This window comes from Mycobacterium paragordonae, from assembly GCF_003614435.1.
GTDB classification, from domain to species: Bacteria; Actinomycetota; Actinomycetes; order Mycobacteriales; family Mycobacteriaceae; genus Mycobacterium; species Mycobacterium paragordonae.
Genome location: NZ_CP025546.1, coordinates 916,650 through 972,609, shown reverse-complemented (window position 1 = coordinate 972,609; position 55,960 = coordinate 916,650). Strand labels below are relative to the sequence as shown.

Genomic DNA, 55,960 nt, shown 5'->3' with positions numbered 1-55,960 from the left:
CCGGGCGAAATGCCCTCTCCCCCACTGCGAAGAGGCGCGGCGGAGCGTCTCGCGCACGAAAGTAGCAGCTATAAAGAGCATCCGACCAGGACAGGCTCGGGTTTCAGTGTGATACCAAACACGTCACGAACTCCGTCACGCACGGTCCGCGCCAGTACGATCACGTCCTCCGCGGTGGCGTTACCCCGGTTGGTGAGGGCGAGTGCGTGCTTGGTGGACAGCCGGCACGGGGCCTTCTCGTCGGGGAACCCTTTCCCGAAACCGGCGCGCTCCACCAGCCAGCCCGCGGCCAGTTTGACCCCGTCCGGCGCCGGATAGTTCGGCACCGGCCCGTCGGTTGCCGCGGCCAGACGCTCGTAGTCCTCCCGCGGGACCACCGGGTTGGTGAAAAACGAGCCCACGCTCCAGGTGTCGTGGTCACCGGCGTCGAGCACCATTCCCTTTCGGGCCCGCAACGCCAGCACCGCCGCGCGGACCGCCCGCGGGTCGCCACGCTCCCCAGTTGCCACCCCCAGCGCCGTGGTCAGCTCTCCGTAGCGCAGCGGCGCGCTGCGTCCGCCGGCATCCAGCGCGAACTCGACTTCCAGGACGATCGCGGGCAGATCGAGTCCATCGGCCCGTTTGAGCATGCTGCTGCGATACGCGAACCGCAGATCCTCAGCGGGCACCCAACCCACCTCGCCGCTGCGCCGGTCCAGCAGCCTCACTCGGGTGATGGTGTCGGACACCTCCACGCCGTACGCGCCGACGTTCTGCACCGGCGTGGCCCCCGCGGAACCGGGGATTCCCGACAGGCACTCCAGCCCACCCAGCCCGTGCTCGATGGACCGGATCACCACGTCGTCCCACACCGCGCCCGCCTCGGCACGCACCAGGTTGCCGTCGACGACGATGCGGGCGTTGGCCAACCGGACCACGGTGAGGTTCGGCAGTCCGTCACCGATCACCAGATTGGAGCCGCCAGCAAACACCAAGACAGGGCCGCCGTCGAAGCCGTGGGCTTGGGCGTCCAGCGCCCGCAACACCGCGATCACCTGATCGCCGCTCTCACAGGTGATTACGCGTCGCGCCACCGGGCCTACCCGCAGCGTGGTCAGCGGTGCAAGCGGCACCGACTCGGCTACGCGCGCGCCGGCAAAGAACGACCCGACTTCCCGTTTCATGTGCTCCGTTTCATGGCCCGTAACGGTAGCGTTTTCTCTTATGCCGCGTTCATTCGACATGTCGGCCGACTACGAGGGCACCGTCAGAGACGTTCACCAGGCCTTCCATGACTTGGCTTACTGGGAGGCCAGGCTCGCCGAAACGCCGGTCGACGTAGCCAGCCTGGAGTCGATGCGCATCGGCGGCGAGTCCGGCGATGACGGCACCATCGAGGTGATCACGCATCAGACGATGCTGAGCCAGAACCTGCCCGCGCTGGTCACACAGCTGCACCGGGGCGACCTCTGCGTACGGCGCGAGGAGACGTGGGGCCCGATCCGAGACGGCATCGCGAGCGCGTCGGTCGCCGGATCGATCGTGGGTGCGCCGGTCAACCTGTGGGGCACGGCGCTGCTGCAACCGGTCGGGGAATCGGACTGCGCCAGGATGACCCTGCAACTCACCATCCAGGTGCGGGTGCCGTTCATCGGCGGCAAGTTGGAGCGGATCATCGGCAACGAACTCGGCCAGCTGGTGACGATCGAGCAGCGCTTCACCACACGGTGGCTCAACAACGGGGGCGGATCGGCGGCGCGAAACGGAACCGGCTGATCGCAGTCGCGTGCCTAAGCTGGAATTCATGCGAATCGCACTGGCCCAGATCCTCAGCGGCACCGACCCGGCCGCAAATCTGCAGCTGGTGCGCGAGTACACCGAGCGCGCCGCCGCCGCCGGCGCCGTCCTGGTGGTGTTCCCGGAAGCCACCATGTGCCGGTTCGGGGTGCCGCTGGGGCCGATCGCCGAGCCGGTCGACGGTCCGTGGGCCAACGGCCTTCGCCGGATCGCGGCGGACGCCGGCATCACCGTCGTCGCGGGCATGTTCGCCCCCACGGACGACGGGCGGGTCACCAATACGCTGATCGCGGCCGGCCCCGGCACACCCAATGAGCCCGATGCCCGTTACGACAAGATCCACCTCTACGACGCATTCGGCTTCACCGAATCGCGCACCGTCGCGCCCGGCCGGCAACCGGTGGTTATCGATGTCGACGGGGTCGGGGTGGGCCTGACGCTGTGCTACGACATCCGGTTTCCCGCGCTCTACACAGAGCTGGCCGACCGTGGCGCGCAGCTGATCGTTGTCTGCGCGTCCTGGGGTTCCGGACCCGGCAAACTCGAGCAGTGGACGCTGCTGGCCCGGGCGCGCGCACTGGATTCGACGTGCTTCGTCCTCGCCGCCGGTCAGGCCGACCCGGGCGGTGAACTGAGCGGTTCGGGCGCGCCCACCGGCGTGGGCGGCAGCCTGGTGGCATCACCGCTGGGGGATGTCGTGGCTTCCGCGGGCTCCCAGCCGGAACTGCTGATCGCCGACCTCGACCTGGACGACGTGGAGAAAGCCCGGGACAAGATCGCGGTGCTGCGCAACCGATCAACTTTCGTTCAGGTTGATAGGGCAGAATCTCGGAGGTGACGACTCCGCAGGGACCACGCAACGAAGGCCCATCGGGATGGGCGCGTCCTGGCGATCAGGGACCGCTCGGCCGACCTCCGGGTCCCGCGGATCCCGCGACCGGACGGCTGCACCCCGGTACCCCGCCGGGCGGACTCGGACAGCAACCCCCGACCGCTCCGCCGCCACCACAGCAGTCTGAGCAGACGGACCACATGGCCGCCGCCAGTGCCGATACCCGGCGAATCAACCCCACCCCGCCGCCGATGCCCGGCGCCGACCGGACCACTCCGATCGCGCAGCCGCCGGACGAAGCCGGCGAGGTCAAGAAGAAGAGGCGCTCGCGGCGCGATCCGCTGGCCATCCTGCTGGTCTTGATCATCGTGTTCTCGCTGCTGATCGCCGGCCTGATCGGCGCCGAACTGTACGTGCGGCACGAAGCCAACAACAAGCTCGCCGCCGCGACGGCCTGCGTGGTGAAAGACCAGGCCACCGCGTCCTTCGGGGTGACGCCGCTGGTGCTGTGGCAGGTGGCCACCGACCACTACACCAACATCAGGATCGAGACCGCGGGCAACCAGATCCGCGACGCCAAGGGCATGAAGCTGCAGCTCAACATCCAAGACATCAACCTCGAGAACAAGGGTGACTCCAAGGGCACGATAGGCGCACTGGACGCCACCATCACCTGGACGACCGAGGGGATCAAGGAGTCGGTGCAGAACGCCATCCCGATTCTGGGCGAGTTCGTCACCAGCAGCGTGGTCACGCATCCCAAGGACAACACCGTCGAGCTCAAGGGCATGCTGAACGACATCGTCGCCAAGCCGGTGGTGTCCGGTGGCGGCATCCAGCTGCAGATCGTCAGCTTCAACACGCTCGGCTTCTCGCTGCCGAAAGAGTCGGTCCAGTCGACGCTCAACGACTACACCTCGAGCCTGACCAAGAACTACCCGCTGGGCGTTCGCGCGGAGAGCGTCGACGTCACCGACAGCGGAGTGGTCGCGCGTTTCGCCGCCCGCAACGCCACCATCCCGGCCGGTAACACCGACCCCTGCCTGGCCGATCTCTGAGTTAACTCAGGCCGTCGAGCACGGCCCGGGTGCCGGACAGACCCAGCCGCGTCGCTCCGGCATCCAGCATGGTGAGCGCGTCAGCGGCCGTGCGAATGCCCCCGCTGGCCTTGACCCCCAACCGCCCGCCCACCGTCGCGGCCATCACCTCGACGGCGCGCGCTGACGCGCCTCCGGCGGGATGGAAGCCGGTCGAGGTCTTGACGAAGTCGGCGCCGGCTCCTTCGGCTGCCCGGCAGACGGCGGCCAGGGTTTGTTCGTCGGCGAGAGCGAGCAGCGCCGCCGACTCCACGATCACCTTCAGAACGGCGCCGGGTACGGCGGCGCGCACCGCGGCGATGTCGGCGTGCACGGCGTCGAATTGTCCGGCTAACGCCGCACCGACGTCGATGACCATGTCGATCTCGACGGCGCCGTCGGCGACCGCCGCCGCCGCCTCCTGCGCTTTGATCACCGACAGATGCTTGCCCGACGGGAAGCCGGCCACCGCGGCGACGCGGACACCTGGCGCCTGGACCTCTCGGGCGGCGACCGGCACCATCGACGGCGAGACGCATACGGCGTAAACCCCGAGGTCAATGCCTTCAGCAACCAGAGCCGTGACGTCGGCGTCGGTAGCCTCCGGCTTGAGCAGGGTGTGATCCACCAGCGCGGCCAGCTGCCGGCGACTCGGCGGGCCGCCCATCAGAAGGGCTCTTCCGAGGCACCCGGATTGCAGAGGGCGGCGACCATCTGGGCGTCGTCGACGACCGGACGCCACGGCTCCAGGTTCCAGCTGGTTTTGCCCGGCTGCCCGATCTCGGCGAACTGCCAGTGGCAGACGAACTGTGCACGCATGCCGGGTGTGTCGGCGTCGGGTGACCGCGCCAGCACCTCGGACCAGGCTTCGTCAGCCGCTTGCGGGTCGGCACCGGCCGTTCCCGACATCCGGGACGCAGCACGGCCCGAGGGGGTTGGATAGACACGCAGGCTGGACAGTACGCCCCAATACACCCATTCGGTGTGGTCCACGAAGGGCGGGGCGTACGACGGCCCGGAACCTGGATCGGCAGCCGCGGGGACGGCACCCAGCAGCGAAATGAGCGCCGCCGCCGGCGCAACCAGCACGACCTTCATCCGCTAGCGCGACTTACCCTGCACTTCGAGAAGCTTCGGCCGAACGTCGACCAGATATACGCCGGTCGCGACCGCGGCTGCGGCAATCGCCATCACACCGAAGATGCCGTACAGGATGGTGATCAGCGCCATCGCACTGCCGAGGATCACCAGCCACAGCGGCTTGGTCTGCTTGTCGGCGGCGGTGTATGCGTCGGAGCGCTGCAGGGCGGCGTGCACAAACGCGTACACCGTCGCCAACCCCACGGCGACCCACAGCACGAACATGACGGTCCCAACGGCTTGCACGCTCATAAGACTATGCGGGCCGCCGCAAAAACGTCGACTCCAAGTCGCCGACGTGCGGCGACTTGGAGTCGAGTAGAGCTTCTCTGGTCCATGTCGCCCGATCCTGCGGCGACTTGGAGCCGAGTGGTCCGGCGAACCGGATTACTTCTGGGTGACCTTCTTGGCCGGAGCCTTCTTGGCCGGAGCCTTCTTGGCCGGAGCGGCCTTCTTGGCCGGAGCAGCCTTCTTGGCCGGGGCGGCCTTCTTGGCCGGAGCCTCCGCCTTCTTCGGCAGCTCGATGCCGACCAGCTTGGCGGCACGCTCACCTACGGCGCGGGTCTGCGTCGCAACGGTGCCCAGGGCCTCCTGGGTCAGCTCCACGGCCTGGTCGACGTAACCCTCGGCACGCGCCGAGGCGTCCTCGAAGGCCGACTGGCTGCGCAGCCGCTCGAGGGCGGCCTCGCCGCGCTCGACCAGCTCGTTGTACCGGCTGGTGGCAGCCTCGACGTAGCCCTCGGCAGCCTTGCGCAGCTCGTCAGCGGTGAACCGCTCGCGCAACTCGGTGAGCTGCTCGGGGAGGTCCTCCTGCAGCTTGGTAAGGCGAGCACGGCTCTCCTCGACGCGGCTGCGGGTGTCGGTGCGGGTCTCCTCGGCGCGCTCGCGCAGGGTGGAGCGAGTCTCCTCGGCGCGGTCACGCAGGGTCGCGATCAGGTCGTTGACGGTGGCCAGGGCCAGGTCGGCCGCACCGAGCGCAGCAAGCAGCGGCGCCTTCAGGTCCTCAATGTTCGTGTTCTCAGCCATGATGTTTCCTTTCTTCGATTTCAATATCGGGGTTAGTGCTAATCGTTGAAAAATGGGCGCAAATTCGGCTCCTTTGGGCAGTGAATGTCAAGACCCCGCGGATTGACATTGAGTGCACGTCAGTCGTCGTCGGATTCGCTCGGACACTCCTCCCGATTCGCCTCGTTCTGCTGGGTGAAGGACGCGTAGATATCCAGCAGAACCTGTTTCTGACGCTCGGTGATAGCCGTGTCGGTGACGATGGCGTCCCGCACCTGACTTGCTTCACTGGGCTCGAGAATCCCGGCCCGTACGTAGAGAACTTCAGCGGAAACCCGCAGCGCCTTCGCGATCTGGGCCAGGACGTCGGCGGACGGCTTACGCAGTCCACGCTCGACCTGACTCAAATAAGGGTTGCTGACGCCTGACCGCTCGGCAAGTTGCCGCATCGAGACCTGCGCCGTCTCGCGCTGCGACCGGATGAAGCTGCCGATGTCGGAGGCCACGTCAGAGGCTTTTGTGGACACTTTGGTGCCCAGCTTCTCCTCCGGCGTCATCAGTTACTCCTGCGTCAAATTTTTGTTTGCTTACGCCCATCAGGGTACGGAGGAGTGCTTGCTATTGCAAGCAGTCTGTTAGCACTTTTCAGAAGAGCAGCTGCGCGATGGCATAAATGGCGAGCCCGGCGAGCGCGCCCACGACTGTACCGTTGATCCGGATAAATTGCAGGTCACGGCCCACGTGCAGCTCAATTCGACGACTGGCTTCCTGGGCGTCCCACCGCTCGATGGTCTCGGTAATGATCGCTGTGATCTCTACCCCATATTGCGAAACCAGGTGCTGAGCGGCCCGAACCATCCAACCGTCGACCTTGTCGCGCAGCCCCGCGTCATCCCGCAGCGACGCCCCGATCCGGATCACCGTGTCGGCGATGCGGGTGCGCAGTGTGCTGGACGGATCGTCCACTCCTTCGAGCACCAGTCGCTTGAGCGTCGTCCAGGCCGTCTCGGCGGCTTTGGCCACTTCGTCGCGGGCCATCAACTGCTCTTTGACGGCGTCGGCGCGCGCGATGGTGTCGGCGTCGTTCTGCAGGTCGTCGGCGAATTCGAAGAGGAAGCGAGTCGCCGATCGACGCAGTTCGTGGTCGGGGTTGCGGCGCACCTTGTCGGTGAAGTCCATCAGCTCGCGGTGGATGCGGTCGCCCACCAGGTGGTCGACGAAGCGGGGTGACCAGGTCGGCGAGTCACGTTCGACCACCCGCTGAATCACCACTCCGGCATTCAACGACCACTGGAATGCCCGGTCGGCGAGCAGCTGGATCAGCGCTTCCTGACGATTCTCGACCAACAGCGTCTGTAGCACCCGGCCCACCGGCGGGCCCCATTGCGGTTCGGCGATGCGCCGCACGATCATCCGGTCGATCACCTGCTGGACGTCCTCGTCGCGCAGCAGTTCGACCAGCACCCGCAGCACCGTCGCCACCTCGCCGGCCACCCGCTGCGCGTGCGTCGGCTCCGAGAGCCACTTACCCAGCCGGCTGGGCACCTGGGCGTCGCGCAGCTTGGTTTCCACGACCTCCGCCGACAGGAAGTTCTCCCGCACAAAGGTGCCCAAACCCTCGCCGAGCTGGTCTTTCTTGCGCTTGATGATGGCGGTGTGCGGGATCGGGATCCCCAGTGGGTGCTTGAACAGCGCGGTCACCGCGAACCAGTCCGCCAGGGCGCCGACCATGCCCGCCTCCGCCGCAGCGCCGACGTAACCGACCCACACCGGCGCGGTGCCGTGCGCGTTGGCCCACCGGCACACCAGGAACACCACGGTGGCGCCGACCAGAAAACCGAGCGCCACCGCCTTCATCCGCCGCAGCGCCGCGCGCCGCTCGGCGTCTGCGTCAGGATCGGCGCCGGCGAACGACTCCGCGAAGGATGTCCGGTTCCCCTGTCCCCCGCCCGGACCCGGACCCGGACGAGAAGCCGGGGGTGCCGCTGTCGGCAAGGCTCTGTGTGACACCACACCATCATCCGCTATCGAAACCACCGGTTAGTGTTACCCACACTGTTCGGAAGCCTCACGCAGTCCGCCGCTCCGGCATCCGGACGCCCGCAAGCCGTAGTATCGATGCGTCCAGGTAGTGAATAGAAATCGGCGACAGTGGCACAACACATCCCGGCACGGACCGTGAAGACTGACGGCCGTAAGCGGCGTTGGCACCAACACAAGGTTGACCGCCGCAATGAGCTCGTCGACGGCACCATCGAGGCGATTCGCCGGCAGAGCCGCTTTCTGAGCATGGACGAGATCGCGGCGGAGATCGGGGTCTCCAAGACCGTGCTCTACCGCTACTTCGTCGACAAGAACGATCTCACGACCGCAGTGATGATGCGGTTTGCGCAGACCACCTTGATTCCCAACATGGCCGCTGCACTGTCGTCCAACCTGGACGGCTACGAGTTGACCCGCGAAGTGATCAGGGTCTACGTCGAAACCATGGCCGCCGAGCCGGAGCCGTACGGGTTCGTGATGGCGAACAGCTCTGGCAGTAAGAGCAAGGTGATCGCCGACTCGGAGCGGATCATCGCGCGCATGATCGCCGTGATGCTGCGCCGGCGCATGCGCGAGATCGGGATGGATGTCGGCGGGGTCGAACCGTGGGCTTACCTGATCGTCGGCGGTGTGCAGTTGGCCACACATTCCTGGATGTCGGACCCACGGATGACCAGCGACGAGTTGATCGACTATCTGACGATGCTGAGCTGGAGCGCATTATGCGGAATCGTCGAGGCAGGCGGCTCGCTGGAGAAGTTCCGGGCACAGCCCCACCCGTCGCCGACCGTGCCTTCACAGGAGCAGCTGAAACAGGGCTGACAACCCCCGCACGTGGGCCGTCACCGGCGCGAGTGTGACATAAGGGATGCAACTGCACCCCTCAGCAGCGGTTAGCATTCAGGGAATGCATCGGGGGCGCTGCAGGTCCGACTGATCGATTTTGTCCGGAAGCACCCCGACAAACAGAAAGGCTGACATCGCAATGGCAGTGCAGCTCACGCCCCATTTCGGCAACGTGCAGGCGCACTACGACCTGTCCGATGAATTCTTCCGCCTGTTCCTCGACCCTACCCAGACGTACAGCTGTGCGTACTTCGAGCGCGACGACATGACGCTGGAAGAGGCGCAACTCGCCAAGATCGACCTGGCCCTGGGCAAGCTGGGCTTGGAGCCGGGCATGACGTTGCTGGACATCGGCTGTGGCTGGGGTGCCACGATGCGGCGTGCCATCGAGAAGTACGACGTCAACGTGGTGGGCCTGACGTTGTCGGAGAACCAGGCCGCCCACGTCCAGAAGAAGTTCGACGAACTGGACACACCCCGGACCAGGCGAGTGCTGTTGGAGGGCTGGGAGAAGTTCCACGAACCCGTCGACCGGATCGTGTCGATCGGTGCGTTCGAGCACTTCGGCCGCCAGCGCTATAAGCGCTTCTTCAAGATGGCCTATGACGTTCTGCCCAGCGACGGCGTCATGTTGCTGCACACGATCGTGCGGCCCACGATGCGCGAGGCCAGGGCCAAGGGGCTTCCGTTGACCCACGAGATCGTTCACTTCAGCCAGTTCATCCTGGCCGAGATCTTCCCGGGTGGAGATCTGCCGACCGTCGACGTCGTTGAAGAGCAATCAGCGGCGGCCGGGTTCAAGATGCAGCGGATCCAGTCGCTGCAACTGCACTATGCGCGAACGCTGGAGACCTGGGCCGCCGCGCTTGGCGCCAAGAAGGAACTGGCGATCGCGATCCAATCGGAGAAGGTCTACAACCGCTACATGAAATACCTGACCGGTTGCGCCAAATTGTTCCGCGAGGGATACACCGACGTCGACCAGTTCACCCTGGCGAAATAGATTGCGCCGCTGCGGCTTTCGGGCCGCGGCCGCATTGAGTCGGGCCGGCCACCCGCCGCCTTGGGCCGGTGCTGAACGCGCCCAGACGGAAGGCAGCGCGTGTCAGTAGGTGTAGAAACCGCGACCAGACTTTTTGCCCAACAAACCCGCCTCGACCATCCGCTGCAATAGCGGCGGCGGGCCGTACAGCGGTTCCTTGAATTCTTCGTACATCTTGTCCGCGATCAGCTTCAGGGTGTCCAGACCGACCAGGTCGGACAGCTTCAACGGTCCCATCGGGTGGGACAACCCGGCCACCACCGCCTTGTCGACGTCTTCGACGGTCGCGAATCCCGCCTCGACCATCCGGATGGCCGAGAGCAGGTAGGGCACCAGCAGGGCGTTCACCACGAAGCCGGATCGGTCCGAGCAGCGCACGACCTGTTTGCCCAGGACCGAACTGGCGAACTCCTCGGTGCGGGCGGCCGCAGCTTCGTCGGTGACCAGCGTGCTGACCAACTCGACCAGCGGCAGCACCGGAACGGGGTTGAAGAAGTGCAAACCCAGAACGCGCTCAGGGTTTTTCGTGGCAGCGGCGATCTTCATGATCGGGATGCTGGAGGTGTTCGAAGCCAGCACGGCCTGCGGATCGGTGACGACACGGTCCAACTCTGCAAAAACCTGGGCCTTAACCGACTCGTCCTCGACGATGGCCTCGATCACCAACTGGCGGTCGGCCAGGTCGGCGAGATCCGTGGTGAATGTCAGCAGGCTCAATGCGCGGTCACGCTCACGCTCGGTGACCTTGCCCGCGCTGACGCCACGCTCCAGCGACTTCATGATGCGGTTACGGCCCGCGGTGATCAGCGCGTCGGTCGTCTCGAAGACCGTCACGGCGACACCGGCCCGCACCGACACCTCGGCGATGCCGGAACCCATCTGCCCGGCCCCGATCACGCCTACCCGCTGGATTGCTGCGTCGCTCACTGTCGTCTCTCCCGAGTTTGTTGTGGTTGCACCGCAATAGGCCCCGCCCAGGTTCACTGGGCGGGGCCTACGCTACTTCATCTCTGCGGACCGCGAGCGTGACGTCATGGCGAGGATTCGGCCGAAAACTCGCCGTCAGTCACGCTCGACGCAGTCCGGCTCAGTTACCTCACCTGTCCCGTTTCACCTCGCCTCGCAGCAATGCTGCTCGGCTCAGTGGAACTGGCCCTCTTCCGTGGAGCCCGCCAGTGCGGTCGTCGACGAGGTCGGGTCGACCGTGGTGGCGATCCGGTCGAAGTAGCCGGCACCCACCTCGCGCTGGTGCTTGGTGGCGGTGTAGCCGCGCTCCTCGGCAGCGAACTCGCGCTCCTGCAGCTCGACGTAGGCGCTCATCTGCTTGCGGGCGTAGCCGTGGGCCAGATCGAACATCGAGTAGTTGAGGGCGTGGAAGCCGGCCAGCGTGATGAACTGGAACTTGAAGCCCATCGCACCGAGCTCCTTCTGGAACTTGGCGATGGTGTCGTCGTCGAGATGCTGCTTCCAGTTGAACGACGGCGAGCAGTTGTAGGCCAGCAGCTGGTCCGGGAACTCGCTCTTGACGCCCTCGGCGAACTTCTTGGCCAGCTCCAGGTCCGGAGTGCCGGTCTCCATCCAGATCAGGTCGGAGTAGGGCGCGTAGGCCTTGGCGCGGGCGATGCAGGGCTCGAGACCGTTCTTGATCCGGTAGAAGCCCTCGTTGGTGCGCTCGCCGGTGATGAACGGGCGGTCCCGCTCGTCGACGTCGGAGGTGATCAGGGTGGCGGCCTCGGCGTCGGTGCGCGCGATCACGACCGTCGGGACACCGGCGACGTCAGCCGCCAGGCGGGCCGAGGTCAGGGTGCGGATGTGCTGCTGGGTCGGGATGAGCACCTTGCCACCGAGGTGGCCACACTTCTTCTCCGACGCCAGCTGGTCTTCCCAGTGCGAACCGGCGACACCGGCGGCGATCATCGCCTTCTGCAGCTCGTAGACGTTCAGCGCACCGCCGAAGCCGGCCTCACCGTCGGCCACGATCGGGGCCAGCCAGTTGTCGACCGAGCGGTCGCCCTCGACCTTGGCGATCTCGTCGGCGCGGAGCAGTGCGTTGTTGATGCGACGCACGACCTGCGGAACCGAGTTGGCCGGGTAGAGGCTCTGGTCGGGGTAGGTGTGGCCGGAGAGGTTGGCGTCACCGGCGACCTGCCAACCGGACAGGTAGATCGCCTTCAGGCCGGCGCGGACCTGCTGGACCGCCATGTTGCCGGTCAGCGCGCCCAGCGCGTTGACGAAGTCCATCTCGTGCAACTGCTCCCAGAGCACCTCGGCGCCCCGGCGGGCCAGCGTGTGCTCCTCGACGACGTGACCCTGCAGCGCCACGACGTCCTGCGGCGAGTAGGTGCGCTTGACGCCGCTCCAGCGAGGGTTGTGGTCCCAGTCGTGCTGAATCTGCTCAGCGCTCTTCGGGGTGCCGACTTCGGACATGGGGCTGCTCCTTACGGTCATTCTTTGACTGAAATTTGCTTCCGATGAGTCGGGGCACCGCGGTGCGGATGAAAGCTGAAGGCTCAACTTCACCCCGACTTCACTGATGTGCTAACTCGACCATGGCACAGTGCATTCCCGCAGGTCCACCCATTTCACTTGCGAATTTCGGCTATGACCTGTGGTCATTTTGCGAAGCTTGCGAAGTTGGCGAACTACTGAAACGGTTCAGAAGCTACCGGCCGGTAACCGAAACCTGCAGGTCATCGGCAATTTACCGGGACGCTTGTCCGGTTAGAGAGTGAACAGCGCGGCGACGGCTTTCGTCTCGTCGCCGACCGCATATGTGAGCGTTGTAACAGTCCGGTTGGTCAGTCCGGCGCCGAACTGTTCGGTCGAACCGGGCGGGTGCACGTGCGAGATGATCTCCAGCTTGTCGCCCAGCGCCACCGGCGCCTCGTGCTCGATGGTCACCCGCAGCGGCAGGGTCATCAGCTCGGGGTGGGCCGCCAGGTAGTCCTCGACGACGCTCCAGTACACCGAGTTGTTCATGTGGTCGAACAGGTCGATGTCGGTCACTCGCACCGGAAATTCGTGGATCTCGGTGGCGTCCTGGCGGCTGCCCGGCTTCAGGTAACCCTTCCAGCGCAGCCGCTCCACGGTGGTCGTCTTGTGCAGACCCGCGAGGAAGTCGTCGGCGATGCGTGCCGGCATCTCGGTTTCTTTGTTGACGTGGATCCAGAACGCCTCGGACTCGATCAGGCCGCCCTTGCGCCCGTCGATGCGGACCCGCATCTCACACCACCGGTTCGAGGTGCCCGAGCACCAGCGACGGCAGCGCAGCAGGTCCTGGAATTCGACGGGGCGAATCAGGTCGACCATGGTCCGGCGCACGATCCACAGCGGGTGCGTTTCTTCGAAGCCCATTTCGCGCAGCTGGTCCTGGCCGATGTCCTGGATGTGCCGGCACGCCGCGTCCAGCCGCAGCCGGCCGGTCCGGTCGATGTCGCCGACACGCAGCGGCCACTCGCGGTCGAAAACATCGGGGCTACCGTCGGGCACCGGCATCAAAGTTTTGTCCAGGCTCACGGCGCTGCTCCCCGTTTCCTCCTCGTGCGAAAACCAGGTTATCCCTGGGAACGTCGATGCGAATCATGCCAACGACGTTGTCGAAATACCAATTGCCGAACCGATGAAACGCCGTCTGCCAAGTCTGCGAAGCAGATCTTCGCAATCTGGACTACGCTGGTCAGAGTGTCTAAAACGTTCGTCGGCGCGCGCGTCCGGCAGCTTCGCAGCGAGCGCGGATTCAGCCAGGCCGCGTTGGCGCAGATGTTGGATATCTCGCCGAGCTATCTCAACCAGATCGAGCACGACGTCCGCCCGCTGACGGTGGCGGTCCTGCTGCGGATCACCGAGGTGTTCGGCGTGGACGCCACCTTCTTCGCCTCCCAGGACGACACCAGATTGGTCGCCGAGTTGCGCGAGGTGACCACGGACCGCGACCTGGACATCGACGTCGACCCGACCGAGATCGCCGAGATGGTCAACACCCACCCGGCCCTGGCGCGAGCGGTCGTCAACCTGCACCGCCGCTTCCGGATCACCACCGCCCAACTGGCCGCCGCCACTGAGGAGCGGTATTTCGACGGCAGCAGCGGCAGCGGGGCGATCACCATGCCCCACGAGGAAGTCCGCGACTACTTCTATGAACGCCAGAACTATCTGCACGAGCTGGACACGGCGGCCGAGGAGCTCACCCTCGAAATGCGGATGCACCACGGAGACCTGGCCCGTGAGTTGACCCGGCGGCTCACCGAGGTACACGGGGTGCACATCACCCGGCGCATCGATCTCGGCGACTCGGTACTGCACCGCTTCGACCCCCAGACCAAAACGCTGGAGATGAGTAACCACCTCGCCTCCGGGCAGCAGGTGTTCAAGATGGCTGCCGAGTTGGCCTACCTCGAGTACGGCGAACTGATCGACGGTCTGGTCACCGACGGCAAGTTCACCAGTGAGGAGTCACGGAAACTGGCGCGGCTCGGGCTGGCGAACTACTTCGCTGCTGCCGCGGTGCTGCCCTACCGCCAGTTTCACGACGTCGCCGAGAACTTCCGCTATGACGTCGAACGGCTGTCGGCTTTCTATCAGGTCAGCTACGAGACCATCGCACACCGACTCTCCACGCTGCAGCGGCCCTCGATGCGCGGCGTGCCACTGTCGTTCGTGCGGGTCGACCGGGCCGGCAACATGTCAAAACGCCAGTCCGCCACCGGCTTTCACTTCTCTTCCACCGGGGGCACCTGCCCGCTGTGGAACGTCTACGAGACCTTCGCCAATCCCGGCAAGATCCTGGTGCAGATCGCTCAGATGCCCGACGGGCGCAACTACATGTGGGTGGCCCGTACCGTCGAGAGGCGCGCGGCCCGGTATGGTCAGCCCGGAAAAACCTTCGCGATCGGGCTCGGCTGCGAACTTCGCCACGCGCACCGACTCGTCTACTCAGAGGGGCTCAGCTTGTCTGGGAATTTGGAATTAACCGCCACGCCGATCGGCGCGGGATGCCGGGTCTGTGAACGCGACAACTGTCCGCAACGGGCGTTCCCGGCGCTGGGTCGCGCGCTCGATATCGACGAGCACCGCAGCACCGTTTCCCCGTACCTGGTGAAGCAAGCATGACCGGCAACCAGGTGGCCCGCATTCCCTCCGGCCGGCTTCGCCAACTCGGGCCGGTCAACTGGGTGGTCGCGAAACTCGCCGCGCGCAAAGTGGGCGCACCCGAGATGCACCTGTTCACCACACTGGGTTCCCGCCAGGGCCTGTTCTGGACGTGGGCCATCTATTCCGGGCGCCTGCTGCGGGGACGGCTACCCACCATCGACACCGAGTTGGTCATCCTGCGGGTCGGCCACCTGCGGTCCTGCGAATACGAACTTCAGCATCATCGTGGGATGGCGCGTAAGGCCGGGTTGGACGCTCAGACCCAGGCCACCATTTTCGCCTGGCCCGAGGCCCCGCCGGGAGACGGGCCGCGCAAAGTGCTCAGCGCCCGCCAACAGGCGCTGTTGAACGCGACCGACGAGTTGATCAAGGACCGCACGATCAGCGAACAGACCTGGCAGCAGCTGGCGGGCCATCTCAACCGCGCTCGGTTGATCGAATTCTGCATGCTCGCAACGCAATACGACGGATTGGCGGCAACGATCACCGCGCTGAGGATTCCGCTGGACAACCCGCGGTAGCGTCAGAAATAGAGGTTGGCCAGCACGGCCAGCGTCAACGCCACGGGAAGCACCGGAACGCCGAAGGCGAACGCCGACCATCCGTACCGGCGGCGCCAGCGCATCAGCAAGCCGCAGATCACCGCACCGACCGCGAGCGCGCCCGACAGCAGCAGCACCGCCAGGCTCCACTTGCTCACCGTGGTGAGATCGTCGCCGATGGTGATGGCGGCCAGCCAGAAGACATAACCGGCCAATAGCCCGCCGATCGCGCCGATCACGACAGCACCGTGTCGCGGTTCCTCGTTGCGGGACATGAACACCCCGCGATCGTATCCCCAACGGTCATCTGCGGTTGCCGAGCGCTGGTTCAGCCGATTCGGGTGAGAGTGAACCGGTCATGCTGATCATCCAGCGTGCATGGCGGCGAGTTGTGCGAGAAGTGCACTTCGCCGGTCAGTGTTACGGGGTCCCACCACTGAGTTGCGACCACCGCGTGGGTTCCGCCGCCGAGCCACAGTTCATTCATGAAAACGCGCGGGCATTCCAGACCATCGGGAACGACCCGCGTAGTCACGAACCGGCCATTCTCGAGGTGGGCTTCGAAACCGTGCCCCGGTGAAGTCGTCACATTGGCGACGCAGCGCGGGTTGCAGGTGGTCGTGATGGTCCACGTCCCGACGGCGCCGTCCTCGTCGGCGTAATGGTAGATCCCGTTCATCGATGGGACTTCGGCCGCGGCCTGCGGTGCCGCCCCCAGCCCCAGCCCGAACAGAAGAGCGACTGTCGCGGGAAAAGCGTTGATTCTCATATGTTTCCGCCCTCTGGTTATCGGTCAACCAGCGAGGCGGTTGAGGCGGTCTACGGCTGGCGAGTTTCCTCACTGCCGCGCCCGCGCCGCCCCACCTGATACGAAAACTAGATTACGAAAAATTCTTCGTCAATGAAGCCGGGCGGGCGCTGGGCGTATTCATAGAAACGCGAGCGGTTTTCAGAAATTGATCATGTGACCGATCAGTCCGTGGAAGCACTCCTGCAGGGCCTCCGACATGGTCGGGTGGGTGTGTACGTTGCGGGCCAATTCGTTAGCGGTCAGGTCCCACTTCTGCGCCAGCGTGAGCTCCGGCAGCAGTTCGGACACGTCGTGACCCACCAGGTGTCCGCCGATCAACTCGCCGTACTTGGCGTCGGCGATCAGCTTGACGAAACCGCTCGGGTCGCCGACGCCGTGCGCTTTCGCGTTGGCGGTGAACGGGAACTTGGCGACCACCACGTCGTAGCCTTCGTCGCGGGCCTGCTCCTCGGTGAGACCGAAGCTGGCGACATTGGGCTGACAGAACGTGGCGCGCGGCAGCATCCGGTAGTCACCCAGCGCCAAAGTCTCTGCGCCGGCGATGGTTTCGGCCGCCACCACGCCCATGGCCTCGGCGACGTGTGCCAGCATCAGCTTTCCGGTGACGTCGCCGATGGCGTAGATGTGCGGCACGGAAGTCTGCATGTAGTCGGTGATGCCGATCGCCTTGCGGTCGGTGAGCCCCACTCCGGCCTTGTCCAGTCCGTAGCCCTCGACGTTGGGCGCAAAGCCGATGGCCTGCAACACCTTTTCGGCTTTGAGGTCCTCGCTCTTGCCGTCCTTGCTCACCGACACGGTGACCTCGGAACCATTGTCAGTGATGGATTCCACCTTGGTGCCGGTGAGGATCTTGATGCCCAGTTTCTTGAACGCCTTCTCGATCTCCTTGGATGAGTCGGCGTCCTCGTTGGGCAGCGCCCGGGGCAGGAACTCGACGATCGTGACGTCGACGCCGTAGTTCTTCATCACGTAACCGAACTCCATGCCGATGGCGCCGGCGCCCGCAATGACGATCGACTTCGGCAGTTCCCGTGTCAGGATCAGCTTCTCGTAGGTGACCACGTTCTCCGACAGCGAGGTGCCGGGGACCAGGCGGGTGCTGCTGCCGGTGGCGATGATCGCGTTATCGAACGTGACCTCCTCGGTGCCACCGTCATCGTTCAGCTCCACGGAGATCGTGTTGGCGTCGGTGAAACGGCCGTACCCGTGGATCTCGGTGATCTTGTTCTTCTTCATCAGGTAGTGCACACCGGCCACCCGGCCCTCGGCCACTTTGCGGCTGCGGTCGAACGCGACCCCGAAGTCGAAGGTTGCCTCTCCGCTGATGCCGAAGGCCTTGGCTTCCTTGGTGAAGATGTGGGCGAGTTCGGCGTTACGCAGCAACGCTTTCGACGGGATGCACCCGACGTTGAGGCAGACGCCGCCCCAGTACTTCGGTTCGATGATTGCGGTGTTCAACCCGAGCTGTGCGGCACGAATGGCTGCTACGTATCCGCCGGGACCTGCTCCGAGAACGACGACGTCATAGTGGGTCACGGCCTCAACCCTAATGGTGGCCGCAAGGGCCGCGAAGCGGGGCGCGGCCAGTTATTCGGGCAGTACGCCCATCACACACGGTGTCGTGATGCGCTCGCAGTAGTACGACCCGTACAGGGGCGCCGCGGCAGCGACGGAGGCGAACGGCGCCGACATCACCGCGATGGCCAAAGCTGCGACCAGCGGCTTGGATTCCACCATTGCCAGAATCAGGCCCGCCGCGACGCAGGCCACGACGTACACGAACGTCGCGAACACCGGCGGCGTCTTGTCGATGGTGTGGTACCACCAATAGAACAGGCTGAGCCCGAAGACCGCGGCGAAGAACCACACCCCGAACAGCACCAGAACGAACTTCCACCACTTCAGGTAGAGGTAGCGGCCGGGCACGGCAATGGGCCCGGGTGCCTCGGACCCCGTCGCGGCATCGGGCTGAGTCACCGCGGCCGGCGGCACCGGCGCGAGCTCCTCCCCGGCCGGCGCCGGCTCGGACTTCTTGACCGGCTCTTCATCGAGTCCGGTCAGCGGCAGAAACGGTTGGGAGTCGGTGTCGAAGTCCGGGACGAACGGCACCGACGGTTCACCGGCGTCGTACGTCGGGGCGACGGGCACCTCGCCGGAGTCGAAATCGGGCACGAACGGCTCGGTGCCGGGGCTCGACTCGCGGTCCTGCTCGGCCTTCTTCTCAGCCATGCGAGACCACCTGCAGGGCGACGAGCATGCCCAGCCAGCCAGGCCCCAGCGCCAGGATCGCCGCGCCGAGCATGGTCACCCATCGGCGCCCGGAAAAGAGGATGACCGACAGTCCGACCACGGCGGGTATCCCGACCACCAGCGCGATGGCGATGTCCGGACGGATCCGGGCATGTATCAGGAGGCTGGACGCCACTGCCAGCAGCTGTCCCACCGCGCTGCCCACAAGCATGGCGCTAGCCAGCAGCCAGGCACGCGGGAGGGGGATCACGGTAGAGCACCTTACTGAATTACCGAGGCGGCGCCGGGCAGGTCCCCGGCGCGTTGTCGGTCACAAGATGGCCTCGTATTGACGGCCTTTCGCCACGCTCGTACGCGGCGCCGGTGATCACGGGTTGGGCTCGCAGCGTTGCACTTTCGGTCTCGGAGAACACCCGGCCACGGCTGAGAAATCGCATCCCCTCCGGCGCTTCGAGGCTGAAGCCGCCGCCGCGGCCGGGCACCACATCGATGACCAGCTGGGTGTGCTTCCAGGTCTCGTATTGCGGACCGGAGATCCACACCGGCACGCCGTCGGGACCGACATCGAGTACACCGAGCAGTACGTCGCGGTCCCCCACCAGAAAGTCGCCGCGCGGGTAACACATCGGCGAGGATCCGTCGCAGCAACCGCCCGACTGGTGAAACATCACCGGCCCGTGCCGGTCCTGCAACCGCTCCAGCAGTTCGGCGGCGGGAGCGGTGATGAGCGCCCCCGGGATCATCAGAAGAAGCCCTGTGCCTTTTCGGAGTAGGAGACCAGCAGGTTCTTGGTCTGCTGATAATGCTCGAGCGCCATCAGGTGGCCCTCGCGTCCGAAGCCGGACTGTTTGTAACCGCCGAAGGCCGAGTGCGGCGGGTACACGTGGTAGCAGTTGACCCACACCCGTCCGGCCTTGATGTCCCGTCCGGCCCGGTAGGCGGTGTTGCCGTTGCGGCTCCACACCCCCGCCCCCAGTCCGTAGAGGGTGTCGTTGGCGATACCGATTGCGTCGTCATAGCTGTCGAACGATGTCACCGTCACAACCGGCCCGAAGATCTCCTCCTGGAAGACCCGCATCTTGTTGTTACCGCTGAAGATCGTCGGCTGCATGTAGAAACCGCCGGACAGGTCGCCGCCCAGCTCGGCGCGTTCGCCGCCGGTGATGATCTTGGCGCCTTCCCCTTTGCCAATCTCGATGTAAGACAGGATCTTTTCCAGTTGGTCGTTGGACGCCTGCGATCCCAGCATGGTCTCGGAATCCAGCGGGTCGCCCTGCCGGACGGCCTTGGTCCGAATCGCGGCCAGCTCCAGGAACTCGTCGTGAATGTCGGACTGGATCAGGCTGCGCGACGGGCAGGTGCAGACTTCGCCCTGGTTCAGCGCGAACATCGTGAAGCCTTCCAACGCCTTGTCCTGGAAATCGTCCCCGGCGGCCATCACGTCGGAGAAGAAGATGTTGGGGCTCTTGCCACCGAGTTCGAGGGTGACCGGGATCAGGTTCTGCGAGGCGTACTGCATGATCAGTCGCCCGGTGGTGGTCTCGCCGGTGAACGCGACCTTGGCGATCCGGTTGCTGGAGGCCAGCGGCTTGCCGGCCTCGGCGCCGAAGCCGTTGACGACGTTGAGCACTCCCGGCGGCAGCAGGTCACCGATCAGCGACATCAGGTACAGGATCGAGGCGGGGGTCTGCTCGGCGGGCTTGAGCACGATGGCATTGCCGGCCGCCAGCGCCGGCGCCAGCTTCCAGGCGCCCATCAGGATCGGGAAGTTCCACGGGATGATCTGCCCGACAACGCCGAGCGGTTCGTGGAAGTGGTAGGCGACGGTGTCGTCGTCGATCTGGGAAAGCGCGCCTTCCTGGGCCCGGATCGCGGCCGCGAAGTACCGGAAATGGTCCGCGGCCAACGGGATGTCGGCGCCCAGCGCCTCGCGGATCGGCTTGCCGTTGTCCCACACTTCGGCCACCGCCAGCGCGGCGGTGTTCTCCTCGATGCGGTCGGCGATCTTGTTCAGGATCGCGGCCCGTTCGGCCGGCGATGTCTTGCCCCAGGCCGGTGCCGCGCCGTGTGCGGCGTCCAGCGCCTTCTCGATATCGGTCTCGTCGGACCGCGGGATCTCGCAGAACGACTGGCCGGTCACCGGCGACGGGTTCTCGAAGTAGCGGCCGGCAGCGGGCGCGACCCACTCGCCGCCGATGAAGTTCCCGTACCGCGACTCATAGGACATCAGCGCCCCGGAAGTCCCGGGACGTGCAAAGACAGGCATCTGCTCGGCTCCTCGTTAGGTCATGTAATACAGCTCACACTACCGCTGGGCCAGAATGGCTTCCATGCCATCTGACACTGCCGACGACCCCTACCTCTGGCTCGAAGACGTCACCGGTGAGGAAGCACTGGATTGGGTGCGCGCCCGCAACGAGCCGACCAAGACGGAGTTCTGCGACGCAGAGTTCGAGACGATGCGCACCGAGGCGCTCGAGGTGCTCGACACCGATGCCCGGATCCCTTACGTCCGCCGGCGCGGCGACTATTTGTACGACTTCTGGCGCGACGCCACCAACCCCCGCGGGCTGTGGCGGCGCACCACGCTGGAGAGCTACCGCACCGACTCACCCGAGTGGGATGTGCTGATCGACGTCGATGAGTTGGGGCGCGCGGACAACCGGAACTGGGTGTGGGCCGGCGCGGACGTGATCGAGCCCGAGCTCACCCGCGCCCTGATCAACCTCTCCCCGGGCGGCTCGGACGCCGTAGTTGTGCGCGAATTCGACATGGCGACAAGAGAATTCGTTGCCGACGGGTTCGAGTTGCCGGAGGCGAAGTCACAGATCGGCTGGGATGACCCGGACACCGTCCTGGTGGGCACCGACTTCGGCCCGGGCTCGATGACCGAATCCGGGTACCCGCGGATCCTTAAGCGGTGGCGACGTGGCACACCGCTGGCCGAGGCCCAGACGATCTTCGAGGGTGAGCCCACCGATGTGAGCGCCGGCGGTTCGAAGGACCGCACGCCCGGCTTCGAACGCACCTTCATCGGCCGCTCCCTGGACTTCTGGAACCGGCAGCGTTACGAGTTGCGCGGAACAGAGCTGATCTTGATCGACGTGCCCGACGACGCCAGCAGCATGTCGGTGCACCGCGAGTGGCTACTGGTCGAACTTCGCACGGACTGGACCGTCAACGACACCACCTATCGCGCCGGTTCGCTACTGGCCGCCGAATACGACCAATTCATCAGCGGTGCAAGGGATTTCGCGGTGGTGTTCGAGCCCGACGAACACACCTGCCTCTATTACTACGCCTGGACCAGGGACCGGCTGCTGCTCGTCACGCTGGCCGACGTCGCCACCCGCGTGGAGATGGTCACACCGGGCACCTGGCAGCGCGAGCCGCTGTCGGGCCTGCCCGAGGCGACCAACACCGTCATCACGACCGCCGACGACACCGGCGACGAGTTCTTCCTGGACTGCAGCGGCTTCACCGCTCCGTCGCGCCTTCTGCGCGGCACCGGCCCCGGCGACCTGGAGCCGATCAAATCCGCGCCGTCCTTCTTCGACTCGGAAAACCTCTCGGTGCAACAGCATTTCGTCACATCCGAGGACGGCACCTCGGTGCCGTACTTCGTCGTCCGCCCGGTCGGCACCACCGGACCGACCCCCACGCTGCTCTACGGCTACGGCGGGTTCGAGACGTCGCTCACTCCCAGCTACAGCGGGGTGCTGGGCCGGTTGTGGCTGGCGCGCGGCGGCACCTACGTGCTGGCCAACATCCGCGGCGGCGGGGAATACGGGCCGGGCTGGCACACCCAGGCGATGCGCGAAGGCCGCCACAAGGTGGCCGAAGACTTTGTGGCCGTCGCCGACGACCTCGTCCGGCGCGGCATCACCACGGTCGGTCAGCTCGGCGCCCAGGGCGGCAGCAATGGCGGACTGCTGATGGGAATCATGTTGACCAGATATCCGGAGAAGTTCGGCGCACTGGTCTGCAGCGTGCCCCTGCTGGACATGAAGCGCTACCACCTGCTGCTGGCCGGCGCCTCCTGGGTGGCCGAATACGGCGACCCGGACAACCCGGACGACTGGGCGTTCATCTCCGAATACTCGCCGTATCAGAACATTTCAGCCGACCGGGCGTACCCGCCGATCCTGCTGACCACATCCACCCGCGACGACCGGGTGCATCCCGGTCATGCCCGCAAGATGACCGCCGCGCTGGAGGCCACCGGTCATCGGGTTTGGTACTACGAGAACATCGAGGGCGGCCACGGCGGCGCGGCGGACAACGAACAACTCGCGTTCAAGACGGCGTTGAGTTACTCGTTTCTGTGGAAAGTGCTGACAACCGACACGTAGCTGTGACGGTTACAACGTCTAGCTGCGAGCAGCATCGGGCACCCTGGAACGCATGTCCGCGCAACTGCCGGGAATCTTCGACACGCTTGCCCCCAGCCTCGACAGGTACGGGTACGCGGCGATCGGGGTTCTGGTGGGGCTGGAAGGGATCGGGATACCGCTGCCCGGTCAGCTGATCCTGATCGCGGGCGGAATCTACGCGGCCAGCGGCCATCTCGCCCTGATCCCGGTGCTGGTCGCGGGGTTGCTGGCAGCCGTGGCCGGGGACAACGCCGGCTATGCCATCGGCCGCTACGGTGGCCGCGAGCTGGTCCTGCGGTTCGGTCCCTACGTGCTGCTCACGCCCGATCGGCTGGCCAGGACGGAGCGCTTTTTCGCCAGGCGCGGCCACCTCGTGGTCTCCATCGGGCGCTTCGTCGACGGGCTGCGCCAGGCCAGCGGCATAGCGGCGGGGCTGGCCCGGATGAATTGGCGCCGCTACCTGGCCTACAACGCGCTGGGCTCCGCGGTATGGGTCACCGTATGGGTTCTCGCCGGATATCTGGCCGGCAATCACATCGAGACGCTCTATGCCGCATTCCAGCGTTACGGCATCTACCTGCTGGCCACGTGCGCGGCCGTCGCGTTCGCCGTGTTGGCCGGGCTGGCGATGAGACGCCGCCAGCAGGCTTGACACCATAATTCGACGCGGCTTCGCTTGCGTTCATGCCTTCTTCCGAGCCTTCTCCCGCCCCTTCTGCCGGGCCCGAATTCGAGACGCTGCTGTATTCCAGCAGTGGCCCGGTGGCCACCATCACCCTCAACCGTCCCGAGCACCTGAACACGATCGTGCCGCCCATGCCCGACGAGATCGAAGCCGCCATCGGGCTGGCCGAGCGCGACCACGACATCAAGGTCATCGTGCTGCGCGGCGCCGGGCGCGCCTTCTCCGGCGGCTTCGACTTCGGCGGCGGCTTCCAGCACTGGGGCGAGGACATGATGACTGAGGGCCGGTGGGATCCGGGCAAGGATTTCGCGATGGTCAGCGCACGCGAGACCGCGCCGACGCAGAAGTTCATGGCCATCTGGCGGGCGTCCAAGCCGGTGATCGCGCAGGTGCACGGCTGGTGCGTCGGCGGGGCCAGCGACTACGCCCTGTGCGCCGACATCGTGATCGCCAGCGAGGACGCGGTGATCGGCACCCCGTACAGCAGGATGTGGGGCGCCTACCTGACCGGCATGTGGCTGTACCGGCTCAGCCTGGCCAAAGTGAAATGGCACTCCTTGACCGGCCGGCCGCTGACGGGTGTGCAGGCCGCCGAGATCGAACTGATCAACGAAGCGGTCCCGTTCGAGCGGCTGGAGGCCCGGGTCGCCGAGATCGCGGCCGAGTTGGCGCAGATCCCGTTGTCGCAGCTGCGGGCGCAGAAGCTGATCGTCAACCAGGCTTACGAGAACATGGGCCTGGCGTCCACCCAGCTGCTGGGCGGCATCCTCGACGGCCTGATGCGCAACACCCCCGATGCGCTCGACTTCATCCGCACCGCCGAGACGCAGGGCGTCCGGGCCGCGGTGGAGCGCCGGGACGGCCCGTTCGGCGACTACAGCCAGGCTCCCCCGGAGCTGCGGCCGAACCCGTCACACGTGATAGTTCCTGATCGCGATGGGTAGTAAGATCGACTACGAAATCAAAAAGGAAACCGCCGTCGGAATCTTTGCAACCACGAAAGTGTTACGGTAACCATGATGTCTCGGCTGAGTAACGGCCTGCGTGCAGGCGTTTTTCTACTTGCTCTCGCGATCGCCGCGGTGGTCTTCCCGACGGTGGCGAAAGCCGATTCCACGGAGGATTTCCCGATCCCCCGCAGGATGATCGCGACCACCTGCGACGCTGAGCAGTATCTGGCTGCCGTGCGGGACACCAGCCCGGTGTACTACGAGCGGTACATGATCGACTTCAACAACCACGCGAACCTGCAGGAAGCGACGATCAACAAGGCGCACTGGTTCTTCTCGCTCTCCCCGGCGGAGCGCAGGGACTACTCCGAGAACTTCTACAACGGCGACCCGCTCACCTTCGCGTGGGTCAACCACATGAAGATCTTCTTCAACAACAAGGGCGTCGTCGCCAAGGGCACCGATGCGTGCAACGGGTACCCCGCCGGCGATATGTCGGTCTGGAACTGGGCGTAGGCGAGATGCGCGCACGGAAATTCGTCGCCGCGGCGATGATGACGGCGCTCGCTCCCATGGCGGTCGCCTTCGGCACTGGCCCGGCACACGCCGACACCGATCTCGGCAAGCAATGCTCACCGGAAGGCGCGAAAGTCTGGGGCAAGCCCGGCCCGATCTATTGCGAACGCCAGGCGGACGGCCAACTGCAGTGGGTTTCCATCCCCGTCTCAGCGCTGTGTGTGGCGTTCTGCGTCAACCAGCCCTAGGCAGCGCACCCAAACCTTCATTCGGTGCCGTAGCAGACTTTTACGGTTCTGTCCCCCGATTGGGGGACAGAAATTTCATCCTTCCGGAGGCCGTTCGGAGGATAGTCCCAACCCGATGACCTGCGGAATAGTGCTAGATAGCACTCAAGGTACGGTTTCGTCGGGGGACCGCAACTGCCGGACCGGACATAAATACATCGTCCGGGCCCTTGCCGCGGTGGGTCAAACAAACCCATAATGGACCTCCGGCCAGCCAATCATCCGCTCGAGCTGCGGGGGATGAGTGCGACTGCGTTCCGGAAGCTGGAGGACATCGCATGAGCCAAACAACTGGCAACGGCATCCCTGGCACGCTCGCGGCCCTGGACTGGCAGACCATCACCTGTCAATTCGAAGCCGGCTGCACCAACCGGGCAACTCACATCGTTCATCGGCACGCGGTGGATGAATGCAACCACTCCCATGTCGACCCGTTCGGAAACATCGTCGAGATCGTCTGCATCGCGTGTCTGTGGCGGGCCGAGGCCGAGATCCTGGTGCAGGTGGGCCAGCTCAGGCGCTCGTCGGGCGCCTACTGCCTGACGTGCGGAGCCCCCGTCTCGGAGTTGAGCGACATCATGCGCGACGTCGTCGCGCTCTAGATCCCACCCCTGAGTAGTGCTCCGGCGCCGGCCGCGCTAGCGCCGTGTCACCACTCCGCCGGCCGGTTGTTCTTCCACGTCGCTGCCGATGAGTTCACGCACCGCCGGACGAGGTCCGTAGGGTCGGAGCATGCTGCTGGCCGGCCGTGGGCGTACGTGCTGCGGCCACCAGAACCACCGCCCGAGCAGGGTGGCCAGCGAGGGCGTCATGAACGATCTCACGATCAAGGTGTCGAACAGCAGACCCAGCGCGATCGTCGTACCCACCTGGGCCATGACTTTCAAAGGACTGAAAGCGAATGTGCCCATGGTGGCGGCGAACACCAGACCCGCGGCGGTCACCACCGAGCCCGAACCCGCCATCGCCCGGATCGTCCCCGTCTTGAGACCGGCATGGATCTCCTCCTTGAACCGCGATATCAGCAGCAGGTTGTAATCGGAGCCAACCGCCAACAGCAGGATGATCGCCATCGCCAGCACCATCCAGTGCAACTTCATGCCCAGGATGTACTGCCATAGGAGCACGGAGAGTCCGAACGAGGCGCCCAGCGACAACAGCACCGTGCCGACGATCACGACGGCCGCCACGACACTTCGGGTGATCACCAGCATGATGATGAAAATCAGTGTGGCAGCTGATATTCCGGCGATCAGCAGGTCGATGTTCGAGCCGTCGTGCATGTCCTTGTACGTCGCGGCGGTACCGCCGAGGTAGACCTTGGCTCCCTCCCAGGGCGTGCCTTTGATCGCCTCGTGCACGGCCCGCTTGATCGGCTCGATGAGGTTGATGCCTTCCGGAGACGCCGGGTCGCCTTCATGCGAGATGATCAACCGGACCGCGTGCCCGTCCGGTGAGATGAACTGTTTGAGACCCCGCGCGAAATCCGGGCTCTGGAACGCTTCCGGCGGAAGGTAGAACGTGTCGTCGTTCTTCGCCCTGTCGAACGCATCCCCCTGGGCGGTGGCGTTGTCGGCCTGCGCCCTGGCCTGGTCGTTGAGACCCGTCGTCGTCGCATAGTTCGACATGATGGTGTCGAGATTGCGCTGCTGGCTTTCGATCTGCGGGGGTATCAACGCGACGAGCTTGGGCTGAATCGCATCCAGCCTGTCCAGGTTCTGGCTGAGGGCCAGGATGTTCTGCGCCACCTGGTCGATGCCGTCGAGCGCATTGAAGATGGACCGCAGCGCCCAGCAGATCGGGATGTCGAAACAGTGCTTCTCCCAATAGAAGTAGCTACGAATCGGTCGGAAGAAGTCGTCGAAGGTGGCGATGTCGTCGCGCAGCGCCTCGGTGATCTTCACGGTTTCCTTGGTGAGCTTGGTGGTTTCGTGCGTCGTGTTGCTGAGGTCCTGGGTGACCTGCATCTGCTCACGCAACGTGGCCATCGTCTTGCGCAACTCGCCCGCTTGGTTCAGCAGATTCTTGGCCTGCTCATCCTGGAAGTGCTCGGTCTGCTGCCGCCCGGCGGCTTGGGCGCCCATCTGGAAACCGAGGGTGCTGTGGTCGAGTGGCGTGCCCAACGGCCGGGTAATGGTCTGCACCCGGCCGATGCCGGGGATGTGAAAGACCGCCTTGGCGACCTTGTCCAGCACCAGGAAGTCGGCCGAGTTACGCAGGTCGTGATCGGTCTCGATCATCAACAACTCGGGATTGAGCCGAGCCTGGTTAAAGTGCCGGTCGGCAGCCGCGTAACCGATGTTGGCGGGGGTGTCCTCGGGCAGGAAGTGACGGGTGTCGTAATCCGTCTTGTAGCCCGGCAGAGCGATCAGACCGACCAGGGCAACCGCGATCGTGACCGCGAAAACCGGTGCGGGCCAACGAACGATCGCGGTGCCGATGCGGCGCCAGCCCCGAGTCTGCAGCTTTCGCTTCGGATCCAGGAGTTTGAAGAATGACGCCACGGTCAGCACCGCAGGTCCCAGGGTCAACGCCGCGAGCACGGCCACCAACATGCCGATGGCGCACGGTGCGCCCAGTGACTCGAAATACGGCAATCGGCAGAAGCTGAGGCAGTACATGGCGCCGGCGATGGTCAGGCCCGACCCGAGCACGACATGCGCGGTGCTGTGGAACATGGTGTAGAAGGCTTGTTCGCGACTCTCCCCCAGGCCACGGGCCTCGTGATAGCGGCCGACCACGAAAATCGCGTAGTCCGTTCCGGCAGCGATCGCCATCAACACCAGCAGATTGTTGGCGAACGTGGAGAGTCCGATGATTTCGTAGTTGGCCAGCAGGGCAACCACGCCCCGGGCTGCCAGCAATTCGACGAAGACCATGAACAACACGGCCAGGACGGTGACGAGCGAGCGGTAGACGAAGAGCAGCATCACAAAGATCACCAGGATCGTGACCAGGGTGACGATCGCGACGCCTTTCTCGCCGGCGTGGGACTGGTCGGCGAACAGCGGACCCGCGCCGGTGACGTAAGCCTTGATTCCCTGCGGGGCGGGCACCGAGTTCACGATCTTGCGGACGGCATCGGCGGACTCGGCGGACAGGCCGCCGCCCATGTTGCCGGCGAGGTAGACCTGGACGTAGGCGGCCTTCTGGTCGTGGCTCTGCGACCCCGCGGCGGTCAACGGATCGCTCCAGAAGTCCTGCACGTGCTGCACGTGTTTCGTGTCCTGCTCGATTCGCCGGACGATCTCGTCGTAGTAGCGGTGCGCCTCCGCCCCCAACGGCTTGTCACCCTCCAGCACGATCATCGCCGAGCTGTCGGAATCGAACTCCTTGAACGTCTTTCCGACCCGCATCATCGACTGAAACGACGCCGCATCGGTGGGGCTCTGCGATACCGAATGCTCTTTGGCGACGGCCTCCAGTTGCGGCGCAGCGGTATTGGTCACCACGACTATGCCCAACCACACCAGCACAATGGGCAGAGCCAGCCGATGGATCATCCGCGGTAGGAACGGCGGGATCAGCGGCTGGTCGACGCGCGGCGGGGCAGGATCGGCCGCGGTGGTCTCACTCACGCGGACTTGTCCAGGCAGTAGACGAAGGCGTTGACGGTCTCGTTGGGCGGCGACTGATTAGGCGCCTTGACGATGTCACCCTTCCCGTCGTTGTTGTTGACGAGGAACCGGCAGGCGATCCAGCTGCCGTTGCCTTGTGCCATCAGGTTGGCCGGGATCCCGGGTTTCGTTGACTTCAATTCCGTCTTCCACGGTAGGGGCACATTCAGCGCCTGCTGCGGGTGGGAGTTCTCATCGAGGTAGGTGATGGTCGCCGTGCTGCCGGGCGAACCCCAGACCTCGAGGGTGATGGTCTTGGGATTGAACTGGTCGATGACGTCTCCGGAGGAGCCGCCACCGAACGAACCGCTGTGAACGCCGAAGATGCCGTGCAACCGGTAGACCGCAAACCCCGACAGCGCGACGACGGCCAGCACCGTGAGGATGAGCCAGAACCGGGTGGCCACGCTCATCAGACCTTTGCGTTTGGCCCGTGGGCGCGCCGCCGTCTTGCCTTCGCCGCCAGCAGAATCCGGAATCGTCAACGGTTCGGTCCTTGGCTCGGTCGTCGTCATGGGCGCTTCCTATTTAGTGACGAGAGCCGCCATCTAATCAGCCTGGATATCAACTTAGTCTCTCTAACCTAATGCACAAACAGTAGGAAATCTCGGCGTGGTGCGCAAAGGCCTTGTGCATGAAGATCTTCGCCGACACGTTCATCGGGACCCCGCAAGTGAGCCGATGCAGGTGGCGGTGAGCACCCGGGTGAGCGCGGACGGGAAATCGATGTTCCATTCGGGCGGCAGCAACTCCGGTTCCTCCTCGTACACATCCGAGATCCGCTCCGGCGGGTTGGCGATTTGCCAGAACGCCGCGGCCAGGGAGTAGGCGGCGATCAGCATGTCGAACGCGCCCGACCGGCCGAGGTCGGGCAAACTCCGTTCGATCGCGCCGGCCAGGGCGATGGCGGCTGCGGATATGGTCCGCCGTATCTCGATGACCCGGTCGACATCGACCTCGTGCTCGAGATGCAGGTGCAGGTTGGCGAGCAGGTCGCAGAACAGCGGATCGGCGGCCAAGCCGTTGGCCATCGTCTCGGCCACCCGCGCCGCTGACATGCGCCCCGGCTCGCCGAGTTGCGCGCAGACCGTGTCCGACCACCGCTGCCAGCCTTCGGCGGACAGGTGCAGCAGCACCTCCTTGTGGGAGGTGAAGTATCGGCGCACCGCCGAGTAGTGGATGCCCGCTCGGCCGGCCACCGCGGTCAGGGTCACCGACGCGACACCGGTTTCCGATGCGATTGCGCGCGCTGCTTCCACGAGCGCCGCAGCGCGCTGACGCTTGTTCTCCTCGGTGCGGGCGCGCCGGAAACTGAGTTGCGCCACCGGCTGAGGATAACGCACATGGCGTGATTTGCGCGCGGAAATCGGGACTTTACGCACGCAATATGCCTTAGAATCGGGCCCCTAGAGAAACCCGTGGAGGAGGGAGTCTGCCGCTCGCCCGACACGGCCGTGTTTTACTTAGGTAAGGCTAATTGTGTTCGTGATGCGCTGCCGATCTGCGCAGTGCGGCCGGTTGAATGAAGACGCAAGCGTCTCCTAGGGCGGGTATCGTCCGACCTGAGCGATGCCAACGGTGAAAGGGACCTGAGATTTTCAAGGTGCTGTCGCGCGTGTGGATTCCACTCGTCATTCTGGCGGTGTTGGTCACCGGCGCTTTCATCGTGAACCGGGTCCACGGCTACTTCGGCTCGGAGAAGCGGGCATCGTACGCGGACAGCAACCTCAAGAACCCAGAGCCGTTCAACCCCAAGCGAATCACGTACGAGGTGTTCGGTCCGGCGGGCACGGTTGCCGACATCAGCTACTTCGACGTCAACGCCGATCCGCAGCGCGTGGACAACGCCCCGCTGCCCTGGTCGCTGCACATCAGCACGAACAAGGCCGCGATGGTCGGCAACCTGATGGCCCAGGGTGACGGGGACAGCATCGGGTGCCGCATCCTGATCGACGACGTGGTCAAATCGGAGCGAGTCTCCAACGAGGTCAACGCTTTTACCTTCTGTCTGGTCAAGTCCGCGTGAGTACCACCTACACCGAGGATCGCCGAGACAGCCCCGCCGTCGAGCCCGCACCCCACCGCCCGTTCATCCCGCGGATGATCCATGCCTTCGCGGTGCCGATCATCCTGTTCTGGGTGCTGGTCGTCGTGCTGCTCAGCGTGCTCGTTCCGTCCCTGGAGATCGTCGGGCAGCAGCGTTCGGTTTCCCTGAGCCCCAAGGACGCTCCGTCGTTCGTCGCGCTCAAACGGATCAGCCAGGTCTTCAAGGAAGGGGAGACCGACAGCGTCGCGATGATCGTGCTGGAGAGCGAGCAGCCGCTCGGCGACGCGGCGCATCGTTACTACGACGGCCTGATCCGCAAACTGCGGGCCGACAAGCACGTGCTGAGCATCCAGGATTTCTGGGGCGACCCCCTGACCGCGGCGGGCGCGCAGAGCAACGACGGCAAGGCCGTCACGGTTCAGTTGAACCTCGCCGGCAACCAGGGTGAACCGCTGGCCAACGAATCCGTCGAGGCCGTCCGCAAGATCGTGGACGCCACCCCACCGCCGCCCGGGCTCAAGGCCTACGTCACCGGGGCTTCGGCACTGGCCGCAGACCTGCAGCACAGCGGCGACAGATCGATGGCCAAGATCACCATCACCACGATCGTGGTGATCCTGTGCATGCTGATGTTCATCTATCGATCGCCGCTGACGGTGCTGCTGCTGCTGGTCACCGTCGGGATCGAACTGAGTGCGGCACGCGGTGCCGTCGCCATCCTCGGGAGCAACGCGCTGATCGGGTTGTCGACCTTCGCCGTCAGCCTGCTCACGTCGCTCGCGATAGCGGCGGGAACCGACTACGGGATCTTCATCATCGGCCGATATCAGGAGGCGCGTCAGGCCGGGGAGGACCGGGAGTCCGCCTTCTACACGATGTATCACGGCACCGCCCACGTCATTCTGGGATCCGGTCTGACGATCGCGGGCGCGACGCTGTGTCTCGGGTTCGCCCGAATGCCGTACTTCCAGACGCTGGGCATCCCCTGCGCGGTCGGCATGCTGGTGGCGGTTCTGGTCGCGCTGACGCTGGGACCGGCCGTGCTCGTCGTCGGCAGCCGGTTCGGTGTGTTCGACCCCAAGCGGGTGCTGTCGGTGCGGGGGTGGCGCCGGGTCGGAACGGCGGTCGTGCGCTGGCCGCTGCCGATCCTCGCCGTCACGTGCGTGATCGCCCTGATCGGCCTGCTCACCCTGCCCGGCTACAAGCCCAGCTATGACGACCGGGCCTACCTGCCCAGCTTCATCCCGGCCAACCAGGGCTTCGTCGTCGCGGACCGGCACTTCTCCCAGGCCCGGATGAAGCCGGAGATCCTGATGATCGAGTCGGATCACGACATGCGGAATCCGGCTGACTTCCTGATCCTGGACAAGCTGGCCAAGGGCATCTTCCGGGTGCCCGGGATATCCCGCGTCCAGGCCATCACCCGGCCGGACGGCACCGCGATGGACCACACGTCGATTCCGTTCCAGATGAGCATGCAGAGCGCCGGTCAGATGCAGACCATGAAGTACCAGCGCGACCGGATGGACGACATGCTCAAGCAGGCCGACGAGATGAGCAAGACTATCGCGCTCATGCAGCGGATGTACGGCCTGATGTCCCAGCTCGTCGGGGTCACCCACAAGATGGTGGGCGACACCGAGGAGATGCAGCAGATCACCCGCGAGCTGCGCGACAAACTCGCCAACTTCGACGACTTCTTCCGGCCGATCCGCTCCTATTTCTATTGGGAGAAACACTGCTACGACATCCCCGCCTGTTGGTCGTTGCGGTCGGTGTTCGACGCGCTCGACGGTATTGACCAGATCGACGAGAAGTTGGACGTCCTGGTGGGCGACATCAAGCAACTCGACGTGCTGATGCCGCAGATGATCGCAACCTTCCCGCCCATGATCGAAACCATGGTCAGCATGCGAACGATGATGCTGAGCATGCACAGCACCATGTCCGGCATCTTCCAGCAGATGGACGAGATGAGCGACAACGCGACGGCGATGGGCCACGCCTTCGACGCCGCCAAGAACGACGACTCGTTCTACCTGCCGCCGGAGGTGTTCAAGAACTCCGACTTCAAGCGCGCCATGAAGAACTTCCTGTCCGCCGACGGGCACGCGGCGCGGTTCATCATCCTGCATCGGGGGGACCCGGCCTCCGCCGAGGGCATCGCGAGCATCGGCAAAATCCAGACGGCGGCCGAGGAATCGCTCAAGGGCACCCCGCTGGAAGACTCCAAGATCTATGTCTCCGGAATGGGCGCCATCGTCAAGGACATCTCCGAAGGCGCCAAGTGGGACCTGGTGATCGCCGGCATCTCGTCGCTGTGCCTGATCTTCATCATCATGCTGATCCTGACCCGGGCTTTCGTGGCGGCGGCGGTGATCGTCGGAACGGTCGCACTGTCGCTGGGCGCCTCGTTCGGCCTGTCAGTCCTGGTGTGGCAGCACATCTTCGGCGTTCCGCTGCACTGGCTGGTGCTCGCGATGTCCGTGATCGTGCTGTTGGCCGTGGGATCTGACTACAACCTGCTGCTGGTGTCCCGGTTCAAACAGGAGATCTATGCCGGCCTCAATACCGGCATCATCCGTTCGATGGGCGGGACCGGCAAGGTCGTGACCAACGCCGGCCTGGTCTTCGCCTTCACGATGGCGTCCATGATCATCGGCGACGCCCGGATGATCGGACAGGTGGGCACCACGATCGGTCTCGGTCTGTTGTTCGACACGCTGATCGTGCGGGCGTTCATGACGCCCTCGATCGCGGCGTTGCTGGGCCGCTGGTTCTGGTGGCCCATCCGGGTGCGGTCCCGTCCGGGCCGCAGCCCCCGGCTCCCCCGCCAGGAGCCGGCCACCGACAGGTCTCCGGCGCTGAGCGCCGAGCGCTGATCCCGAGCGCCGATCCCGCATAGCAGTCCGCGCGGGCCATCCGTCCGGCACGGCGCTCCGAATAATAGATGTGCAGGCACAACACGGAGGATCGGTAGCGCTCATCGGCGGCGGGGTCGCCGCGCTGACGCCGACGATCTACCGCACCACGATCAGCCACTGCCGGCAGGTTCCCGAGCAGCATTCGTTGCGTTACCGCAGCTGTAGCTGGCACGTCGACATCGACCATCTCCCCGAACTGCCCTGGTGGTTAAGGCCTTTCGCGCGACTCGACACCTCCGACCAGCTGCGCCGCCGGCTGGAAAGGTTCTTCGCCCAGCACGACACCGCCATGCCCGACGGCCGGGTCACCGCGTTGCTGCAGGCACGCGTTTTCGGGTACGCCTTCAACCCGCTGAGCGTCTTCTGGTGCCACGACCGCGACGGCCGGTTACGCCACGTAGTCGCCGAAGTACACACCTACGGCGGGCGCCACGTCTATCTGCTGCCGCCGGCCGATTCGCCGGTGCTGGTCAGCAAGCGGCTGTACGTTTCGCCCTACAACCCGGTCGACGGGAACTACCTGGTACTGGCCCCACCTCCGGAGCACGATGTCGACGTCATGGTGTCGCTGCTGCGGGACCGCCGGCTCGCGTTCACCGCCACCTTGCGCGGCGAGCGACTTCCCGCGACGAACTGGCACGTCGCGGCATTGCAGTTCCTGTCACCGCTGGCGCCCCTGGCGGAGGCCGCGCGCATCCGTCTTCAGGGGATCAAACTGTGGTTACGACGAGTTCCCGCGGCAGCGCAATGAGCGCCGGCACCATCGAAAGACGCTTCGCGCCAATCGGTTCCGGCAGCCGGCCGGCGGCCGCGAAGGTGCCGTCCGGGCCCGGTGACCGAGTGGCGATACCGGCGGTCACCACCTCGCGTGAGCGGATAGCGGCCACTCGCAATACGCGCGCCCGGATTCGGAAGTACATTGTCCCTGGCGGACCGCTGCCGTCTGCTGCGGCCACCGTCGACATCACCGAGCGCTACAGCCTGCGCCCCGTCGACGCGGCCTCGCTGCGGCCGCACTACGCCCAGACGCTGCGGCTGTGCCGCGAGCGCTTCCTGCAGCGTCGTAACCGATTGGCGCACTTAGGATTCGACGAGGTGTCCGCGCGCATGTGGCAACCGTATCCGGCTGACCCGAAACCGGGATTCCGGTCCGGTCGCCATCACGCCGACCGGTGGGCGTTCGAGCGCAGGGGTCCGCGGTGAACGAGAGCAACATCCTGGCGGTGACGGGCGCGTGCACCCTGGCGGTGGTCGTGGTGCATTCGGTCACCTTCGCGATCGGCCGCAAGATCGGCCGCTACAACGTCGTCGACGTCGCGTGGGGCATCGGCTTCGTCGTGGTGGCGGCGGTGGCGGCGGTGGTGGGCCGCGGGGATCCGTCCCGGCGCTGGCTGTTGCTGGCGCTGGTTTCGATCTGGGGTCTGCGGCTGAGCTGGCACATTCACCGCAAGACCGCCGGGCAGGGCGAAGATCGCCGCTACGCCAACCTGCTGCGGGGCGCGTCGGTAGGTCAGGTGGTGCGCAAGGTCTTCCTGCTGCAGGGCTTTCTGACGCTGTTCATCTCCTTTCCCCTGCAGCTGTCGGCGGTCACCGGCCCCACCCCCACGCCGTTGCTGGCCGTCACCGCACTCGGTGTGGCGGTATGGCTGCTCGGGTTCACCTTCGAAGCACTCGGAGACCGGCAACTGCGCGAATTCAAATCCGACCCCGCCCATCGCGGCGTGATCATGGACCGCGGGCTGTGGTCGTGGACCCGGCACCCCAACTACTTCGGCGACGCCTGCGTGTGGTGGGGGTTGTGGCTGGTCACGGTCAATGGCTGGGTGCCGCTGGCCACGGCGGTCTCGCCGCTGGTGATGACCTACTTCCTGGTGGACGTCAGCGGGGCGCGGCTGACCGAGAAGTACATGAAGGGCCGGCCGGGATTCGCCGAATACCGGGAGCGGACCGCTTACTTCGTTCCGCGGCCACCCAGAAAGGTGCGTCAGTCATGACCGGCGTACCGGGTGTGGCGGTTGCTGACTTAGGCTACCGATCGATGACCGGACCGCTGCAGCCCAGCAGCGACCTGGACGCCTTGCTGCGCCGGGTCGCGCATGGGGACAACGCTGCCTTCGCCGCGTTCTACGACCAGACGAAGTCCCGGGTGTACGGACTGGTGACCCGGGTGCTGCGCGACGCCGGGTACAGCGAAGAGACCACCCAGGAGATCTATCTCGAAGTCTGGCGGACCGCCGCGGAGTTCGACTCGACCAGAGGGTCCGCGCTGGCCTGGCTGCTGACCATGACCCACCGCCGGGCGATCGACCGGGTGCGCAGCGAGCAAGCGGGCACCAACCGCGAATCGCGCTACGGCGTGGCCAACCTCGAGCCGGCCAGCGACGTCGTCGCGGAGTCGGCGATAGCGGGCGACGAACGCCGCCGGGTGGCGCAGTGCCTGGAAGGGCTTACCGACACCCAGCGTCAGTGCATCGAGCTCGCCTACTACGGCGGACTCACCTATGCCGAGGTGTCGCAGCGGCTGGCTGCGAACCTGTCGACCATCAAATCGCGTATGCGTGACGCGCTGCGCGGCCTGCGCAACTGCCTGGGTGTCTCATGACCGAACCGACCGACTTCGAACTCCTTGAACTGGCGACTCCGTATGCCCTGCACGCCGTGTCCGACGCGGAGCGCGTCGAGATCGACCGACGGGTCGCCGCCGCGCCCGCGCCCCTGGCGGCCGCCTTCCACGATGAGGTCCGCGCGGTCCGCGAGACGCTGGCAGTGCTGTCCTCGGCGAGTGTCGCCGAGCCGCCCGACCAGCTGCGCACCGCGGTACTCACCGCGGTGCAACACCGCGACGGCCAGCGTCAATCATTCTGGCGGACAAAGGTTTTCGCCGCCGCTGCGGCGGTGGTAATCGGATTGGCGGGCTTCGGCCTCGGCGTGCTGGTACAACCGCACCCGAGTTCGACGGTCACCGAGCAGGTCCTCACGGCTCCGGATATGAAGACGGTCTCCCGCCCACTGGGCCCGGGACAGGCCACGGTCATGTTCTCACGGGACCGCAACGCGGCGGTGCTCGTGATGAACAATGTCCCGCCACCGTCCAATGGAACCGTCTACCAGATGTGGCTGCTCGGAGCCGACGGCCCCAGATCCGCGGGCACCATGGGCACCGCGACGGTGCAGCCGACGACGACGGCCACGGTCAACGAGATCGGCAGCTGCCGGGCACTGGCCTTCACGGTCGAGCCCGGCGCCGGATCGCCCAAACCCACCGGCGCGATCCTGGCCGAGTTACCCCTCAAGTAGCTGAGCCCCGGCTTTTTCTCTTGAACAGACCGCCCAGCACGGCGGCGAGCAGACCGAGCACCACCAGCGCCGCACCGGTGAGCAACGTCAGGTTGAGCCACAGGTGCATGCTGCTCTCGGCATGGCCCACCATCACATCGGCCATCCGCCGGATGTCGCCGGTGGTCCGGTTCAGCGCCTCATTGAGGGAGCGCCCACCCATCTCGATCCCCGCCCAGCCGGCCGCGCCGACGAGCAGCGCCGACACACCCAGAGCTGTCACCGCCCGGCCGCGGCTGCGCGCGGCAACCACGGTCAGGAACGCGAAAAGCGCCGTCAGGGCGGCCACACCGATACTGACCCACGGTCCCCACACCGCGGCGCGGTGAAACTGTCCCTGTCGTAGCGGCTGGTCCACCGGCACCGTCAGCGGGACCTTCAGCGTCGCGGGGACCTGCACGTTATAGGTGGCCAGCTGCTGCTGGATGCCGGTGTCCTTGAGCATCGGCGCCACGTCGACCACCCACTGTTCGTTGCCGCCCGGCTGCGGCGCGCTGAACAGCCAGCCGTGCGCGGCCCGGTTCACCTGGGCGAACAGCGGCGGAAACGACGGACCGGCGGTGAAGGCCGCGGCCACGTCGTGCACCGTCGAACTGTCGACCGGGTTGCGGCGCCCACTGCGTTCGTTGATCAGCGCCACGGCGCGGGTGGTGAGCTCCGACGCCATCGCCGACTGCAGCGCGGGATCCCGGGCCGCCTGCTCGGCCAGCTCGCTGTAGCCGTCCTCGTCGACGATGTTCGCCTGGGCCCACATCGCCGGCAGCGCCACCGCCAGCCCGGCCGTGGCGATCAGCCAGCACAACACCGTCGTCAGGAACCGCACGGGTTGGAACCCTACTGGGCGATCCCCCGCAGATAGGCCGCCTGGCCGAGATGTTGGGCACAGTCGTCGATGATGCTGACCAGCCGCGCGCTCGCGGTCACCGGGGGATCCCAGTGCGTGTCGACGATGCGAGCGAGTTCGTCGGGGGTGACCGTCTCGACGTACTCCAACGTGAGCAGGTGCACCGCGTGGTAGTAGCCCAACAGCAGGTCGACGGGGGCGCGGACCTTGGCGACCTGTTCGGCGCCGTGCCCGTAACCGGTGTCGTTGCGCGGCAGATCCAGGTTGAATCGGTCCACCCAGCCGTCACCGGTCCAGACCTGTTCCACGCCGGCCACGTCGGCCAGCTGCAGATCCTGGACCCGCGCGCTGTGCCACAGCAGCCAGGCAATGCTGTTGGCGTCGGCGGTCGGCCGGTAGTCGGCGACCTCATCGGTCAGCCCGTGGCATACGTCGCCGGCGTGTTCGATCAGGCGGGTGAACGCGTCGCGCAGGAGTTCTTGGACGGCAGCGGTTTCAGAAGTTGCCATGCTTTCGACCCTACGCAGCGCCGTGGAACACGGCTTCGACGTTGTTGCCGTCCGGGTCGCGGACGAAGGCGCCGAAATAGCCCGGGTGGTATTCGGGCCACAGCCTCGGCGCATGCAGCGACTCCGCGCCCAGGCCCACGGCCGCATCGTGAAACGCACGCACGGCGTCCTGGTCGGCGGCCTGGAACGCGACGTGAACCTCCCGGTTCGGCCCCATGCCCGTTCCGTCGGCGATCCAGAAGGCCGGATGCCCGTCCCGGCCGTACCCGATGGCCTCGCCGAAGTCCATCTGCCGGGAGTAACCCAGCACGCCCAGGACGGTGTCGTAGAACTGCCACGATCTCGCGTAGTCAGCGCAATTGATGCCGAAGTGATCGATCACGGCTCGATCCTGGCACGAGCCACCGACAGGGTCGTAGATTATTTAGATGACCTACGACCTTCTGATCCGCAACGGCACCATCGTGGACGGATTGGGAGGTGAGCCTTACGTCGGCGACGTCGCCGTCAAAGACGGGCTGATCGCGGCGGTCGGCGCCGTGAACGGCGCGACCGCGACAAGGGAGATCGACGCGACCGGGCTGCTGGTCACTCCGGGCTTCGTCGACCTGCACACCCACTACGACGGCCAGGCCATCTGGTCGGACCGGTTGACCCCGTCCTCGGCGCACGGGGTGACCACGGTGGTCGTGGGCAACTGCGGCGTCGGCTTCGCGCCCTGCCGCCAGGAGGACCACGACGTACTCGTCGACGTCATGGCCGGCGTCGAGGACATTCCGGGCGTCGTGATGACCGACGGCCTGCCGTGGTCCTGGGAAACCTTCCCGGAATACCTTGACGCGCTGGAGTCCGGGAAACGGGACATCGACGTCGCGGCCTACCTGCCCCATTCCCCGCTGCGCGTCTACGTGATGGGCCAACGCGGCGCCGACCGCGAACCCGCAACCCCCGACGACCTGGCCAGGATGCGCGAACTGGCCACCGAAGCCATGGAGGTGGGCGCGCTGGGGTTCGCCTCCTCCCGGCTCACCATCCACAAGACCGAGAGCGGTGCACCGATCCCCAGCTACGACGCGGCCCGGGAGGAGATCGAGGAGATCGCCCGGGGCGTCGTCGACGGCGGCGGCGGACTGCTGCAGTTCGTGCCCGACATCCCGGCCGGGGGCTACCAGCCCGTGTTGCAGACGGTGTTCGACGTCGCCGAGGACGTCGGGCTGCCGGTCACCTTCACCCTGGTCGTCGGCAATGCCGGGGACCCGACCTGGCCGGACGCCATCACGATGGTGGAGAAGGCGAACGCGGCCGGCGGAGATATCACCGCGCAGCTGCTGCCGCGCCCGATCGGGCTGATCATCGGGCTCCAGCTCACGGCCAACCCGTTCGTGCTGTACCCGAGCTACCGCGAGATCGCGCACCTGCCGCTGGCCGAGCGGGTCGCCGAGATGCGCAAGCCCGAGGTGCGTGCCCGCATCCTGGCCGACAAGCCGGGCCAGGGCCATCCGATCCTGTACGTGGCCCAGATGTGGGACTGGATCTTCCCGCTGGACGACAATCCGAACTACGAGCCGAACCCGTCCGACAGCATCGGTGCGCGGGCCCGCGCCCGCGGCGTCAACCCGATGGAGGAGGCCTACGACCGGCTCCTCGATGATGACGGACGGGCCATGCTGCTGGTCGCCACCAGCAACCTGGAAGGCAACTCGCTGGACACCGTCGGCAAACTTCTGCACCGCGACGACGTGGTCCTCGGACTGGGCGACGGGGGTGCTCATTACGGGATGATCTGCGACGCCAGCTACTCCACGTACTTCCTCACCCACTGGGCCCGCGATCGCAGATCGGGCCGGTTCAGCGTCGCCGAAGCGGTCCGGGAACTGACATCGGTGCCGGCCCGCATCGCCGGCCTGGCCGACCGTGGCCGCGTCGCCGCCGGCTTCAAGGCCGATCTCAACGTCATCGATCACGCCGGGCTGCGACTGCACAAGCCGGTCATCGCCCACGACCTCCCCGCCGGCGGCCGCCGGCTGGATCAGACCGCGCAGGGCTATGTCGCCACCGTGGTCTCGGGTGAGGTCATCGCCGAAAACGGGGTGCCCACCTCGGCCCGCCCGGGGAGGCTGGTCCGCGGCCGGCAACCGGCGCCCGCTCCCGCCTGACGGCCTGCTGCGAATTAACGGTAGCGGGTTACCCGATACGCCCACGGTAAAAGGCTGTGCCGGGTAAGTTTGGGTGGTGACAAGCCCGCATTTCGCGTGGTTGCCGCCAGAGATCAACTCGGCATTAATGCTTGCCGGTCCCGGTGCGGGACCGCTACTTTCTGCTGCCTCCGCATGGGGTGGTCTGGCAGAGGATCTCGCTTCAGCGGTGTCATCATTCAGCTCCGTCACCCAGGAATTGACAAGCGGATCCTGGCAGGGAGCTTCGGCTGCCGCCATGATGGTCGTCGCCACCCAGTACATGAGCTGGCTCAGTGCGGCGGCTGTCGAAGCGGACCGCGCGGCGACCCAAGCCGCCGCGACGGCTGCCGCATTCGAGACGGCGCTGGCGAGCACCGTGCAGCCGGCGGTCGTGGCTGCCAACCGCGGCCTGGTGCAGATGCTGGCCTCGACGAACTTCTTCGGCATGAACTGGCCGGCCATCATGGACACCGAATCCGCCTACGAGCAAATGTGGGCGCTGGACGTGGCAGCCATGGCGAACTACCACTTCGACGCGTCGGCGGCGGCCGCTCAACTGGCGCCCTGGCAGCAGGTCCTGCGCAACCTCGGCATCGACATCGGCAAGAACGGCACCATCAACTTCGGCTTCGGCAACACCGGCAGCGGCAACATCGGCAACAACAACGCCGGTAACTACAACTTCGGCATCGGCAACAGCGGCAGCGGCAACGTCGGCGCCGGCAACAGCGGCAGCGGCAACCTGGGCATCGGCAACACCGGCAACAACAACATGGGCCTGGGGAACTTCGGCGCAAACAACCTGGGCATCGCCAACACCGGCAATGACGTCCTGGGCATGGGCCTCACCGGCGACAAGCAGTTCGGATTCGGCGGGTTCAACTCCGGCACCGGCAATACCGGGTTCGGTAACTCCGGGTCCGGCAACACCGGCCTGTTCAACTCCGGTAACGGGAACTTCGGTCTGGGCAACTCGGGGTCCCTCAACACGGGCCTGGGCAACTCGGGCAGCGTGAACACCGGCTTCAGCGGATCGATGGGCTACCTGGGCTCGGGCTTGCAGAACACGGGCGTGGGCGGAACCGGCCTGGAGGCGGGACTGGCCAACTCGGCGCACTACGCCACCGGCGGGCTGGGAACGGCCGCGCTCAGTTCGGGGCTGCTCAGCTCGGCCCTGGCCAATACCGGCGGACTGCATTCCGGCCTGGCCGGAGCGCTGAACTCGGGCCTGAGCAGCACACCCGTGGTCGCCCCGGCATCCGCACCGGCCGCCGCCATCGACGCCGGCCAGGGATCCGTCTCAGCGAACCCGACCAGCAGCGCGGCCGCCAACGCGGGCCTGCGGACGTCTGCCAGCACCCCGGTGACAGGCTTCGTCAACCCCAGCTCCAGCGACCCGGGAGTGCGGACCACGCTCGGTCGCGAATCCGGCATCGGCGCCCCGAGTCTGCCGAACTCGGGCATCCCGAAGTCGAACTTCTACCCGCCGGCCGATCGCGACACCGGCGACCAGAGCCGGGTCATCCAGTTCCCGATCCGCACCGAGTAGCCGCACGCCTATCCTCGACCCATGGCTGCAAAGACCAGCAAACCGGTCGACTTCCAGCGGTTGGCCGACACCCTGCCGAGCTACCCGTTCGCCTACCTGATCACCGTCGACGACGACTACCGCGCACACACGGTGACCGTCGAGCCGGTACTGCGCGACCTTGCGGTGCTCGACGTCGGACTGATCGGCGGGGGCACCCGCACTAACCTTGCGCACCGCAGCAACGTCACCCTGGTGTGGCCGCCGCCGGCACCGGGCGGCTATTCGCTGATCGTCGACGGGCGCGCCGAAATCTCGGACGCCGGAGCCGAGACGGTGCGCTGCGCGGTCGTTCCCACGCGCGCGCTGCTGCACCGCAACGCCGACTCTCCTTCGGCGGCCAAAGGCTGCCTGCACGACTGCGTGGTGTTCTCCCTGCCGGGCGGCGCGGGGTCCTAGAGGCGAGCGGCGCGTGATCACTCTGGACCGCCTGGTGAATGTGCTGGGCAGTTACGGGGTTCGGCTGCGGTGGTCGTCGGTTCCGAGGTCGACCGAACTGCGCAGCGTGGTAATTCATGAAACGACCCCACAGGGTCCCGTCTCGGGCGATGTCCTGCTTGCGGTCGGCGCCGAAACGTTCGAGCAGGCGATGCAGTGGGCCGCGGCGGCACGCGCCGTCGTGGTGCTGCTCCGCGAAGGTCCGGAGCAGACGACTTCAGACGGTGACGCCCGGGCCGGCGCGGTGATGCTGGTCGACGCGTCCCTGTCGTGGAGCGAGTTGGCCGCCGTGGCGTACGGGCTGGTGCTCGAGGGTCGCGAGACCGAGTCCGGCCGGGGTCCCACCGATCTGTTCGCCCTCACCGACTCGCTGGCCGACGCCATCGGCAGTGCGGTGGTCATCCACGATCGGCTGATGCAGGTGCTGGCGTACTCGCGGCTGCAGCAGCATGCCGACGCCGCACGGGTGCAGACCATCCTCGGCCGGCAGACACCCGAACGGCTGCGGGAGTTCTTCGAGGCCGCCGGCGTCTTCGCCCATCTCGCGGTCTCCGACGAACCCCTGTTCGTCCCCGGAGACGTTGACCACGGAGTGATGGGCCGCATGGTGGTGGCCGTGCGCTCGGGTCGGGAACTGATGGGATCGCTGTGGGTGGAATGTGACGCACCGCTGGACGGCGCCGCACGCGCGGCCCTTGCCGACGGCGCGCACACCGTGGCCCTGCATCTGCTGCGCTCACGTGCCAGCGCAGACCTGGAGCGACAAGTGGAATCCGAACTGGTGATCCGGCTGTTGGAGGGCACCGCCGACGCCGCCACGGTGACCAGCAGGCTGGGACTGCCGGACGGCCCAATACGGGTGATCGCTGTGCAGGCGTCGATCGGCGCCGATCGCGATGCCCCGTTGCTGCTGGCGTTCGAGCGGGCCACGGCCGGCTTCGGCTGGTCCCGGCCGGGCCGGAGCGCCCTGGTCGGCAGCACCGTCTACACGCTGCTCCCGGGTGCTGCGGCGGCACCGGCACGTCGGTGGGTCGTCGGCCTGCAGGCCGCGCTGCCGGATGGAACCACGGTGGCGGCCGGTGTCAGCGGTGCAGCGGAGCTTGCTGAACTCGCCGCCGCCCGCCAAGAGGCCGACGAGTGCCTGGCTCTGCACAAGGTCTCCGGCCAAGGCCCGGCTCCGGTTTACGACGAATCGTGGGATGACATCCTGCTGCAGCGGTTGCGCGCCGCGTCGCGCTCCGGTCGTCTCCCGGACCGGGGCCCGGTTGCCGAGTTGCGCCGCCACGACAGCGCCAGCGGGACCGATTACGTCGCGACGCTGCGCGCCTGGCTCGCGGCGCAGGGCGACCCGGTGGAGGCGGGCGAGCGCCTGGGAGTGCACGAGAACACCGTGCGCTACCGGATGCGCAAGATGGCCGAGATCACCAACCTCGCGCTGGACGACGCCAAGAAGCGGCTTGCCATGATGATCCAGCTGGCGGCAGGCGACACCGATTGACCGACGTGCTGTCGAATCGCGACAACACGCGCCGTCCCGGTTGTACGTCTCGGGCAAAGCCGATGGCGGGTGCCGAGGTCACCCTGGAGGTAGCCGCTCAAGCACAGCGGCCCGCCGAACAGGAGCCCGCCCATGACGACCCCGTCGACCCCGCGACCGGATACCGAACGTCGGAGCCCGGCGGACGACACCGCGATGGAGACCTTCACCGCACACCCACCGCGCTGGCTGTCGATGCTCTGGGATCGCAATCCGTTGATCCGCGCCAGCGATCGACTCGAAGCATTCGCGCTGGTGTTGACGATCGTGTTGGCGCTGCTTGCGGCGCCGGTCGCCGGCGCCGTGGGCACCGCGGTCTATGACTCCCGGAGTCGCCACCACGCCGAGCAGGCCCAGAGCCGGACTGCGGTCACCGCGACCGTGACGGGCCTACCCGCGCGCAGCGATCCGACCAGGGTCCAGGCCCGATGGTTTGCCGCCGGAGCCGAACACACGGGTTTGGTCCAGGCACGCTCGGCACCCAGAACCGGTGAGTCGTTCGAGATCTCGGTGAACCAGGACGGCTCCTACGCCGGGCCGCCACCGATGTCTGCCGCACGCGAAGCGGTGTTGGTGGCGCTTGCCGTCTGGCTGAACGCGACGGCCGCGGTTGCGCTCGTATTCGCCGGTGTCCGAAGCGTTCTGCACCACCGCCGTCTTTCCGCCTGGCGACCCGAACTGGTGCACACGCGCGGCGGCGGCAAGGAAGGCAAAGAAGGTGTTGTCGGCTGACGACAACAACCCGCCGCGCCGTTGTCGGGTTCCGGCAAACACTGTGCTGCCCGCCGCGGCCACCATTGAAGTAACACCTTCGGACCCTGCCCTGTAGACCCTGCCCCAGCGAGGGCCACCGAGTCGTCAGGGGCGGTTGCTGTTGTCGGGCCCGCCCCTGGCGACGACATTCGCTGACACTAGAAAGGACACCAAAGTGGCTGTCACACAACGCGTCTGGACGACGCGAGAGCACTGTACCCATGGACGCAGCCGATACGGCGCACCCCGCCCGCGTCGGCGCCCCGAGGTCCCCGACGATTTGATGGACTACGACGCCGAACCCGTCGCCACCGCAGGCATGTTGGTGACCATCCGCTATGACGACAGCGGCGAAACCGAAACCTTCGTACTCGGGAGGCGTTTCGGCAAGCACACCGACCTGCCGGTCTATTCGACGCTCTCTCCGGTAGGCCGTGCCATCCTGGGTGCGCGACCCGGTGAGCGGCGCATCGCCATGATCCCGCACGACACGCGCCCGATGCCCGTGACGCTGTTGTCGGCCGAGCCCTTCGCGGATCGGGCCGGCCACCAGGTGCCGTCATGATGGCAAAACGACGCGGACGCATCGCGGCGGTACTCGCAACAGCAGCTGCTGCAATGATTTTCACGCCGATGCCGGCGGCGGGTGCGCGACCGGCCGATGCCGCCGCGAACTTGCCGCCGTTGATCACCCACTACGGCGCGATCGCCTACGGACCGGGCGGGTCGCAGGGCAAGGCACGGCGCCATCTGTCGAAACTGGGCGCGCAGCAACAGGCGCTGCAACGATGCGGCGACAGCAGCTGCACGGTCGTCAGCACCTTCACCCGTTGCGGTGCCGTGGCCCACGACGGCGCGACGTATCACGGAGGCGTCGGGCTGTCCCGCGGGATGGCCGAGGCGCACGCCATATCCCGGCTCGGTGGAGGGTGGATCGTCGACTGGGCCTGCAACTAGGTCAGGCCCTTCCGTTCGAACGGCTCGGCTTCTCCGCGCTCGACGGCCTCGTCATGCTTGGCGGCCGCATCGTCGAGCAGTTTCCGTAGCGCCGGTTCGTCGCGCACCAGCTGGCGGTACTTCGGTTTCATATCCACGATCTGATCGCGCTCGGCAAGCAGCTTGTGGAAGATGCGTTCGCGTTCCTCGGGGTCGTGGGTGTATTCGGAATCCAGATAGGCCGTCGCGTGCCGGCGGGCGTTGGCAATCGCCGTCATCGCCTTGCCCTTGTTGCTGAGCAGCGAGGCCACCACGGTGACGACCAGGACACCGACGATCACGCTCAGCGACATCCAGGTGCTGATCTCGATGACCTTGACCGGCTCCCCCCCGTTGATGAAGGGGACGTTGTTCTCGTGCAGGGCGTGCAGGATCAGCTTCACGCCGATGAGGCCCAGAATCGCCGCCAGCCCGTAGGAGAGGTAGATGAGCCGGTCCAGCAGGCCGTCGACGAGGAAATACAACTGCCGCAGGCCCAGCAGCGAGAACGCCGTCGCGGTGAACACGATGTAGACGTGCTGGGTGAGACCGAAGATGGCGGGGATCGAATCCAGTGCGAAGAGGATGTCGGTGCCGCCGATTGCCACCATGACCAGCAGCATCGGCGTCATCGCCCGCTTGCCGTCGACGGTGGTGAACAGCTTGTCGCCGTCGTAGTGCTCGCTGGTGCGGATGACCTTCTTAGCCAGCCGGATGACGAAGTTGTCGGCTTTGCGATCGTCGTCGTCGTGGTCGTTCTTGAGCACACTGCCGGCGGTAAGCAGCAAGATCAGGCCGAACAGGTAGAAGATCCAGGCGAACGCATTGATCAGAGCGGCACCGAGAAAGATGAATCCGGTACGGGCGATCAGTGCGAACGCGATCCCGAACAACAGCACCTTCTGCTGATCCTCGCGGGGAACCCGGAAGCTGGCGATGATCACCAGGAAGACGAACAAGTTGTCGACCGACAGGGCTTTTTCGGTGACGTACCCGGCGAAGTACTCCGGACCCGCCTCCCCGCTGCCGAACAGCAACAGGCCGACGCCGAACAGCAGAGCGACGCCGACGTAGCCCGCCGACCACACCGCCGCCTCCCGCAGCGTCGGAACATGCGCCTTGCGGACGTGGAAGACGAAGTCGAAGGCCAGCAGCCCCACGATGGCGACAATCGTCAGGGCCCATACCCAGTCCGGAACGTCCATGACTACCCCCTATCACACGAAAAAGCCCGGCTCCCTTGCAGGAGCCGGGCTTCTCGTTGACCTCTTAGAAGTCCATACCGCCCATGCCGCCGGTCGGGTCGCCCGCCGGAGCGGCCGCCTTCTCCGGCTTGTCGGCGACGACGGCCTCGGTGGTCAGGAACAGGCCCGCGATGGACGCCGCGTTCTGCAGCGCCGAACGGGTCACCTTGACCGGGTCGGCAACGCCGGCCTTGAGCAGGTCCTCGTACTCACCGGTGGCGGCGTTCAGGCCGGTGCCGGCGGGCGAGTTGCGAACCTTCTCGGCCACCACGCCGGGCTCCAGCCCGGAGTTGAAGGCGATCTGCTTCAGCGGAGCCTCGAGCGCCACGCGCACGATGTTGGCACCGGTCGCTTCGTCGCCCGAGAGGTTCAGCTCGGCCAGGGCCGGAGCCGACTGCAGCAGGGCCACGCCGCCACCGGCGACGATGCCCTCCTCGACGGCCGCCTTGGCGTTCCGGACGGCGTCCTCGATGCGGTGCTTGCGCTCCTTGAGCTCCACCTCGGTGGCGGCTCCGGCCTTGATCACCGCAACACCGCCGGCCAGCTTGGCCAGGCGCTCCTGCAGCTTCTCGCGGTCGTAGTCGGAGTCGCTGTTCTCGATCTCGGCGCGGATCTGGGCCACCCGGCCGGCGATGGCGTCGGGGTCGCCCGCGCCCTCGACGATGGTGGTCTCGTCCTTGGTGATGACGACCTTGCGGGCCTTGCCGAGCAGCGCGACGTCGGCGGTCTCGAGGGACAGGCCGACCTCTTCGCTGATGACCTGACCACCGGTGAGGATGGCCATGTCCTGCAGCATCGCCTTGCGGCGGTCACCGAAGCCGGGGGCCTTGACCGCCACCGACTTGAAGGTGCCGCGGATCTTGTTCACCACCAGGGTGGACAGCGCCTCACCCTCGACGTCCTCGGCGATGATCAGCAGCGGCTTGCCGCCCTGAATGACCTTCTCCAGCAACGGCAACAGGTCCTTGACGGTCGACACCTTGCTGGAGACCAGCAGGATGTAGGGGTCTTCCAGGACCGCTTCCTGACGCTCGGCGTCGGTGACGAAGTAGCCCGAGATGTAGCCCTTGTCGAACCGCATGCCCTCGGTGAGCTCGAGCTGCAGGCCGAAGGTGTTGGACTCCTCGACGGTGATGACGCCCTCGTTGCCGACCTTGTCCATCGCCTCGGCGATCAGGTCACCGATCGACTGGTCGCCCGCGGAGATGCCCGCGGTGGCCGCGATCTGCTCCTTGGTCTCGACGTCCTTGGCCGAGGAGAGCAGGGTCTGGGTGACCTTCTCCACGGCCTTCTCGATGCCGCGCTTCAGGCCCAGCGGGTTGGCACCGGCTGCGACGTTGCGCAGGCCTTCCTTGACCAGCGCCTGCGCCAGCACGGTGGCCGTCGTGGTGCCGTCACCGGCGACGTCGTCGGTCTTCTTGGCGACTTCCTTGACCAGCTCGGCGCCGATCTTCTCGTACGGGTCCTCCAGCTCGATCTCCTTGGCGATGGACACACCATCGTTGGTGATCGTGGGAGCGCCCCACTTCTTCTCCAGTACGACGTTGCGACCCTTGGGGCCCAACGTCACCTTTACCGCGTCGGCGAGGGCATTGAGGCCCCGCTCGAGGCCGCGACGGGCCTCTTCGTCGTACGCAATTGTCTTGGCCATTGCGAAGTGATTCCTCCGGATTGGGGATGATACGGGCTGACCATCGGTGGGCCACCCCGTTACTTACGCTGGCCGGGCGCAGTGCCCGCGACGGACGATCACAGCGCTTGGTTGCTGGACCTCACCGTCCCGACCTAGCACTCGCCTATGTCGAGTGCCAACGTCATTATTAGCACTCGCCTATGCCGAGTGCAAGGTCGGCCGGGGGCGTTCGCCGTGGGCTGAAGCGCCGACTGTGAACACCCCGACGCCCCGCCGGCGTGTCACGTCGCGAGATTCACCCTCGCCGTCGCGGTCCCGCGCCCGGCGCGCAGGCAGACTGAATAGATGTCGCTGTTCGTGCCGCCGTATCCCGAACCTCGCTACACCAAAGCTGATCCAGAGGTCAGCGCGTGGCTCAAGCGCGGCGACGAGCCACCGGACTTCGAGAACTTCGGGGTCGGCTACCACTACCTGGCCAATCAGCGGGCCACCGACGGCGACTACGGCCTCTACCGGGTCGACATCGCCCCGTCCGGGGGCGGACCGGGCCCGCACTACCACCGCACGATGTCCGAGGCGTTCTTCGTGTTGTCCGGGACCATCCGGCTCTACGACGGCCAGGACTGGTTCGACGGCCATCAGGGCGACTTCCTCTATGTCCCGCCGGGCGGCATCCACGGATTCCGCAACGAACTCGACGAGCCGGCGTCGATGCTGATGCTCTTCTCGCCCGGCGCACCCCGCGAGGCCTACTTCGAAGGTTTCACCGCGCTGGCGGACATGACCGACGACGAGCGCCGCGAGTGGTTCACGGCGCACGACAACCACTTCGTGGAGTAGTCCCCCGGCCACCGGCCCCCCGGGCGAGTATCAACTCAGCACGTAGTCGCCGGCGACCATCGAGCGGGTGCGTTCGAAGAACGTCCGGCCGCTGAACGGCAGCTGGGTCACCACCTTGCCGCTGGGATGCCGGAAGTAGTTGGTGCAGGCCAACCACACCTTGCCGACCATCGCGGCCTGGATCTCGTCGTTGTAGCGGCGCTGCGCGTCGGCCGTCACCTCGACCGTGCGCGCGCCCTGCCCGCCCATCACATCGAGGATGTGGCGGATGAAGGTGGTCTGGACCTCGTGCACGTAGATGATCGAGTTGACCCCGTTGGTGTTCGGGCCGTAGAGGGTGAAGAGATTCGGATATCCGGCGACCAGGGTGCCGAGGTAGGCCTCCGCACCCGCGCGCCAATCGTCGCGCAGGTGCCGGCCGCCGCTTCCGTACACATCGATGCTGTCCAGGTAGTCGGCGGCCTTGAACCCGGTGCCGTAGATGACGGTGTCGACGCGGTGCTCGACCCCGTCGACGGTGCGCACCCCTCGCTCGGTCAGCTCCGCGATGGCTGTTGTCTCCAGCCGGACATTCGGCAATGCAAAGGTCGGGTACCACTCCCGCGACATCAACGGCCGCTTGCAGCCGGCCGGATAATCCGGCGTCAGCTTGGCCCGCAACTCGGGATCGGCCACCTTGCGGTGCAGATAACTGCGGGCCAGTTCGGTCGCCTCGCGGGTCTGTCTGTTGTCGACGTCGAAGCTAGCTGAGTCGTAGGCCTCGAAGGCCTCGTCGCGCAGCTTTTGCGCGGTCTCGGGGCGGCGTTCGAACTCCTCGTGCTGCTCGGCGGTGAACGGGAAGTCGAAACGGGGCGCGATCCAGATCGGAGTGCGCTGAAAGACCGTGAGATGCGCGGTGTCTCGCGCGATCGCGGGCACGTATTGCACCGCGCTGGCGCCGGTGCCGATGGACGCGACCCGTTCCCCCGCGGTCGGTCTGCTGTGGTCCCAGCGGGCCGAGTGGAACTGCCTACCCCGAAACCGCTGCGCCCCAGGGATATTCGGGACATTGGGCACGTCGAGCATCCCGACCGCGCTCACCACGACGTCGAAATCGTACTGCCGCCCGTCCTGCGCCGTGAGCGTCCAGCGCCTGCTTTCATCCGACCATCGCACGGTCGTGATCGCGGTGTTCGGCCGCAGCTGCGGGCCCAGTCCGTGATCGGCGGCGACCTTCTCCAGATAGGCCAGGATCTCGGGCTGGTTCGCGTACGTCTTGCTCCAGCGCGGGTTGAGCGCGAACGAGTAGGAGTAGAGGTGCGACGGCACGTCGCAGGCCGCGCCCGGGAAGGTGTTGTGCCGCCAGGTCCCTCCGAAGCCGTCCGCCCGGTCGAAGATGGTGAAGTCGTAGCCGCCCGCGGCGAGTTGGATCCCCATCGCGATGCCGCCGGCGCCCGCGCCGATGACACCGACGCGCGGTTTCACCCCCATTGCGCGAAATAGGGTCGCTCGGGCCGACCCTTCTCCACCAGGATGAACACCACGCCCCACGGGTCGGCGAACCAGGTGGTGCGAACCCTTGCGACGTCGGCGATCCCGCTGACCAGGAAGCGCACCCCCTTGCTTTCCAGATCGGCGCGGGTGGCGTCGAGGTCCTCGCAGATCAGCCCGACGTGCGACAGGCCGTGATCGGTCAGGAGACGGTCCGCGTCGCCGCCCTCGACGTTGATGTACTCGATCACCTCGAGCACTCGGTCGCCGTCACCGGGCAGTCCGACGATGGCGGCCTTCATGGTGGGATCGGGCACCAGTTCACCCATATCGTCGCGAATGGCGTTACCGGACATGACGTATGGCGGCGAGAGCACACGCAGGCCTAATACGTCGCGATAGAACGCGACCGCTGCCTCACAGTCGGGTACGCACACGCCCGTGTGCGCCAGACCGGTAATCACGTTCTCGACGTTACCCGGCTTTCGCCGCCGCGCCGCGGCTCCGTGCAGGTGAGTAAGTTGAGCCTCATGACCTCCAGCGGCACCAGAAAGTGGACGACGGCCGACATCCCCGACCAGAGCGGCCGCGTCGTCGTCGTCACCGGCGCCAACACCGGGCTCGGCTATCACACCGCCGCAGCGCTGGCCGTCCACGGCGCACGCGTCGTGCTGGCGGTCCGCAGCCTGGACAAGGGCAACGCGGCGCTGTCGCGCATCGTCGCCGCCAAAGCGGACGTCGACGTGACGCTGACCCAACTCGACCTCAGCTCGCTGGCCTCGGTGCGCCGCGCCGCCGACGAACTGCGCAGCACCTACCCGCGCATCGACCTGTTGATCAACAACGCCGGCGTGATGTGGACACCCAAGGAGGTCACCGCCGACGGCTTCGAATTGCAGTTCGGCACCAACCATCTCGGCCACTTCGCGTTGACCGGGTTGTTGCTGGAGCACATTGTGACGGTGCCCGGCTCCCGGGTGGTGACGGTCAGCAGCCTCGGCCACCGGATGCGCGCCGCGATCCATTTCGACGACCTACAGTGGGAGCACAACTACAGCCGGATCGGCGCCTACGGGCAGTCCAAGCTGGCCAACCTGCTGTTCACGTACGAGCTGCAGCGCCGACTGTCCGCCGGGAAGGCACCCACGATCGCCGTCGCCGCACATCCGGGCGGGTCGGCCACCGAACTGGCCCGCAACGTCCCGCGCATCCTGCGACCGCTCAACGCGCTGGCGCCGCTGCTGTTCCAGAGCGCGGAGGCCGGTGCCCTGCCCACGCTGCGGGCGGCCACCGACCCGACCGTCGAGGGCGGGCAGTACTACGGCCCGGACGGGCTCGGTGAGCAGCGCGGCCACCCCAAGCTGGTGCAGTCCAGCGCGCAGTCGCACGACGCAGACCTGCAGCGCCGGCTGTGGAGTGTCTCCGAGGAACTCACCGGCGTGAAGTTCCCGGTCTGACATGCGTTCCGTCACCGAACACCAGCGGGTTATCGCGGAGATGATCGCGGCCCGCCCCGCCGCGACCGTCGCGCTGGCGGAGGCGCTGGGCCTGGTGCTGGCCGGCGACGTCGTCGCGCCGCTGTCCCTGCCGGTCTTCGACAACTCCGCGATGGACGGCTACGCGGTGCGCGCCGAGGACACCGCAGGCGCGACCGCCGAGCGGCCGGTGTTGCTGCCGGTCGCCGAGGACATCCCCGCCGGGCGCACCGACGAATTGACCCTGCAGCCCGGCACCGCGCACCGGATCATGACCGGGGCGCCGCTGCCGGCCGGTGCGACGGCCATCGTGCCGGTGGAAGCCACCGACGGCGGCGTGCGGTCCGTGCAGATCCGGCAGCACTCCGACGTGGGCAAGCACATCCGCCGGGCGGGTGAGGACGTCGAGGCCGGCACCACCGTGCTCCGAGCGGGCGAGGTGGTGACGCCGGCCGCCCTCGGCCTGCTCGCCGCGCTGGGACTGGCCGCCTTGCCCGTGGTCCCGCGACAGCGGGTGCTGCTGATGTCGACCGGCTCCGAACTGGTCACACCCGGCACGCCGCTGCAGTCCGGGCAGATCTACGAGTCCAACTCGGTGATGCTGGCGGCCGCCGTCCGCGAGGCCGGCGCCGATGTTCTCGCCACCGCGACCGCCGGTGACGACGTCGCGCAGTTCACCGCGATCCTGGACCGTTACGCGGCCGACGCGGACCTGATCATCACCAGCGGCGGCGTCAGCGCCGGCGCCTACGAGGTGGTCAAGGACGCCTTCGGCCCGCAGGGCATTCAGGGCAATCGAGGTGTGGAGTTCGTCAAGGTGGCGATGCAGCCGGGCATGCCGCAGGGCGCGGGTCTCGTGGCCGGTACGCCGATCGTCACGTTGCCCGGCAACCCGGTCAGCGCGCTGGTCTCCTTCGAGGTGTTCATCCGGCCCGCGCTGCGCGCGGCCATGGGACTGCCCAACCCCCAACGGCCGAAGCGGGCCGCGGTGCTGACCGAGGCGGTGACCTCACCGCGCGGCAAGCGGCAGTTCCGCCGCGCCCTGCTGGACAGCACGGCCGGTCAGGTCATCAGCTACGGGCCACCCGCGTCGCATCACCTGCGCTGGCTGGCCTCCGCCAACGCGCTGCTGGACATTCCGGAAGACGTGATGGAGGTGCCGGCCGGTACCGAGCTGCAGGTGTGGGATCTGAGCTAGGCCCGGTGGAATTCGTCGGCCGCGTCGAAGGCGGACGTGGCCGAGATCGCGAGCGCCGCAACCGAGAGCACTACCGGAATGGTGACCAGGGCCGCGGAAAGCCCGACCCACTCGGCGAGGTGGCCGATCAGCGGCGGCCCGAGCAGATATCCCACCCACCCGGTGGCCGCGACCAGGGCGATCGCCGATCCCCCGGTGCCGGCCGAGTAGGCGGCGCTGAACGCCGTGGGCACCAGGAGCGCGACCCCCGCTCCCACGCTGGCGAATCCAATCACGCTGATTACCGGATCAGCGGCCGCGAGCGTGATGCTCATACCCACGGCGGCGAGCAGCGCCAGCGCCGGGAGCAGCCGACGGGCCGAAACCCGGGCGTGCAGGCGCATCGCGCCGAACCGGATGACCACCATCGCCAGGGTGTAGGCCGCATAGCTCAGAGCCGACACTCCGGCCCCCGCGCCGACGACGTCGTGCACGAAATTCGCCGACCAGTCGGTCGCGGCGCCCTCGCACAGGAACGACGCGAATGCCACCGCCGCCAGAATCGCGACCGTCGGCGTCCAGCTGCGCCCCCGCGCGCCCGGCGCGACGTCCACGGTCTCGTCGGCGATCAGGCGCAGGGTCAGCGGCCCGACCACCACCAGCACCGCGGCCCCCAACACCACCAGCTGCGGTTCGAGGCCGACGCCGACGCTGACACAGGCTGCCCCGATCACCGCCCCCACCAGAGCGCCGACGCTCCACATGCCGTGGAACCGGGCCATGATCGGAGCCCGTGCTTCTCGCTCGACCGTGCCGGCCTGGGTGTTCATCGCGACGTCCAGGGCTCCCTGGAACCAGCCCCACAGCATCAGGGTCAGAAACAGCCACGATCCGGAGGTGGCCAGCCCGACCGTCATCGGCGCGAGGGCGTAGCCGGCGACCATGACCGGCACCAACCGGCGACTGCCCCAGCGTGGCAGGGCCCAGTGGCTGAACAAGGTCGCCGCGACCGAGCCGAGCGGCGCGCCGAACAGTGCCGTCCCCAACGCCCCGTCCGACAACCCGAGTGCCGCCTTGACCTGCGGGATATGGGCGGCCCAGGACGAAAACACCACCGCGTGAGCGACGAATGCGGCGGTCACGCCGATCTTTGCGCGGCGCAGTGCCGCGGCGTTGAGGCATGGGGTCGGAATATCGGGCTCCTTGAAACAAGCGGGCTCGCTGTCTACTTTCCCTGCCCGGGGCCCAACGAACCACGCCGCCGATGCACGCATACGTAAGATGACCCGCGTGGCCCGACGCCCTGGCTCTTCCCAAGGTCCTGCGCACCTGATCGAGTTGGTGCGCGACACCGTTCCCCCGATCCACCCCGGCGGGCGGCCGTTCATCGGTGCGGGCCTGGCCCTGGCCGCCGTCGGACACCGGCACCGGTGGCTGCGCCGGACCGGTCTGCTCGCGGCGGGCGCCTGCGCGGGCTTCTTCCGGCACCCGAAGCGGGTACCTCCCACCCGGCCCGGTGCCGTCGTCGCTCCCGCCGACGGCACGGTCTGCGTGATCGACACCGCCGTCCCTCCCGCGGAACTGAGCATGGGCGACACGCCGAGGCCCCGGATCAGCATCTTCCTGTCGATCCTGGACGTCCACGTGCAGCGGGCGCCGGTGAGTGGTGAGGTGGTCGCCGTGCAACACCGTCCGGGCAGCTTCCTGTCCGCCGACCTGCCCGAGGCCAGCGAAGCCAACGAGCGCACCAGCGTGCGGATCCGGATGGATCTCGGAGATGAAGGCCCCGAGGTCGTAGCCGTTCAGATCGCGGGACTGGTGGCGCGGCGCATCGTGTGTGACGCCCACGTCGGCGACCGGCTGACGATCGGGGAAACCTACGGACTGATCCGGTTCGGCTCGCGACTGGACATCTACCTGCCGCCGGGCGCGCAACCGATCGTCAACCTCGGCCAGCGCACCCTGGGCGGCGAGACGGTCCTGGCAGAGCTCTCATGATCAACAAACCACGGGTCGGGCGCACCGAAGCGCTGCATCTGCTGCCCAGCGCC

At 66.4% G+C, this 55,960-nt stretch carries 61 protein-coding genes (2 of these 61 only partly in view); 32 read left to right on the top strand and 29 right to left on the bottom strand.

What is annotated here, in order from left to right:
• Positions 1-25, bottom strand: partial view of a L,D-transpeptidase gene (locus C0J29_RS04470; protein WP_174814817.1) — the beginning only. 1,379 nt of this gene lie to the left of the window's left edge; the window shows 25 of its 1,404 coding nt (coding positions 1-25); it begins with the start codon at positions 23-25; its stop codon lies off the left edge, out of view.
• 43 nt (positions 26-68) lie between these two features.
• Entirely contained in the window at positions 69-1,163 is a 1,095-nt protein-coding gene (locus C0J29_RS04465) for a UDP-N-acetylmuramate dehydrogenase (protein WP_120791633.1), read from the bottom strand.
• Positions 1,164-1,203: 40 nt separating this feature from the next.
• Here C0J29_RS04465 and C0J29_RS04460 point away from each other — a divergent pair, with 40 nt between their 5' ends.
• Genes C0J29_RS04460 through C0J29_RS04450 form a run of 3 tightly spaced genes read left to right on the top strand, consistent with a single transcriptional unit; the run spans position 1,204 to position 3,666 of the window.
• Positions 1,204-1,755, top strand: coding sequence for a DUF2505 domain-containing protein (locus tag C0J29_RS04460; RefSeq protein ID WP_120791632.1), 552 nt, complete (start codon positions 1,204-1,206; stop codon positions 1,753-1,755).
• A 28-nt stretch (positions 1,756-1,783) separates the two neighbouring features.
• Positions 1,784-2,614 carry a carbon-nitrogen hydrolase family protein gene (locus C0J29_RS04455; RefSeq protein WP_120794547.1) on the top strand — a complete coding sequence of 277 codons (831 nt, stop codon included), beginning with the start codon at positions 1,784-1,786 and terminating at the stop codon, positions 2,612-2,614.
• Positions 2,611-3,666 (top strand): LmeA family phospholipid-binding protein, encoded by a 1,056-nt coding sequence (locus C0J29_RS04450; RefSeq protein WP_120791631.1) that lies wholly within the window; start codon positions 2,611-2,613, stop codon positions 3,664-3,666. Before C0J29_RS04455 ends, C0J29_RS04450 begins: the two co-directional genes overlap by 4 nt.
• Before the next feature lies 1 nt (position 3,667).
• Here the strand turns inward: C0J29_RS04450 and deoC are convergent, their stop codons facing one another.
• From deoC to C0J29_RS04420, 6 genes are all read right to left on the bottom strand, one after another.
• Positions 3,668-4,351: a deoxyribose-phosphate aldolase gene (gene deoC / locus C0J29_RS04445; RefSeq protein WP_065164806.1), complete on the bottom strand. Its 684-nt coding sequence runs from the start codon at positions 4,349-4,351 to the stop codon at positions 3,668-3,670.
• On the bottom strand, positions 4,351-4,782 hold the full coding sequence (locus tag C0J29_RS04440) for a DUF2599 domain-containing protein (protein ID WP_120791630.1): 432 nt from the start codon (positions 4,780-4,782) through the stop codon (positions 4,351-4,353). Before C0J29_RS04440 ends, deoC begins: the two co-directional genes overlap by 1 nt.
• 3 nt (positions 4,783-4,785) lie before the next feature.
• Positions 4,786-5,076, bottom strand: a complete 291-nt coding sequence (locus tag C0J29_RS04435) for a DUF2516 family protein (protein WP_065164808.1) — start codon at positions 5,074-5,076, stop codon at positions 4,786-4,788.
• A 135-nt stretch (positions 5,077-5,211) separates the two neighbouring features.
• On the bottom strand, positions 5,212-5,850 hold the full coding sequence (gene hbhA, locus C0J29_RS04430; RefSeq protein ID WP_065044539.1) for a heparin-binding hemagglutinin HbhA: 639 nt from the start codon (positions 5,848-5,850) through the stop codon (positions 5,212-5,214).
• A gap of 119 nt (positions 5,851-5,969) precedes the next feature.
• The gene (locus tag C0J29_RS04425; protein ID WP_055578701.1) at positions 5,970-6,386 is read right to left on the bottom strand and encodes a helix-turn-helix domain-containing protein; all 417 of its coding nucleotides are present in this window, start codon (positions 6,384-6,386) and stop codon (positions 5,970-5,972) included.
• An 88-nt stretch (positions 6,387-6,474) separates the two neighbouring features.
• Positions 6,475-7,842, bottom strand: coding sequence for a DUF445 domain-containing protein (locus C0J29_RS04420; RefSeq protein WP_065164809.1), 1,368 nt, complete (start codon positions 7,840-7,842; stop codon positions 6,475-6,477).
• Positions 7,843-7,980: 138 nt separating this feature from the next.
• Here C0J29_RS04420 and C0J29_RS04415 point away from each other — a divergent pair, with 138 nt between their 5' ends.
• Together C0J29_RS04415 and C0J29_RS04410 are read left to right on the top strand one after the other, a co-directional pair.
• Positions 7,981-8,694: a TetR/AcrR family transcriptional regulator gene (locus C0J29_RS04415; protein ID WP_065044537.1), complete on the top strand. Its 714-nt coding sequence runs from the start codon at positions 7,981-7,983 to the stop codon at positions 8,692-8,694.
• A 163-nt stretch (positions 8,695-8,857) separates the two neighbouring features.
• Positions 8,858-9,721: a cyclopropane mycolic acid synthase family methyltransferase gene (locus tag C0J29_RS04410; RefSeq protein ID WP_120791629.1), complete on the top strand. Its 864-nt coding sequence runs from the start codon at positions 8,858-8,860 to the stop codon at positions 9,719-9,721.
• A gap of 102 nt (positions 9,722-9,823) precedes the next feature.
• Here C0J29_RS04410 and C0J29_RS04405 read toward each other — a convergent pair whose 3' ends face one another.
• The 3 genes from C0J29_RS04405 to C0J29_RS04395 all read right to left on the bottom strand — a co-directional run bounded on the left by C0J29_RS04405 (position 9,824) and on the right by C0J29_RS04395 (position 13,276).
• The gene (locus C0J29_RS04405; protein ID WP_065044535.1) at positions 9,824-10,687 is read right to left on the bottom strand and encodes a 3-hydroxybutyryl-CoA dehydrogenase; all 864 of its coding nucleotides are present in this window, start codon (positions 10,685-10,687) and stop codon (positions 9,824-9,826) included.
• Positions 10,688-10,900: 213 nt separating this feature from the next.
• Positions 10,901-12,187, bottom strand: a complete 1,287-nt coding sequence (gene aceA / locus C0J29_RS04400; RefSeq protein ID WP_065044534.1) for an isocitrate lyase — start codon at positions 12,185-12,187, stop codon at positions 10,901-10,903.
• Between the two features lie 294 nt (positions 12,188-12,481).
• Positions 12,482-13,276, bottom strand: a complete 795-nt coding sequence (locus C0J29_RS04395) for an acyl-[acyl-carrier-protein] thioesterase (RefSeq protein ID WP_065164811.1) — start codon at positions 13,274-13,276, stop codon at positions 12,482-12,484.
• 165 nt (positions 13,277-13,441) lie between these two features.
• Between C0J29_RS04395 and ramB the strand changes: the two genes are divergently transcribed.
• Together ramB and C0J29_RS04385 are read left to right on the top strand one after the other, a co-directional pair.
• Positions 13,442-14,869 carry an acetate metabolism transcriptional regulator RamB gene (gene ramB / locus C0J29_RS04390; RefSeq protein ID WP_065044533.1) on the top strand — a complete coding sequence of 476 codons (1,428 nt, stop codon included), beginning with the start codon at positions 13,442-13,444 and terminating at the stop codon, positions 14,867-14,869.
• The gene (locus C0J29_RS04385) at positions 14,866-15,432 is read left to right on the top strand and encodes a carboxymuconolactone decarboxylase family protein (protein ID WP_065044532.1); all 567 of its coding nucleotides are present in this window, start codon (positions 14,866-14,868) and stop codon (positions 15,430-15,432) included. Before ramB ends, C0J29_RS04385 begins: the two co-directional genes overlap by 4 nt.
• A gap of 2 nt (positions 15,433-15,434) precedes the next feature.
• On the opposite strand, the gene C0J29_RS04380 is transcribed toward C0J29_RS04385, so the two are convergent.
• The 7 genes from C0J29_RS04380 to exaC form a co-directional block, all read right to left on the bottom strand.
• Complete coding sequence (locus C0J29_RS04380) at positions 15,435-15,728, bottom strand: hypothetical protein (RefSeq protein ID WP_065044674.1); 294 nt, start codon at positions 15,726-15,728, stop codon at positions 15,435-15,437.
• A 53-nt stretch (positions 15,729-15,781) separates the two neighbouring features.
• A complete protein-coding gene (locus tag C0J29_RS04375) occupies positions 15,782-16,222 on the bottom strand; it encodes a hypothetical protein (RefSeq protein WP_120791628.1) in 441 nt (146 codons plus the stop codon).
• Positions 16,223-16,402: 180 nt separating this feature from the next.
• Positions 16,403-17,800, bottom strand: coding sequence for a dihydrolipoyl dehydrogenase (gene lpdA / locus C0J29_RS04370; RefSeq protein WP_120791627.1), 1,398 nt, complete (start codon positions 17,798-17,800; stop codon positions 16,403-16,405).
• Between the two features lie 51 nt (positions 17,801-17,851).
• Positions 17,852-18,493, bottom strand: a complete 642-nt coding sequence (locus C0J29_RS04365) for a hypothetical protein (RefSeq protein WP_065164816.1) — start codon at positions 18,491-18,493, stop codon at positions 17,852-17,854.
• Positions 18,486-18,764, bottom strand: a complete 279-nt coding sequence (locus C0J29_RS04360; protein ID WP_065044528.1) for a putative holin — start codon at positions 18,762-18,764, stop codon at positions 18,486-18,488. The genes C0J29_RS04365 and C0J29_RS04360 overlap by 8 nt, the downstream gene beginning before the upstream one ends.
• Positions 18,765-18,783: 19 nt before the next feature.
• On the bottom strand, positions 18,784-19,257 hold the full coding sequence (locus tag C0J29_RS04355; RefSeq protein WP_065044527.1) for a DUF779 domain-containing protein: 474 nt from the start codon (positions 19,255-19,257) through the stop codon (positions 18,784-18,786).
• A complete protein-coding gene (gene exaC, locus C0J29_RS04350; RefSeq protein WP_065044526.1) occupies positions 19,257-20,780 on the bottom strand; it encodes an acetaldehyde dehydrogenase ExaC in 1,524 nt (507 codons plus the stop codon). The genes C0J29_RS04355 and exaC overlap by 1 nt, the downstream gene beginning before the upstream one ends.
• Positions 20,781-20,835: 55 nt before the next feature.
• Between exaC and C0J29_RS04345 the strand changes: the two genes are divergently transcribed.
• The 6 genes from C0J29_RS04345 (at position 20,836) to C0J29_RS04320 (ending at position 25,927) form a co-directional block, all read left to right on the top strand.
• A complete protein-coding gene (locus C0J29_RS04345; protein ID WP_120791626.1) occupies positions 20,836-22,866 on the top strand; it encodes a prolyl oligopeptidase family serine peptidase in 2,031 nt (676 codons plus the stop codon).
• 52 nt (positions 22,867-22,918) lie between these two features.
• Positions 22,919-23,539, top strand: a complete 621-nt coding sequence (locus tag C0J29_RS04340; RefSeq protein ID WP_120791625.1) for a DedA family protein — start codon at positions 22,919-22,921, stop codon at positions 23,537-23,539.
• Positions 23,540-23,571: 32 nt separating this feature from the next.
• The gene (locus C0J29_RS04335; RefSeq protein ID WP_120791624.1) at positions 23,572-24,516 is read left to right on the top strand and encodes a crotonase/enoyl-CoA hydratase family protein; all 945 of its coding nucleotides are present in this window, start codon (positions 23,572-23,574) and stop codon (positions 24,514-24,516) included.
• A gap of 75 nt (positions 24,517-24,591) precedes the next feature.
• On the top strand, positions 24,592-25,038 hold the full coding sequence (locus C0J29_RS04330; RefSeq protein WP_065044673.1) for a DUF5078 domain-containing protein: 447 nt from the start codon (positions 24,592-24,594) through the stop codon (positions 25,036-25,038).
• 5 nt (positions 25,039-25,043) lie between these two features.
• A complete protein-coding gene (locus C0J29_RS04325) occupies positions 25,044-25,286 on the top strand; it encodes a hypothetical protein (protein ID WP_065044522.1) in 243 nt (80 codons plus the stop codon).
• 317 nt (positions 25,287-25,603) lie between these two features.
• Positions 25,604-25,927: a hypothetical protein gene (locus tag C0J29_RS04320; protein WP_065044521.1), complete on the top strand. Its 324-nt coding sequence runs from the start codon at positions 25,604-25,606 to the stop codon at positions 25,925-25,927.
• Positions 25,928-25,963: 36 nt separating this feature from the next.
• Here C0J29_RS04320 and C0J29_RS04315 read toward each other — a convergent pair whose 3' ends face one another.
• The 3 genes from C0J29_RS04315 to C0J29_RS04305 form a co-directional block, all read right to left on the bottom strand.
• The gene (locus C0J29_RS04315; RefSeq protein ID WP_120794546.1) at positions 25,964-28,828 is read right to left on the bottom strand and encodes an MMPL/RND family transporter; all 2,865 of its coding nucleotides are present in this window, start codon (positions 28,826-28,828) and stop codon (positions 25,964-25,966) included.
• 71 nt (positions 28,829-28,899) lie between these two features.
• Complete coding sequence (locus C0J29_RS04310) at positions 28,900-29,457, bottom strand: MmpS family transport accessory protein (protein WP_065044519.1); 558 nt, start codon at positions 29,455-29,457, stop codon at positions 28,900-28,902.
• A 141-nt stretch (positions 29,458-29,598) separates the two neighbouring features.
• Positions 29,599-30,285 (bottom strand): TetR family transcriptional regulator, encoded by a 687-nt coding sequence (locus C0J29_RS04305; RefSeq protein ID WP_120791623.1) that lies wholly within the window; start codon positions 30,283-30,285, stop codon positions 29,599-29,601.
• A gap of 260 nt (positions 30,286-30,545) precedes the next feature.
• Here C0J29_RS04305 and C0J29_RS04300 point away from each other — a divergent pair, with 260 nt between their 5' ends.
• The 7 genes from C0J29_RS04300 (at position 30,546) to C0J29_RS04270 (ending at position 37,210) form a co-directional block, all read left to right on the top strand.
• On the top strand, positions 30,546-30,968 hold the full coding sequence (locus C0J29_RS04300) for an MmpS family transport accessory protein (protein WP_082977947.1): 423 nt from the start codon (positions 30,546-30,548) through the stop codon (positions 30,966-30,968).
• A 74-nt stretch (positions 30,969-31,042) separates the two neighbouring features.
• Positions 31,043-33,871 carry an MMPL/RND family transporter gene (locus C0J29_RS04295; RefSeq protein ID WP_120794545.1) on the top strand — a complete coding sequence of 943 codons (2,829 nt, stop codon included), beginning with the start codon at positions 31,043-31,045 and terminating at the stop codon, positions 33,869-33,871.
• Positions 33,872-33,941: 70 nt separating this feature from the next.
• Positions 33,942-34,664 (top strand): DUF1365 domain-containing protein, encoded by a 723-nt coding sequence (locus C0J29_RS04290; protein ID WP_242460353.1) that lies wholly within the window; start codon positions 33,942-33,944, stop codon positions 34,662-34,664.
• Positions 34,631-35,116, top strand: a complete 486-nt coding sequence (locus C0J29_RS04285) for a class I SAM-dependent methyltransferase (RefSeq protein ID WP_242460352.1) — start codon at positions 34,631-34,633, stop codon at positions 35,114-35,116. The genes C0J29_RS04290 and C0J29_RS04285 overlap by 34 nt, the downstream gene beginning before the upstream one ends.
• Positions 35,117-35,136: 20 nt before the next feature.
• A complete protein-coding gene (locus C0J29_RS04280) occupies positions 35,137-35,907 on the top strand; it encodes a DUF1295 domain-containing protein (protein ID WP_120794543.1) in 771 nt (256 codons plus the stop codon).
• 44 nt (positions 35,908-35,951) lie between these two features.
• Complete coding sequence (locus C0J29_RS04275) at positions 35,952-36,515, top strand: sigma-70 family RNA polymerase sigma factor (RefSeq protein WP_120794542.1); 564 nt, start codon at positions 35,952-35,954, stop codon at positions 36,513-36,515.
• Positions 36,512-37,210 carry an anti-sigma factor gene (locus C0J29_RS04270; protein ID WP_065044515.1) on the top strand — a complete coding sequence of 233 codons (699 nt, stop codon included), beginning with the start codon at positions 36,512-36,514 and terminating at the stop codon, positions 37,208-37,210. Before C0J29_RS04275 ends, C0J29_RS04270 begins: the two co-directional genes overlap by 4 nt.
• Here C0J29_RS04270 and C0J29_RS04265 read toward each other — a convergent pair.
• From C0J29_RS04265 to C0J29_RS04255, 3 genes are read right to left on the bottom strand one after another with little or no spacing between them, the layout of a single operon-like run.
• Positions 37,203-38,072: a hypothetical protein gene (locus tag C0J29_RS04265; protein WP_120791621.1), complete on the bottom strand. Its 870-nt coding sequence runs from the start codon at positions 38,070-38,072 to the stop codon at positions 37,203-37,205. The genes C0J29_RS04270 and C0J29_RS04265 overlap by 8 nt on opposite strands.
• An 11-nt stretch (positions 38,073-38,083) precedes the next feature.
• On the bottom strand, positions 38,084-38,602 hold the full coding sequence (locus C0J29_RS04260; RefSeq protein WP_065044513.1) for a mycothiol transferase: 519 nt from the start codon (positions 38,600-38,602) through the stop codon (positions 38,084-38,086).
• 10 nt (positions 38,603-38,612) lie between these two features.
• A complete protein-coding gene (locus tag C0J29_RS04255; RefSeq protein WP_120791620.1) occupies positions 38,613-38,984 on the bottom strand; it encodes a VOC family protein in 372 nt (123 codons plus the stop codon).
• Positions 38,985-39,030: 46 nt separating this feature from the next.
• Between C0J29_RS04255 and C0J29_RS04250 the strand changes: the two genes are divergently transcribed.
• The 7 genes from C0J29_RS04250 to C0J29_RS04220 all read left to right on the top strand — a co-directional run bounded on the left by C0J29_RS04250 (position 39,031) and on the right by C0J29_RS04220 (position 46,052).
• The gene (locus tag C0J29_RS04250) at positions 39,031-40,758 is read left to right on the top strand and encodes an N-acyl-D-amino-acid deacylase family protein (protein WP_065164825.1); all 1,728 of its coding nucleotides are present in this window, start codon (positions 39,031-39,033) and stop codon (positions 40,756-40,758) included.
• Positions 40,759-40,834: 76 nt separating this feature from the next.
• Positions 40,835-42,328: a PPE family protein gene (locus C0J29_RS04245; protein ID WP_120791619.1), complete on the top strand. Its 1,494-nt coding sequence runs from the start codon at positions 40,835-40,837 to the stop codon at positions 42,326-42,328.
• Between the two features lie 21 nt (positions 42,329-42,349).
• A complete protein-coding gene (locus C0J29_RS04240; RefSeq protein WP_065164827.1) occupies positions 42,350-42,766 on the top strand; it encodes a hypothetical protein in 417 nt (138 codons plus the stop codon).
• A gap of 13 nt (positions 42,767-42,779) precedes the next feature.
• Positions 42,780-44,303 (top strand): PucR family transcriptional regulator, encoded by a 1,524-nt coding sequence (locus C0J29_RS04235; RefSeq protein WP_120791618.1) that lies wholly within the window; start codon positions 42,780-42,782, stop codon positions 44,301-44,303.
• A 132-nt stretch (positions 44,304-44,435) separates the two neighbouring features.
• Positions 44,436-45,074, top strand: a complete 639-nt coding sequence (locus C0J29_RS04230) for an Rv1733c family protein (protein WP_162951388.1) — start codon at positions 44,436-44,438, stop codon at positions 45,072-45,074.
• 304 nt (positions 45,075-45,378) lie between these two features.
• Positions 45,379-45,660, top strand: a complete 282-nt coding sequence (locus tag C0J29_RS04225) for a GreA/GreB family elongation factor (RefSeq protein WP_120791616.1) — start codon at positions 45,379-45,381, stop codon at positions 45,658-45,660.
• Between the two features lie 53 nt (positions 45,661-45,713).
• On the top strand, positions 45,714-46,052 hold the full coding sequence (locus C0J29_RS04220) for a DUF4189 domain-containing protein (RefSeq protein ID WP_240743585.1): 339 nt from the start codon (positions 45,714-45,716) through the stop codon (positions 46,050-46,052).
• On the opposite strand, the gene C0J29_RS04215 is transcribed toward C0J29_RS04220, so the two are convergent.
• Positions 46,049-47,275, bottom strand: coding sequence for a TerC/Alx family metal homeostasis membrane protein (locus tag C0J29_RS04215; RefSeq protein ID WP_065164831.1), 1,227 nt, complete (start codon positions 47,273-47,275; stop codon positions 46,049-46,051). The two genes, C0J29_RS04220 and C0J29_RS04215, sit on opposite strands and share 4 nt — an antisense overlap.
• Positions 47,276-47,339: 64 nt before the next feature.
• A complete protein-coding gene (groL, locus tag C0J29_RS04210; RefSeq protein ID WP_120791614.1) occupies positions 47,340-48,965 on the bottom strand; it encodes a chaperonin GroEL in 1,626 nt (541 codons plus the stop codon).
• A 327-nt stretch (positions 48,966-49,292) separates the two neighbouring features.
• Between groL and C0J29_RS04205 the strand changes: the two genes are divergently transcribed.
• A complete protein-coding gene (locus C0J29_RS04205; protein ID WP_065164835.1) occupies positions 49,293-49,787 on the top strand; it encodes a cupin domain-containing protein in 495 nt (164 codons plus the stop codon).
• A 30-nt stretch (positions 49,788-49,817) separates the two neighbouring features.
• On the opposite strand, the gene C0J29_RS04200 is transcribed toward C0J29_RS04205, so the two are convergent.
• Both C0J29_RS04200 and C0J29_RS04195 read right to left on the bottom strand, forming a co-directional pair.
• Positions 49,818-51,257, bottom strand: a complete 1,440-nt coding sequence (locus tag C0J29_RS04200) for a flavin-containing monooxygenase (protein ID WP_120791613.1) — start codon at positions 51,255-51,257, stop codon at positions 49,818-49,820.
• The gene (locus C0J29_RS04195) at positions 51,248-51,721 is read right to left on the bottom strand and encodes a VOC family protein (protein ID WP_120791612.1); all 474 of its coding nucleotides are present in this window, start codon (positions 51,719-51,721) and stop codon (positions 51,248-51,250) included. The genes C0J29_RS04200 and C0J29_RS04195 overlap by 10 nt, the downstream gene beginning before the upstream one ends.
• 66 nt (positions 51,722-51,787) lie before the next feature.
• On the opposite strand from C0J29_RS04195, the gene C0J29_RS04190 reads away from it, so the two are divergent.
• Positions 51,788-52,714, top strand: a complete 927-nt coding sequence (locus C0J29_RS04190) for an SDR family NAD(P)-dependent oxidoreductase (protein WP_120794541.1) — start codon at positions 51,788-51,790, stop codon at positions 52,712-52,714.
• 1 nt (position 52,715) lies between these two features.
• On the top strand, positions 52,716-53,930 hold the full coding sequence (gene moeA / locus C0J29_RS04185; RefSeq protein WP_120791611.1) for a molybdopterin molybdotransferase MoeA: 1,215 nt from the start codon (positions 52,716-52,718) through the stop codon (positions 53,928-53,930).
• Here the strand turns inward: moeA and C0J29_RS04180 are convergent.
• Entirely contained in the window at positions 53,927-55,072 is a 1,146-nt protein-coding gene (locus C0J29_RS04180) for an MFS transporter (protein WP_242460613.1), read from the bottom strand. The genes moeA and C0J29_RS04180 overlap by 4 nt on opposite strands.
• Positions 55,073-55,199: 127 nt before the next feature.
• Here C0J29_RS04180 and C0J29_RS04175 point away from each other — a divergent pair, with 127 nt between their 5' ends.
• Both C0J29_RS04175 and pssA read left to right on the top strand, forming a co-directional pair.
• Positions 55,200-55,907, top strand: coding sequence for a phosphatidylserine decarboxylase (locus tag C0J29_RS04175; protein WP_120794540.1), 708 nt, complete (start codon positions 55,200-55,202; stop codon positions 55,905-55,907).
• A protein-coding gene (pssA, locus tag C0J29_RS04170; protein WP_065044959.1) for a CDP-diacylglycerol--serine O-phosphatidyltransferase crosses the window boundary here: on the top strand, positions 55,904-55,960 show its 5' end (the start). The gene runs 798 nt beyond the window's last position; 57 of the gene's 855 nt are visible here — the first part of the coding sequence; it begins with the start codon at positions 55,904-55,906; its stop codon lies beyond the right edge, outside the window. The genes C0J29_RS04175 and pssA overlap by 4 nt, the downstream gene beginning before the upstream one ends.

Bases quoted from the DNA above. Each gene is read 5' to 3' on its own strand.
- C0J29_RS04465 (WP_120791633.1), bottom strand. From the start codon at position 1,163: ATGAAACGGGAAGTCGGGTCGTTCTTTGCCGGCGCGCGCGTAGCCGAG.
- C0J29_RS04460 (WP_120791632.1), top strand. From the start codon at position 1,204: ATGCCGCGTTCATTCGACATGTCGGCCGACTACGAGGGCACCGTCAGA.
- C0J29_RS04455 (WP_120794547.1), top strand. From the start codon at position 1,784: ATGCGAATCGCACTGGCCCAGATCCTCAGCGGCACCGACCCGGCCGCA.
- deoC (WP_065164806.1), bottom strand. From the start codon at position 4,351: ATGGGCGGCCCGCCGAGTCGCCGGCAGCTGGCCGCGCTGGTGGATCAC.
- C0J29_RS04440 (WP_120791630.1), bottom strand. From the start codon at position 4,782: ATGAAGGTCGTGCTGGTTGCGCCGGCGGCGGCGCTCATTTCGCTGCTG.
- C0J29_RS04435 (WP_065164808.1), bottom strand. From the start codon at position 5,076: ATGAGCGTGCAAGCCGTTGGGACCGTCATGTTCGTGCTGTGGGTCGCC.
- hbhA (WP_065044539.1), bottom strand. From the start codon at position 5,850: ATGGCTGAGAACACGAACATTGAGGACCTGAAGGCGCCGCTGCTTGCT.
- C0J29_RS04425 (WP_055578701.1), bottom strand. From the start codon at position 6,386: ATGACGCCGGAGGAGAAGCTGGGCACCAAAGTGTCCACAAAAGCCTCT.
- C0J29_RS04410 (WP_120791629.1), top strand. From the start codon at position 8,858: ATGGCAGTGCAGCTCACGCCCCATTTCGGCAACGTGCAGGCGCACTAC.
- aceA (WP_065044534.1), bottom strand. From the start codon at position 12,187: ATGTCCGAAGTCGGCACCCCGAAGAGCGCTGAGCAGATTCAGCACGAC.
- C0J29_RS04385 (WP_065044532.1), top strand. From the start codon at position 14,866: ATGACCGGCAACCAGGTGGCCCGCATTCCCTCCGGCCGGCTTCGCCAA.
- C0J29_RS04380 (WP_065044674.1), bottom strand. From the start codon at position 15,728: ATGTCCCGCAACGAGGAACCGCGACACGGTGCTGTCGTGATCGGCGCG.
- C0J29_RS04375 (WP_120791628.1), bottom strand. From the start codon at position 16,222: ATGAGAATCAACGCTTTTCCCGCGACAGTCGCTCTTCTGTTCGGGCTG.
- C0J29_RS04365 (WP_065164816.1), bottom strand. From the start codon at position 18,493: ATGGCTGAGAAGAAGGCCGAGCAGGACCGCGAGTCGAGCCCCGGCACC.
- C0J29_RS04355 (WP_065044527.1), bottom strand. From the start codon at position 19,257: ATGATCCCGGGGGCGCTCATCACCGCTCCCGCCGCCGAACTGCTGGAG.
- exaC (WP_065044526.1), bottom strand. From the start codon at position 20,780: ATGCCTGTCTTTGCACGTCCCGGGACTTCCGGGGCGCTGATGTCCTAT.
- C0J29_RS04345 (WP_120791626.1), top strand. From the start codon at position 20,836: ATGGCTTCCATGCCATCTGACACTGCCGACGACCCCTACCTCTGGCTC.
- C0J29_RS04340 (WP_120791625.1), top strand. From the start codon at position 22,919: ATGTCCGCGCAACTGCCGGGAATCTTCGACACGCTTGCCCCCAGCCTC.
- C0J29_RS04335 (WP_120791624.1), top strand. From the start codon at position 23,572: ATGCCTTCTTCCGAGCCTTCTCCCGCCCCTTCTGCCGGGCCCGAATTC.
- C0J29_RS04330 (WP_065044673.1), top strand. From the start codon at position 24,592: ATGTCTCGGCTGAGTAACGGCCTGCGTGCAGGCGTTTTTCTACTTGCT.
- C0J29_RS04325 (WP_065044522.1), top strand. From the start codon at position 25,044: ATGCGCGCACGGAAATTCGTCGCCGCGGCGATGATGACGGCGCTCGCT.
- C0J29_RS04320 (WP_065044521.1), top strand. From the start codon at position 25,604: ATGAGCCAAACAACTGGCAACGGCATCCCTGGCACGCTCGCGGCCCTG.
- C0J29_RS04315 (WP_120794546.1), bottom strand. From the start codon at position 28,828: ATGATCCATCGGCTGGCTCTGCCCATTGTGCTGGTGTGGTTGGGCATA.
- C0J29_RS04310 (WP_065044519.1), bottom strand. From the start codon at position 29,457: ATGACGACGACCGAGCCAAGGACCGAACCGTTGACGATTCCGGATTCT.
- C0J29_RS04295 (WP_120794545.1), top strand. From the start codon at position 31,043: ATGATCCATGCCTTCGCGGTGCCGATCATCCTGTTCTGGGTGCTGGTC.
- C0J29_RS04275 (WP_120794542.1), top strand. From the start codon at position 35,952: ATGACCGGACCGCTGCAGCCCAGCAGCGACCTGGACGCCTTGCTGCGC.
- C0J29_RS04270 (WP_065044515.1), top strand. From the start codon at position 36,512: ATGACCGAACCGACCGACTTCGAACTCCTTGAACTGGCGACTCCGTAT.
- C0J29_RS04260 (WP_065044513.1), bottom strand. From the start codon at position 38,602: ATGGCAACTTCTGAAACCGCTGCCGTCCAAGAACTCCTGCGCGACGCG.
- C0J29_RS04250 (WP_065164825.1), top strand. From the start codon at position 39,031: ATGACCTACGACCTTCTGATCCGCAACGGCACCATCGTGGACGGATTG.
- C0J29_RS04240 (WP_065164827.1), top strand. From the start codon at position 42,350: ATGGCTGCAAAGACCAGCAAACCGGTCGACTTCCAGCGGTTGGCCGAC.
- C0J29_RS04230 (WP_162951388.1), top strand. From the start codon at position 44,436: ATGACGACCCCGTCGACCCCGCGACCGGATACCGAACGTCGGAGCCCG.
- C0J29_RS04225 (WP_120791616.1), top strand. From the start codon at position 45,379: ATGGACTACGACGCCGAACCCGTCGCCACCGCAGGCATGTTGGTGACC.
- C0J29_RS04220 (WP_240743585.1), top strand. From the start codon at position 45,714: ATGATTTTCACGCCGATGCCGGCGGCGGGTGCGCGACCGGCCGATGCC.
- C0J29_RS04215 (WP_065164831.1), bottom strand. From the start codon at position 47,275: ATGGACGTTCCGGACTGGGTATGGGCCCTGACGATTGTCGCCATCGTG.
- groL (WP_120791614.1), bottom strand. From the start codon at position 48,965: ATGGCCAAGACAATTGCGTACGACGAAGAGGCCCGTCGCGGCCTCGAG.
- C0J29_RS04205 (WP_065164835.1), top strand. From the start codon at position 49,293: ATGTCGCTGTTCGTGCCGCCGTATCCCGAACCTCGCTACACCAAAGCT.
- C0J29_RS04200 (WP_120791613.1), bottom strand. From the start codon at position 51,257: ATGGGGGTGAAACCGCGCGTCGGTGTCATCGGCGCGGGCGCCGGCGGC.
- C0J29_RS04190 (WP_120794541.1), top strand. From the start codon at position 51,788: ATGACCTCCAGCGGCACCAGAAAGTGGACGACGGCCGACATCCCCGAC.
- moeA (WP_120791611.1), top strand. From the start codon at position 52,716: ATGCGTTCCGTCACCGAACACCAGCGGGTTATCGCGGAGATGATCGCG.